This window comes from Gordonia sp. CNJ-863, from assembly GCF_001942325.1.
GTDB classification, from domain to species: Bacteria; Actinomycetota; Actinomycetes; order Mycobacteriales; family Mycobacteriaceae; genus Gordonia; species Gordonia alkanivorans.
Genome location: NZ_MKKG01000011.1, coordinates 346,030 through 403,700, shown reverse-complemented (window position 1 = coordinate 403,700; position 57,671 = coordinate 346,030). Strand labels below are relative to the sequence as shown.

The window sequence follows — 57,671 nt, the reverse complement described above, 5'->3', positions numbered from 1 at the left end:
AATCCTCGACCAGCGTGGTGAGCATCTCCCCGACGTCGATGAAGTGCGGAGCCGGTTCGTCGGCGCGCGAGGCCTCCACCAGTTCGTCGAGTTCGGTGGCGAGTCGTTCGACCTGATCGAGCGCGGCCTCCGCCTCGGTGACCACTGCCGGGTCGTCGTGCAGCGTCAGCTCCTCGAGTCGCAGCTGGATGGCGGTCAGCCGGCTGCGCAGCTGATGCGATGCGTCGCCGGCGATCTCGCGTTCCCGCTCGAGTCGCAGTGCTTGCGCGGTGTTGGCGTCGGCGAGCGCCCGAGACACCCGGTCGAGTTCGGCGATGCCGTACATCTTCCATTCGGTGCGGAAGTCGGCGCGCCCGAGCGTCGCCGCCCGGTCGGCGAGATCGGTCAGGGGGTCGACGATCCGGCCGGCGGTCACCGCGGCCACCACCGAACCGCCGATCACCGAGGTGAGGACGACCAGCAGGACGATCCCCGTCGCGGTCAGCTGGTCGTCGCGGACCTTGTCGCGCGGGATGGACAGGGTCAGCGTGCCGGCAGCGCCCAGGCCGATGGATTCCGACAGCCGGGGACCCCCGATGTCAGCACCCACGACCATCCGCTGACTCGTGCCCTCCAGATCGGGATAGGTGATCGTCAGGCGGCCGTTCGGCGGCAGGAGCAATTCGAACGACTCCCGGTTGACGGAGTCGCGCGGGATACGACCGTCGGCGCCCTCCTCGCGGATGAGCTGATCGGCGATGATCTTGAGCCGGTTGTCCAGATCCTGGTGGGCGTTCTCGGCGACCCACCACCAGGCCACCACGCTCAAGGGAATGCCGAGCAGACAGCCGACCGCGATCAGGACGGCGATCATCGTGGTGAGCAGGCGTCGGCGCATGGAAGCCGGGTGGCGCATCGAAGGCGGTCGGATGGGCATCGGCTCAGGGGTCGAACCGGAAACCGACACCGCGCACCGTCACGATGTGCCGCGGGCGACTGTGACGGTCGTCGCCGATCTTCCGGCGCAGCCACGAGATGTGCATGTCGAGGGTCTTCGACGACCGCAGATCCGCCGACCCCCAGACCTCGGTGAGGATCTCCTCGCGCGTCACGACCTCACCGGCACGCTCCATCAGGAATCGCAGAAGGTCGAATTCGCGGTTCGCCAGGGTGAGGTCCTGTCCGTCGGCGAGAACGCGGCGTGCCCGGGCATCCAGCCGGATCTCACCGCCCTCGAGCACCTCGTCACCGTCGCCGGGCTGGCGGCGCCGCAGTAGGGCGCGTACGCGGGCGAGGAGTTCGGCAAGCCGGAAGGGTTTGCCCACGTAGTCGTCCGCGCCGGCGTCGAGGCCGACGACGAAGTCCACCTCGTCGGTGCGCGCGGTGAGCATGAGGACCGCGAGTGCGGGCCGCTGGGCGCGTACCCGCCGGCAGACCTCGAGTCCGTCGAGGACCGGTAGCCCGAGGTCGAGGATGAGGAGTTCGTAACGGCTGTCGAGCGCCTTCTCGAGCGCGTCGGCGCCGGTGCTCACGACCTCGCACCCGTATCCCTCACGGGTCAGCGCGCGTGCGAGCGGTTCGGCGATCGCGGCGTCGTCCTCGGCGAGCAGCACGTTGGTCAACGCTCCCGCGCCCCTCTGTTCTCGGGACGGTCGGCGGGTCCGTCCGGGTCGCCGTAGCCGTCGTCGGGGTGATCGTCGTCGGCGTACATCTCGAGCACCTCGTGGTAGAGCAGCGAGTGGACCTTCTCCACCTGCGGGATGTCGTCGAAGGACAGCGGTTCGTCGGAGGCCGACTCGATGACCAGCGTGCCGGTCCGCAGCATCCGGTCGATGACGCCGTGGCGGAATTCGACGGTGTTGATGCGCCGGATCGGGATGTCGATCCCGGAGCGCGTGAGGATTCCGTTGCGGAACATCACCCGGCGGTCGGTCAGCACGAAGTGCGTTGTCTTCCAGGACAGCAGCGGCCGGACGAAGTACCAGACGAGGCCGAGCGCCCACGCCACACCGACGACGATCAGCAGCACCGTCCGCGGGGTCGGGCCCAGCGACGATCCGGTGATCACGCCGGCCAGGACACCCGCGGCCGCGGTGATGATCGCGAACAGCAGGAACGGGCCGAGCAGACACTTCCAGTGTGGGTGCCGGTGGAGAACCACACGTTCACCGGGCGCCAGGTTCTCCCGCGGGTAAGCCATGCGGCTCAGCATAATCGGGACGGGCGTGCCCGGGGGGCACGCTGAGTAGACTGCGAGGCACCAGTACCGATCGACTGCCGGGCACGTTGGGGCGGTCGGCGAGGAGAATGTGATGACCTACCAGGACCCGCGGGGCCCGCACCGCGATCCCGATCCCCGGACCGCCCGCTACGAGTCCGGCTACAACCCCGATTCGCGTGCCTACAGCCAGCAGGGTGCGCCCTACGAGGAACCGTATCGCGACCAGTACCCCGCCGAGCCGTACGGCGGCGGGTACGCCGAGCAGCCGCGGCCGGACCGGGCGCCGCGACGCGGACCCGACGTCAACCCGGTGACCTTCGCCGGCGGGGTGGTGATGACCGGTGTGGTCACCGGCCTGGCGGCCTGGCTGGTCGCGTGGATCATCTCGGCCTTCGTCGAGAAGGTGAACGAGTCCGGCAAGCTCGGGGTGTGGAATCCGGTGGCGGCCAGCGAGATCTGGTTCGGCGTCGTCGGATTCCTGTGCGCACTCGCCGCGGGCGCCCTCTGGTACGTGCTGCAGCTGATCACGCCGGCGCCCAACCAGTTCTACCGGTGGATCGTCGGGCTGCTGCTGGTCGCCGCGGTGCTGATCCCGATCCTCACCTATCAGCAGACCTCGGTCGGCATCGAGACCGCGATCCTGCACTTCGTCATCGGCCTGCCACCGCTGACGATCATCCCCGCGATGGGCATCAAGAGCCTGCAACGCTAGGTCCCGCCTGTCGCCGGCTGAGCCCCGTCGAAGTCAGACCGGCCGCAGGTGCGTGACGTCGCCGGCGGCCGCGATCACCTGCCGCCCGTCGGCGTCGACGACGATCCGCCCGGATGCGTCGACGCCGGTCGCGGTGCCGACGACCTCCTCGTCGCCGGGCAGCACCAGACGTACTCGGCGCCCGATGGTGTCGCTGTCCTCCCGATACCGCGCCGCGAGTCCGTCGACGTCGTGCGGCCAGAGGTCGAGGAGCTCCGACAACGCCCGCAGGTACGACGCCGCGAGCTCGGTGAGCGGTATGTCCTTGCCGGTCACCAGCTGCAACGACGTCGCGGTCGGGACCGGCAGTTGGTCCTGCGTCATCGTCGTGTTGAGGCCGGTGCCGATGACCGCCACTCCCCCGTCCCCGCCGCGGGTGTGGGGCGAACGCGTGTACTCCGACAGGATTCCGGCGGTCTTGCGCCCGTCGATCAGGACGTCGTTGGGCCACTTGAGGGTCGGCCGCACGTCCACCGCCTCGCCGATGCCCTGAACGGCGGCGAGCCCGGCCAGCAGCGACAGCCAGCCGAGGTGTTCGGTGTGCTCACCGACCTCCACCGCCGCCGACATCGCCAGCTGGGTCCCGCGCGGTGCGGTCCACGTCCGAGCGTGACGTCCGCGGCCCGCGGTCTGGTCGGTGGTCAGGCGCACCGTTCCGTCGATGGGTTCGGTGGCCGCGCGTGTCACGAGATCGGCGTTGGTCGACCCCGTCGCGTCGACCACCTCGATCCGGTGCCAGCGCGTGTCGGCGAGTCGGGTCCGGAGCAGCTCGGCGTCGAGGGTCATGCCTGAAGAACCTACTGGGTGTTCGGCGTGGTGATGACCGCCGATGTGCGCCCCTCCGTGCCGCAGCCGGGTGAGACGAAACGCGCTGGACACGCGGGCCGATGGCCACGTGCAACCGTGCAGGCCGATCCCCACCGACCGATCGCTCGGGAACCTGAGGGATATCTCACGTTGATCCGGTTGACGTGGCTCACACCCGGGTAGTTAGCATCGACAGTCATGACCACAGCTTCACGCGACGATTCCGCCGCTCCCGACATCCACACGACAGCGGGGAAGCTCGCCGATCTGCGCAATCGCCTCGAAGAGGCGAAGCACCCCGTGGGCGAGGCCGCCGTCGAGAAGACCCATGCGAAGGGCAAGCTGACCGCCCGCGAGCGGATCACCCATCTGCTCGACGAGGGTTCGTTCGTCGAACTCGACGCGTTGGCCAAGCACCGCAGCACCAACTTCGGTCTCGCCGAACGTCGACCGGTCGGAGACGGTGTGGTCACCGGCTACGGCACGATCGACGGCCGCGAGGTCTGCATCTTCTCGCAGGACGCCACCGTCTTCGGCGGCAGCCTCGGTGAGGTCTACGGCGAGAAGATCGTCAAGGTCATGGATCTGGCCATCAAGACCGGCCGCCCGCTGATCGGCATCAACGACGGCGCCGGTGCCCGTATCCAGGAGGGCGTGGTCTCGCTCGGTCTGTACGGCGAGATCTTCCACCGCAACGTCCGCGCCTCGGGTGTCATCCCCCAGATCTCGCTGATCATGGGTGCCGCCGCCGGCGGCCACGTGTACTCGCCCGCGCTGACCGACTTCGTGGTCATGGTCGACAAGACCAGCCAGATGTTCATCACCGGCCCCGACGTGATCAAGACCGTCACCGGTGAAGAGGTCACGCAGGAAGAACTCGGCGGTGCGACCACCCACATGGCGAAGTCGGGCACCGCACACTACGTCGCCTCGGACGAGGAGGACGCGCTCGAGTACGTCAAGGAGCTCCTGAGCTACCTGCCGAGCAACAACCGCGCCGACGCACCTCGCCTGCCGGTCGCGCAGCCGGCCGCCGGGTCGATCGAGGACACTCTGAACGACGAGGACCTCGAACTCGACACGCTCATCCCGGACTCGCCGAACCAGCCGTATGACATGCACGAGGTCATCCGTCGCATCCTCGACGACGACGAGTTCCTCGAGATCCAGGCCGATTACGCGAAGAACATCATCGTCGGCTACGGCCGCGTCGACGGCCGCAGCGTGGGCATCGTCGCCAACCAGCCGACCCAGTTCGCCGGCTGCCTCGACATCGACGCCTCGGAGAAGGCCGCCCGCTTCGTGCGCACCTGCGACGCCTTCAACATCCCGATCGTCACCCTGGTCGACGTCCCCGGCTTCCTGCCCGGCACCGACCAGGAGTACCGCGGCATCATCCGACGCGGCGCCAAGCTGCTCTACGCGTACGGCGAGGCGACGGTCGGCAAGATCACGGTCATCACCCGTAAGGCCTACGGCGGCGCGTACGACGTCATGGGCTCCAAGCACATGGGCGCCGACGTGAATCTCGCGTGGCCGACCGCACAGATCGCCGTCATGGGTGCCTCCGGCGCCGTCGGCTTCGTCTACCGCAACCAGCTCAAGGACGCTGCCGCGAAGGGCGAGGACGTCGACGCACTGCGCCTCGAGCTGCAGCAGGAGTACGAGGACACCCTCGTCAACCCGTACGTCGCCGCGGCCCGCGGTTACGTCGACGCGGTCATCCCGCCGAGCCACACCCGCGGCCAGATCGCGACCGCGCTCAAGCTGCTCGAGCGCAAGATGGTCAACCTGCCGCCGAAGAAGCACGGAAACATCCCGCTGTGAGTGAGAGCGCCGTGAACGAGAGCACCGAGAAGCCGTTCCTGACCGTCGTCAACGGCAATCCGACCGCCGAGGACCTCGCCGTGCTGGTGAGCGTCCTGGCCGGCGCGGGTGCCGGCGGTGGCGAGCCGGAACCGGAGATCCGCAACGACTGGGGTCGCCCCGTCGATCGTCTGCGTCCGCAGTGGGGCGCACCGTCGAGCTTCACCAACCTGCGCTACTGACACGTGCCTGATTCCCTGATCGGGTCGAGTACACACGAGACCGGGCCGGCCACCGCCGGCCCGGTCTTCGTGCTCGGGTCGGCGTCCCCGGCCCGCCTCCGGGTGCTGCGCGCCGCGGGCGTCGAACCGGTGGTCCGTGTCTCGGACGTCGACGAGGACGCGGTGCTTGCCCAGTTGCCGCCCGGCACCCCCGCCGATGCCGTGGTCGCCGCCTTGGCGCGGGCGAAGGCCGAGGCCGTCGCCTCGCTCCCGGAGATCGCCGGTGCGGCCCAGAACGGCGAGACGGTCGTGGTCATCGGCTGTGACTCGATGCTCCTTCTCGGTGACCGGCTCCTCGGCAAACCGCACACCCCCGAACGTGCGCTGGCCCAGTGGGCCGAGATGCGCGGACGCAGCGCCGACCTACTCACCGGCCATCACCTCATCCGGCTGAACCCCACCACCGGGTCCGCCACCGCGACCGGGACCTCCTCCACCACAATCCATTTCACCGACGCCCACGACGACGTGATCGCGCGCTACGTGGACAGCGGCGAACCGTTGCAGGTCGCGGGTGCGTTCACCCTCGACGGGCTCGGCGGCTGGCTCGTCGAGCGCATCGACGGCGACCCGTCGTCGGTGATCGGGATCGGCCTACCGCTGGTGCAACGCCTGCTGACCGAGGTCGGGCTGTCGGTCACCGACTTCTGGCTGCACTGAGCTGATCGACCTCGAAGAACCCCGGCCGGTACCGCCCGGCGTGCTCGCGAAATTCGTCCCCGTGAGCACCCTCGGAGGGCACATTGCCCCCGTAAGCCCCTGAGGGGGACGAGATTTACGCCCCGCCGTGTGCAATCCCCCGAGGCCCGCTGCACGGCGGCCCAGGTTGACGTCGCGCGCGACCTCAACCTGTGGGAACGACGTCGGCCGAGGTCGAACAGCCGGGCCGATGTCGCATGCGATCTCATTCCGCCCGAGCCTCGAAGGGTCAGCTCACCTCGAAGAACTCCGGCCAGTACCGCTGGAGGCAGTCCACCGGCTGCCCCTGCCGATTGAACTGCGGGCCGGTGAGTCCGATGGTCAGCGCCCGCGCCCGTTCGACCGCCGATCCGTGGCCCATCGCGCCGCCGGTGTCACCGATGATCGGAAGAAGCGTCGCGACCTGCAGGATCTCCTTGGGTCCCAACCCGTCACGCTGGTAGGCGGTGGCAGCCCAGTTCGCGGCCAGGCAGTCGGCGAACAGCTCGCTGTTCTTGCCCTGCGGCAGGCGTCGTTCCGGGATGTCGAAGGCCTCGGCCATCCGGAAGACGACGTTGTGCCCGTACTCGTGGGCGACGACGATGGCCGCGGTGAAGTCGCCGACGATCGGCGACGGCACCCCGAAGACGTTCCCGTCCCAGATGGCGGCGAAGGTGTCGACCGGCAGCACGATGCTGCCCTCGGTCTCCTGCCCCTGCCCGTTGGGTTCCTCGTCCACACCGCAGAAGAAGGCGTTGGCCTCGTCGGACGGGATCCGGTTCGACGCCCCGTCCTCGTCGATGCACTCGGTGGCGAACGAGGTGCCCGACTCGATCAGCACGCGTCCCGGTGCGGGGTCACCCCAGCCGAGTTCGCCGAACCATCCGCCCCAGGTCGCATCGAGGTCGTCGAGCAGCGTGGTGAGGTACTTCGGTACCGCGGTGTCGACGTTGGACGAGTTCACCCCGCTGGTCATGAGTTCCGCCGACGGCGTCGCCAGCTCAGGGCAGTCGTCCGGACTGCAGCGAGTGGGGTCGGCGTTGCTCGGCGTCGACGACGGGATCCTCGACCGCGACGGCGAACTCGGGGTCGGCGACCCCGGTGAGGAGGAGGTCGACGCCGACGACGACGGCGCCGGACTCGACGAGTCGTCGGAGGAGATGAGCGAACATCCGCTCGTCGCGGCGAGCACCGCCACCGCCAACGGGACGCCCCACCGCGCCAGTCGCGAGACACTCCGGCGCTCCACGCGAGCCCCACGTCGTTCGATCATTGGGCGAACTTAGCAGGCAACCACCCCATTGACCTGCGGTTTGTCATCCGACCGAAGCACTGCCCGGACGGCCGCCGCAGACCGCAGCCGATCTGCCACCGGGCAGTCCCGCGGAGCGATGCCCTACCCTTTATCTCCGGGACCGGTCACGGTCCGCGCGATGAACGTAGAGACGCCCGAACGCACCAAGCTGGAGAACAGACCGTGAGTGTTGAAACCGACCCGAATCCGGCCTTCGCCGAGTACGCCCACCCCGAGCGGTTGGTGACCACTCAGTGGCTGTCGGCTCACCTGGGCGCGAAGGGCCTCAAGATCATCGAATCCGATGAGGACGTGTTGCTCTACGACATCGGCCACATCCCCACCGCGCAGAAGATCGACTGGCACCTGCACCTCAACGACCCGATCACCCGCGACTACATCAACGGCGAGCAGTTCGCAGAATTGATGCGCAGCAAGGGAATCGAGCGCGACGACACCATCGTCATCTACGGCGACAAGTCCAACTGGTGGGCGGCTTACGCTCTCTGGGTGTTCACGCTGTTCGGTCACGAGGACGTGCGTCTGCTCGACGGCGGCCGCGACGCGTGGATGGCCGAGGACCGCGACACCTCCTTCGACGTCCCCGAGTACCCGCGGTCGGACTACCCCGTCGTCGAGCGTGACGACACCAAGATCCGCGCCTTCGCCCCGCAGGTTCTCGAGGTGCTCGGCACCGAGCCGCTCGTCGACGTCCGCTCGCCGCAGGAGTACACCGGCGAACGCACCCACATGCCCGACTACCCCGAAGAGGGCGCGCTGCGTGGCGGTCACATCCCCACCGCGGTGTCGATCCCGTGGGCCAAGGCGGCGGCTCCGGACGGCCGATTCCGTTCCCGCGCCGAGCTCGACGAGATCTACGGCGACCTCGACAAGGACACCCCGACCATCGCCTACTGCCGCATCGGCGAGCGGTCCAGCCACACCTGGTTCGTCCTCACGCATCTGTTGGGGTACACCAAGGTTCGCAACTACGACGGATCGTGGACCGAGTGGGGCAACGCGGTTCGCGTACCCATCGCGGTCGGCGACACCCCGGGTGCCGCACCCGGCTCCAAGTGAGCCCTGATCGACGATGAGTTTGCCCCCAGCCCTGGCAGAGATCGTCGACGACTTTGCCGCCCTTGGTGATTCGGACAAGATCACCTTGCTCCTGGAGTTCGCCGACGAACTCCCCGACCTCCCTGAGCATCTGCAGCAGGAGTCGATGGAACCGGTACCCGAGTGCCAGTCGCCGGTGTTCCTGTCCGTCGACGCCGACGATCCGGGATCGGTGCGCCTGTACTTCACCGCACCGCGCGAGGCACCGACCACACGCGGCTTCGCGGCGATCCTGCACCAAGGACTCGACACCGCCTCGGCACAGGAGATCCTCGACGTCCCGTCGGACTTCTACTTCGACCTCGGTCTGGGCAGCGTGGTCAGCATGCTCCGCCTCCGGGGTATGGCTGGCATGCTCGGCCGGATCAAGGCGCAGGTTCGCAATCAGACTTCCGATTCCGGGTCCGACACACCCGGGGCATGAAGTTCATCCAGATCCGCGATGAGCCCATCGCCCCGGGAGGGCTCGTCGAGTGGACTCCCTATGTCCCCGGCGGATTGGGCGCGTGGAACCACGACTCCCGCCTGACCTCGCACAACCACGAGCAGCACCTGCGTGCCGCCTTCGAGTACCGCGTGCAGACGCAGCGGGAGGGCGGGCGGGAGGCGTGGCTGGGACTGTCGATCGAGTTCGACGAGCCGTTGTCGATCCCGGCGATCCGCTCGGTGCTGACCCAGTGGATAGACCGCCACGAGGTGCTGCGCAGCCACGTGGTCATCAAGGGCACCGGTCTGCAGCGGCTCACCACCGACCCGGGCACCGTGAGACTCAAGATGGGCCGGATCGGCTGGTTCCGTGAGTCGGGGCCGCTCGTCGAGCAGCTCGGCGGCTCCTTCGACCGCGCCACCGCGCCGCTGCACTGGCCCGCCTACCTGTTCGCGACGGTGGGACGGGCCGATTCGTTCACCCTGCTGTTCGCCGCGGACCATTCGCTCGTCGACGGCTATTCGCTGATCATGGCCCAGCAGGAGCTCGTCTCGCTGTACCGCGCCGCGAGGGAGCACCGGAGTGCCAACCTGCCCGAGGTCGGCAGCTACGTCGACTTCAGCGCCGAGGAACGCCGACTGTCCGACCAGACCGGCGGCGACCATCCGGCGGTCGCCCTGTGGTCGGAGTTCCTGCGCACGGGCGCCGGCGACATGCCCGCGCTGCTGCGGTCGCACGGCGGTGACGCCGAGGACGCCGATCGGCAGTACGTCGAAGAGACGACGATCCCGCAGGAATCGCTGTGGGGTGTCATCGCCGACGACGAGACGGCCAACCGCTTCACCGCGATCTGCTCGGAGGCCGGCGGCACCCTGACCGCGGGCATCCTCGCCGCGTTCGCGATGGTCCACCACGAGATGACCGGCGACGCGGACTTCCGTTGCGTGCTGCCCCGGCACACCCGCAACGACACCCAGTGGCTCACCGCCCTGGGGTGGTTCGTCGGCGTCGCGCCGTTCTGGGTGGACATGTCCGACTCCCCGACCTTCGACCAGGCGGTCAGCCGATCCACCGCCGTCCTGAAGCGGGGCCGTCAGGGCGCCGCGCTGCCGTTCCTGAGGGTGGCCGAGCTCATCGGCCATCGGGGGGAGCCGCGGTTCGTGATCTCGTTCATCGACACCCGGTACGCACCCGGCGCCGGAGCGGCCGATGCCGGCCGCGCGAAAGTGATCCGCAGTCACAGCTACTCACCGCACGAGGTCTACATCTGGATCAACCGGACGCCGTCCGGTTTGCGCTATTCGGCCAGGTTTCCGCGAGAATCCCCGCTCCGCGACTTCGGCGTCGACGAGTCGTCGACCGACATGCCCGCAACCGGAGCGCCGCTGCCTGGTGCGTCACCTTTCCCTCGTGATTCCCAGGCGACCGACATCGATCCGACAGTCGGTCCCGTCCACGCCTACCTGCGCAGTTTCGCCTTACTGGTGCGTCACCTCGGTGACGCGAGCACGTTCTCTCCGGCGTTGTGACCCACGGCTCCACCGAACGATTGCTCGGTGCGTTACTGTATTGGCCGGAAGGTCGCGATGCCGGACTCCCGGTGTCGTCCAACGCCCGAGCCGTCCGCATCCCGGTCGCCGAGCGTGTGCCCCCGTCTTGACCGTTGTCCGACAACCGTGTCGCGCGCTCACCCCGCGCTGCGAACACCTGAGTACGAGTAAGGCCCAGGAGAACAAGTGCCCAGTACCTCTTCCGCAATCAGCAAGGTCCTCATCGCCAATCGTGGCGAGATCGCTGTCCGCGTGATCCGCGCGGCCCGGGATGCGGGCCTCGCGAGCGTCGCCGTATACGCCGAGCCCGACGCGGACGCACTGTTCGTCAAGCTCGCCGACGAGGCCTTCGCGCTGGGCGGCCAGACCTCGGCCGAGTCATACCTGGTGTTCGACAAGATCCTCGACGCCGCCGCCAAGTCCGGCGCCGACGCGATCCACCCCGGCTACGGCTTCCTGTCGGAGAACGCCGACTTCGCCCAGGCCGTCATCGACGCCGGGCTGATCTGGATCGGACCGTCGCCCCAGTCGATCCGCGACCTCGGCGACAAGGTGACCGCCCGCCACATCGCCCTCAAGGCCGACGCCCCGATGGCCCCCGGCACCAAGGACCCGGTCAAGGACGCCGACGAGGTCGTCGCCTTCGCCAAGGAGCACGGTGTGCCGGTCGCCATCAAGGCCGCCTTCGGCGGCGGTGGCCGCGGCATGAAGGTCGCCTACACCATCGAGGAGATCCCCGAGCTGTTCGAGTCGGCGACCCGCGAGGCCGTCGCCGCGTTCGGTCGTGGTGAGTGCTTCGTGGAGCGCTACCTGGACAAGGCCCGCCACGTCGAGGCCCAGGTCATCGCCGACCAGCACGGCAACGTCATCGTCGCCGGCACCCGCGACTGCTCGCTGCAGCGTCGTTTCCAGAAGCTCGTCGAGGAGGCCCCGGCGCCGTTCCTGACCGCCGAGCAGCGCACCAAGATCCACGAGTCCGCCAAGGCCATCTGCCGCGAGGCCGGCTACTACGGCGCGGGCACCGTCGAGTTCCTGGTGGGCAACGACGGCCTGGTCTCGTTCCTCGAGGTCAACACCCGCCTGCAGGTGGAGCACCCGGTCACCGAGGAGACCGCCGGCATCGACCTCGTGCGTCAGCAGTTCCGCATCGCCAACGGCGAGAAGCTCGAGTTCACCGAGGACCCGGCCCCGCGCGGCCACGCCTTCGAGTTCCGCATCAACGGTGAGGACGCCGGCCGCAACTTCCTGCCGGCCCCCGGCCCCGTCACCGTCTACAAGGAGCCGACCGGCCCCGGCGTGCGCGTCGACTCCGGCGTCGTCGAGGGCGACGTCATCGGCGGCCAGTTCGACTCGATGCTGGCCAAGCTGATCGTCACCGGCGAGACCCGCGAGCAGGCGCTCGAGCGTTCGCGTCGCGCACTGGCCGAGTTCCAGGTCGAGGGCCTGGCCACGGTCATCCCGTTCCACCGCCACATCGTCTCCAATCCGGCGTTCATCGGCGACGGCGAGAAGTTCGATGTCTACACCAAGTGGATCGAAACCGATTGGGAGAACCCGATCGAGCCGTACACCGGTGGACAGCCGATCGAGGAAGACGATGCCGCACCGCGCCAGAAGGTCGTGGTCGAGGTCGGCGGACGCCGCGTGGAGGTCTCGCTGCCGGGCGATCTCGCCCTCGGTGGCGGCGGCTCGTCCAACGGTGTCGTCCGCAAGAAGCCGAAGGCCCGCTCGCGCAAGAAGGGCGGTGGCGCTGCCGCCTCCGGTGACGCCGTGGCCGCACCGATGCAGGGCACCGTCGTCAAGGTCGCCGTGGAAGAGGGCCAGGAGGTCGCAGCCGGCGATCTGATCGTGGTCCTCGAGGCCATGAAGATGGAGAACCCGGTCACCGCCCACAAGGACGGCGTGGTCACCGGCCTGTCCGTCGAGGCCGGCGCCGCGGTCACCCAGGGCACCGTGCTGCTCGAGCTGAAGTAAGACTCTCCGCGAGTTCACGACTGTGCAACCAGTCGAGATCAACGCCGGGACGTGGTATCTGCGTTCGCTTCGTGCGGACGACCGGATCACCGACGTCCCGGCGTTGACTCTTCTCGGGATCGACTCCCCTGCCGGCTACGTGGCACAGGCCAACTCCGACTGGGACACCGAGACCCGGTTCGTATGGGCCATCTGCATCCCCACCACCGGTGAACTCATCGCGCTGATCGGCGTGACGCCGGACGGCTCCTCCGGTCAACTGTGGGGTCAGGCTCGCGAGGGTTACGACGAGGCGCTCGACGCGGCGACCGGGCCGGTGACCCGGTTTGCCGAGGGTGCGCTGGATCTCACCGTGGAGCAAGACATCTCCCGCACCATCGGCTGAGGCCCTCCCACCGCCACGAGCGCGGGGAACGGCGACTGCTCGCCGTTCCCCGCGCTCGTGAATTGCGCTGTGACGCTTACGCGGTCGCGTTTGCGAATGCGTCCAGGTTGCCGGTCGCCTCGATGTACTCGGTCACCCAGCGTTCGATAACCGCCGAGGTCTTCTCGACCTTCTTGAATTGCCCGACGACCTGGCCGACGGGGTTGAAGGCGACGTCGATGCTCTCGTCGGGATGCTTGTGCGTCGCGGCGACAGCCATACCGGAGACCATGTACTGCAACGGCATTCCCAGCGGATCGGGGTTCTCGGGGTTTTCCCATGCCTCGGTCCAGTCGTTGCGCAGCATGCGGCACGGCTTACCGGTGAACGAGCGGCTGCGAACGGTGTCGCGGCTCGATGCGTCGATGTAGGTCTGCTGCTGGACGGGGGTGTTCTCCGCCTCCTCGACCATCAGCCACTGCGAACCACTCCACGCACCCTGCGCGCCGAGCGCGAGTGCGGCCGCGATCTGCTCGCCGCTGCCGATACCGCCGGCGGCCAGAACAGGCACGGGGGCAACCTCTTTGACGACCTGGGGCCACAGCACGATCGAGCCGACCTCACCGCAGTGGCCGCCACCCTCGCCGCCCTGGGCAATGATGATGTCGACACCGGCGTCGGCATGCTTGCGCGCCTGCTTCGGCGATCCGCACAGCGCCGCGACCTTGCGTCCCGCGGCCTGGATCTTCTCGATCATGTCCTTCGGCGGCGTGCCGAGCGCGTTGGCGATCAGCGTGACCTTCGGATGCTGCAGCGCGATCTCGACCTGCGGCGTCGCGGTCGCCTCGGTCCAGCCGAGCAGCTGCAGCGAGTTGTCGTCGCCGTCGGCGAGCGGCACGCCGTGGTCGAGGAGCAGTTTGCGGCCGAACTCGAGGGTCTCGTTCGGCACCATCGACTGGAGCATCTTGGTGAGCTCCTCGGCCGACATGTTCGCGTCCATGCCCTCGTATTTGTTGGGGATCACGATGTCGACGCCGTACGGGTGATCGCCGATGTGCTCGTCGATCCAGTTCAGCTCGATCTCGAGCTGCTCCGGCGTGAAGCCCACCGCGCCGAGCACTCCGTAGCCGCCCGCCTTGCTGACCGCGACCACGACGTCACGACAGTGGGTGAACGCGAAGATCGGGAACTCGATACCGAGCTCATCGCAGATCGGGGTGTGCATACAGACTCCTCGCCAGGTCAGAATTAGAACGTGTTCTAATCTGGATACCAGGCCGCGCGTCGTCGGACAAGCGTTCCGCGGAACACTCGTCCCAGGCCGTCGGACCACTGACCGGCGAACCTCGACTCGACTCCCAGACTTCGATCGAGGTCTGGGAGTCGAGTTGAGGTTCGCCGGACGCGCCGTCGCCGACTCTCAGAGCTGGTGAAGATGCATCTGGGCCGTGACAAGAAGTCCCCCGCCTACAAGCGGGTCATCCTGTCGCACCACAAGAACCTGAACAAGGGAGACTTCATCATCGACGACCGGACCATGCGGGGCGTCGATGCCTTCGAGGGCGAACACATCCACTTCAAGCAGGCCGGCTTCGAGAACTGGGAGAAGGTCGTCGCGTACATGCGCATGAAGGTCTGAGCACGGCCGGCGAGGCCGCCGCCGAGCCCTGTTGACCTACTTCGCTTCCCGACGCGCGTACGGCGTCCGCGCGGTCTCGGTGTCGCCGTAGATGATCGCCCGCTCCCGGCGTGAGTCGGTCAGCAGCGTTGCACCCCAGGTCATCACGGTACCCAGCCGGTTGCGGATTCCGGCCAGGAAGGCGATGTGGATGACGCCCCAGGCGACCCAGCCCGGGAACCCCGACATCTGGAACCGACCGGACTGCACGATGGCCCGACGCCGCGCGATGTAGGCGGCGGTGCCGAGGTCGCGGTACTTGAACGGCGACCGTTCCTGCTGTCCTCCTGCACTTTCGGCGATCACGCGGCCGACGTGGTGTCCACCCTGCATGGCGACCTCGGCGACGCCGGCAAGGTCCTTGTACGCCATCATGTCGCCGGCGACGAACACCTCGGGATGTCCGGGGACCGACAGATCCGCCTCCACCGAGATTCGGCCCGCCCGATCCTGTTCGACGCCGAGCGCGGTCGCCAGGGTGGCGGCGAACGGGACCGCCTCGACGCCGGTGGTCCACAGCGTCGTTCGCGCCGGATACCGATCTTTGTGTTTGTCGGCCTTGCGGGTGGTCTCCACGTAGTCGTCGCCGACATCGGTCACGTGCACGCCGAGGTGCGTCTCCACGCCGAGGTCGTCGAGGGTTCGCTGGGCACTGGCCGACAGTCGGACGTTGAACGACGGCAACACCCGATCCCCACCGTGCAGCAGCAGGACCCGGGCGTGTGCCGGATCGATGGCGTCGTATTCGCGTTCCAGAGCACGAGTCGCGAGTTCACGAATCTGGCCCGCGAGTTCCACTCCCGTCGGTCCACCACCCGCGATCGCGAAGGTCAGCCAGGAGCGCTGCTCCTCGGGGTCGGTGATCGTCTCCGCCATCTCGAAGGCGGCCATGATCTTGCGGCGGATCGTCAGCGCGTCGTCGAGGGTCTTCATTCCCGGTGCGTACTTCGCGAACTGGTCGTTGCCGCGGTACGCGGTACGCATCCCGGTCCCCACCACGAGATAGTCGTAGGGCAGGCGGAATGACGACCGGTCGAGACGGTCGACGACGACCTCACGCGTCTCGACGTCGATGTCGGCGGCCTCCCCCAGGACGACGTCGAGATTGCGCTGGCGCCGGGTCAGGTGCCGGATCGGACTCGAGATCGCACCTTCCGACAGCAACCCGGTGGCGCATTGGTAGAGCAGCGGCTGGAAGACGTGGCTGGTGCTGCGATCGACCAGCGTCACGTCGACCGCGGCGTTCCGCAACCGCCGAACGCAATGCATGCCCGCGAATCCTGCTCCGATGACGACGACTCTGGGTCTCGAGGGGGCCATTCCGCCGATTGTTCCAGACGAATACGGAGCCATGGGATTGGTTTGGGCTTCACACCGCCGGGTATCCGCGCCATGTGGAAGCCAGGGTCTCTCTCTCGGTCAACGGTGTGGCACACGACGTCGTGGTCGACACCCGCACCACCCTCCTCGACGGTCTGCGCGATCGCCTGGGCATCTTTTCGCCCAAGAAGGGTTGCGACCACGGCCAGTGCGGCTCGTGCACGGTCCTTGTCGACGGCCGGCGCGTCATCAGTTGCCTGTCGTTCGCCGTCAGCTACGAGGGCTCCGAGATCGTCACGGCGGAAGGACTCGCCGAACCCGGCGACCTCCATCCCCTCCAGCAGGCGTTCATCGACCAGGACGCCTTCCAATGCGGATACTGCACACCGGGCCAGGTGTGCTCGGCGGTCGGCATGCTCGACGAGGCGAAGAACGGGCACCCCAGTCACGCCACCGATGACCTCGACCCCGACGCGGCGGACGAGGCTCTCGGCGACGACGAGATCCGGGAACGGATGAGCGGCAATCTGTGTCGCTGCGCGGCCTACCCCAACATCGTCGCGGCGATCCGGCAGGCGGCGGAACGATGATCCCCTTCGCTTACGAACGCGCCGACGACGTGGCCGGAGCCGTCGACTTCCTCCGCGACCATCCCGGCGCGAAACTGCTCGCCGGCGGCACCAACCTCGTCGACCACATGAAGCTCGGCATCGCCAACCCGCCTGCCCTCGTGGACATCTCGCGCCTACCCCTGGACCAGATCAGCGAGAACCCCGACGGCTCCCTGCGTCTCGGCGCGACCGCGCGCAACTCCGACACCGCCGCCCATCCCCTGGTTCGACGCCGCTATCCGGTCCTCGCGCGCGCCCTGCTCTCGGGCGCGTCACCACAGCTGCGCAACCTGGCGACCAACGCCGGGAATCTGCTGCAGCGGACACGCTGCGTGTACTTCCAGGACGTCACGACGCCGTGCAACAAACGCTCACCCGGTAGCGGATGCTCGGCGATCGGCGGCTACACGCGGTATCACGCCATCCTCGGAGCTCCGGACGCCGACGACCCCGACACGTGCGTGGCCACCCACCCGTCGGACATGGCCGTCGCGCTCACCGCGCTGGACGCACGGATTGTCGTGCAGGGCCCGGACGGCGAACGCGATCTCGACGTGCGCGCGCTGTACCGCCACCCGGGCGAACATCCCGACCGCGACACGGTTCTCGACCCACACGAGGTGATCGTCGCGATCGACCTCCCCGCACCGCCGCCCGGATCGGTGTCGACCTACCGCAAGGTCCGCGACCGCGCGTCGTATGCGTTCGCACTGATCTCGGTCGGCGCCGAGATCACCATGGACGGGGACACGACCGACGGGGGCACGATCGGCGAGGCGCGGATTGCCCTGGGCGGCGTCGCGCACAAACCGTGGCGCGCCGAACGAGCCGAAGCCGTGGTCCGCGGCCGACCACCCTCGCGTGAGCTGTTCGCCGAGGCCGCCGATGCCGAACTCGCCGACGCCCGGCCCCTGGACGGTAACGCTTTCAAGATCCCTCTCGTCCGGCGCACCCTCACTGCCGTTCTCGAGGAGCTGACCCGATGAGCGTCGTCGGATCGTCGCCCGCCCCCATCGGTCACGCGCGGATCGACTGCGTCGAAAAGGTCCGCGGCACAGCGCCGTACGCCTACGAACACCTCACCGACGCGACGTACCTGTGGCCGATCACCGCGACCGTCGCCCGCGGCCGGGTCACCGCGATGGACACCGCCGCAGCGGAATCGACCGAGGGTGTCGTCACGGTCCTCACCATCGACAACGCGCCCCGACTGGCCGACACCTCCGACGGCGATCTCACGATCCTCCAGTCACCGGACATCGCGTATCGCGGCCAGCTCATCGGCGCGGTCGTCGCCGAGTCACCCGAGATCGCCCGGGAGGCAGCCGCATCGGTGACCGTGTCCTACGACAAGGCACCCCACGACACCGAGTTCCGCGTCGACCATCCCAATCGGTACCGGCCGGAGAAGGTCAACGGCGGATTCGAAACCACCTCCGAGAGCGGCGAACCCGACCGGATACTCGACGACCCGCCGGCCGGCACCGTGGTGGTCGACGAGTGGTACTCGACGCCGGAAGAACACAACAACCCGATGGAACCACACACCGTGGTCGCAACGTGGGCGCCCGACGAGGAGCTCCTGACCCTGTACGACTCGACACAGTCGACGCAGGGCGTGGTCTCCGCGTTGGCGCCCGTCCTTGGACTCGAACCCGCACAGATGCGGGTGATCGCTCCGCATGTCGGGGGCGGGTTCGGGTCCAAGGGCTCCCCTCATTCGCACGACGTGCTGGCCGCCATGGCCGCGATGCGCGTGCCCGGCCGGGCGGTGAAGTTCGCGGTGACGCGACAGCACATGTTCGCCTACGTCGGCCATCGCGCGCCGACGCGTTCCCGGCTGCGCATCGCCGCCGATGAGGACGGCAACATCACCGCGTTGATCCACGAGGCTCACGCGCACAGCGCTCACGCGAAGGAGTTCGCCGAGCAGGCCGCCGTCTCGTCACGGATGATGTACGCCGCCCACAATCGGCGCACCGATCACCACGTGGTCCCCCTCGACGTCCCGCCGCCGTTCTGGTTCCGCGCCCCCGGCGAAGCGCCCGGGATGTTCGCCGGTGAGGTCGCGATGGACGAACTCGCCCACGCCGTCGGACTCGATCCGATCGAGCTGCGGATCCGCAACGAACCCGCCGACGACCCGGAGAGCGGGAAGCCGTGGTCGTCTCGCCAGCTCGTCCGATGCCTCCGCGAGGGCGCCGAACGGTTCGGCTGGGACCGTCGCCGCGCCGAGCCCGGCACGAACCGCGACGGGCGGCAGCTGGTCGGATTCGGCGTCGCGTCGTCGACGTACCCGCACATGGTGAACCCCGGCAACGAGGCCTCCGTCTCCTATCGGGACGGCCGTTACGCTGTGCGGATCGCGGCCACCGACATCGGTACCGGCGCCTGGACGGCACTGACGCTCATCGCCGCCGACGCGCTCGCGATCGAGCCGGAACAGGTCGACCTCCAGATCGGTGACAGCTCCCTGCCGAGCGGCTCCGTCGCGGGCGGCTCGTCGGGCACCTCGTCGTGGGGCTCGGCGATCGTCACCGCGGCACAACGATTCCGCACCCGGTTCGGCGACGATCCGGCCGACGGCGCCGAGGTCAGCGCGAAGACCGACGAGAACCCCGATCTGAAGAAGTTCCGGATCGCCTCGTTCGGCGCCCACTTCGTCGAGGTCCGCGTCGACGTCGACACCGGCGAGATCCGCATCCCCCGTATGCTCGGGGTGTTCTCGATCGGACGCGCCATCAATCCGCGCACCGTGCGATCCCAGCTCATCGGTGGGATGACGTTCGGCATCTCGATGGCGCTGCTCGAGGAGAGCGTCCGGGACCCCCGCTTCGGGCATGTCGTCACCCAGGACCTCGCCGAGTACCACGTCCCCGTCCATGCCGACATCGCCGATGTCGACGCCATCTGGCTGGACGACCCCGACGAACATGCGACGCCGATGGGATCGCGCGGTGCCGGCGAGATCGGCATCGTCGGCAGTGCCGCGGCAGTCGTCAACGCGGTCCACAACGCGACGGGTGTCCGCGTCCGGGACCTGCCCGTGCACCTCGACGACCTGCTGGAGGGTCTACCGGACCTCTGACTCAGCCGACGCCCGGATAGGTCGACCAGCCCGGGACCGCCGGCGACACCGGCCACGGCTCGTCGGCCTCGGCCGGAAGCCAATGCGGCATCCCCACCTGTCGCGTTGCCGCGCAGGCTTTCTGGTCGGTCGTCGGGGTGGGATACAGGGCGGAGAAGTCGTACCGCGAGGTGTACCAGGCGCCGAACACGTCTGTCTCCGGCGTGCGCTGACCACCCTGTGGAGCCGCCGGCGGCCGGTCGCCGATGCGCCGGATGTCGATCTCGACGGGGCGGGACGTGTCGTACCCGACCACCCACGTCCCGTCGCGTTCCACCGAGCGGTATCCCTGACGGCACAGTACGATTCGCGTCCAGTCGGCGTCGTCGACGCGGCGTAGCCCGGTATAGAACGCGGTGCCGACCTGACGTCGGGCCTCGGAGACCTCGGACGGGTAGGCGGTCACCATCTGATCGATGTTCGACGGCGAGGCCTCGGCGAACCCCGGGTATCCCCATTCGACCGACGCCCCGGCGTTGGCGATCTCGAACGACTCGACGTAGGCGCGGACAAAGGTCCCCTCATCGGACTGCGGGTCCAGCACCGGCGTGGACGACCAGCGGAAAGTGGTGTCGAAGCCGGGCGGAAGGTGGCCATCCTGGGCGGCGGGCCGCTCGGACGCGGCCTGGTCCGGCGATCCCGCGCACGCGGCCAGTCCGAGGCCCGCGGCCAGCGCGGCGACCAGCGCGACGATTCGACGGCGGTGTCCTCGCGCCACGTGATCACCTTCTTCGCCGGTGATGGTCTTCGACGGGCCCGGTTTTGCGTCGGCTCTGGCTGTACCGACGCGGGCTCTTCTCTGCACCCTATGCACGGACGATCAGCAGAAGCCGGATCCCCGTGCACCGGAACGGCGACGAGAAGGTCTCGAAATGGGCACGCCGGAGGCGGCGGCTCATTCCCTGGTGTCGATGTCCCGGCCCGTGGCCAGGTCGCCACATTCGACGCAGGTCACCTCGTGATCTCGCAGATACCGCTGCGCACCGACATCCCCGTGGATGACCTCGACTGCCGGACCGAGATGATCGGCGCCGATGTACACCGGATGCCCCCGCCGGCCGTCGAAGACCGCACGGACCAGATCCCCGCGCCGCCCTCCGGACGCGTCGACGATGCGACGCACCACCTCGGGTCCGACATCGGGCGTGTCGACCACGGTGAGCACCACGCCACCCACCCCGGGCCGGCGAGAAGCCCAGCCGAGCGCCGCCGATACCGACGCGCCGAGGCCGTCAGCCCAGTCGTCGACAACGAGCGCGGTGACGCCGACGGGTGGCGCGACGATTGCGGCCCCCATCGCGACCGCGATGTCCGCGCACCCACCGGCGCGCAGCGCGTTCGTCGACGCCTTCAGCCAGACGCCGTCGTGGGCAAGGATCTTGGGCATCCCGTACCGGCTACCCGCACCGGCGGCGAGCACCACACCGAGAACCTCACCGATCTCGCTGTCCTCACCTGACGCAGTCACTGTTCCATCTTCCACAATTCCCGGGGCCGCTGGTGACCGCCGGTCCGGACGCCGACCTCCTAGGCTGTACGCGTGCGCCCAGACGAAGACCTCGACCCCGGCGACCGAGGACAGCTCGACCGCTTCAACGTGCTGACCGCCGACGCATGTGTCGAGCGGCTCCTCGCCTGCTGCAGCTCGCCCACCTGGGCACGACGCGTCGCAGAGGAGCGGCCGTTCGCCGATCCACAAGAACTGCTGGATCGCGCCGACGAACTCCTGGTCGAGCTGACCGAGACCGATATCGACCAGGCCCTCGCCGGGCATCCCCGGATCGGGGACCGCCCGGACAATGCCTCGTCCGCCCGCGAACAGTCCGGGGTGTCCGGCGCAGACGCGGCAGTCATCGAGGAACTGAAGAAGTACAACGCGTCGTACGAGGACAAGTTCGGCCACGTCTACCTGGTCTTCGCCAACGGACGGCCGGCCGATGTGCTGCTCGGAATCCTCAAGGAACGCATGGACAACGATCCCGTGACCGAACGCCGCGTGCTGCGGGGAGAGCTGGCGAAGATCAACCGGAGCCGTCTGATCCGTATGCTGATGACACCAGACACCGACGAGGGAGCCTCCGCATGACCGGTCTGTCCACCCATGTCCTCGACGCGACGTCGGGCTCCCCGGCCGTCGGCGTGGAGGTGTTGCTGCAGGACGCATCGGGCACCGAATTGGCTTCGGGTACCACAGATTCGGACGGACGCATCGGCAAGGTCAACACCGAGGCCCTTGTCCCCGGCATCTACCACCTGGTCTTCGACACCGGGAACTGGTTCGCCGACAACGGCATCAAGGCGTTCTACCCGGAGATCGACATCTGCTTCGAGGTCGATGACGCCGACCGCCACTATCACGTCCCGGTACTGCTGAGCCCGTTCGCGTATTCGACATACCGCGGTAGCTGAACACGGATGACCGCCCCCGACGTCGCCGCGCTCCTCGAGACCGCCGACCGCGTGATGGTCGGCATCACCGGCCCGCCGGGAGCAGGAAAGACAACGCTGGCCCGGACCCTCGTCCATGAGTTCTCCACCACGCTGTGCGCCGACGCGGTCGGGTACGTCCCGATGGACGGCTTCCACCTGTCGAACGCGGTACTCGAGCGACTCGGCCGCCGCGACCGCAAGGGCGCGCACGACACCTTCGACGCCGCGGGATTCGTTGCCACACTCGCACGCATCGCCCACGGCGGCGAAACCGTGTACGTCCCCGACTTCGACCACACCACCGGCGAACCGATCGCAGCGTCGCTCATCGTGCCCGCCACCGCGCGGCTCGTGGTCGTCGAGGGCAACTACCTCGGCCTCGACCAACCCGGGTGGCGCCACGTACGCCCCCTCCTCGACCGCCTGGTCTACGTCGACGCCGACGCGGAGGTCCGCCGCGAGCGGCTCCGGAAACGGCACATCGCCGCCGGTAAAACCGACGCCGAGGCGCGCGCCTGGATCGAGGCCGTCGACGAACCCAATGCGGAACTCATCGCCACGACCCGCGCGCGGGCGGACACGATCGTCGACTGACGCTCACGAATTCCGTTCCTGCGTAACCGTTTCCTTACCGCTCGCCTCTTCCTCTCGCGCTGGTGGGACATCACGAGCGAGAAGGAAATGGTGCCGCGTCAACAAATCCGCCGACTGTTCGCCATACGAAATATCTTGCAAATCATGATGATTCGCACCGTTGGTGCACACGAAAAGTGACAGCGATCGAACGTATGTTCCCGTAAAGTGGAGTCATGGCACCGCTGGACCAGATTCTCCACCAACTCATCGAGGTCACCCCACCCGCCGACGACCCGACCGGGGCAAAGACTTTCGCCCAACTCGAGACGATTCGACTGATCCGCAACGCGGCGGACCATCTACTCACCTCGCACACAGCCAATCTCGACGATCTCACAGTGGCGGAGCGACATGGTTCCACCACCGGGAGACTGTTGATCGAGATGGGTTTCCCGCCCGCCGTCGCCACACGCGCTGCCCGTATCGCCGAGAACATCGGCAACCTGGGCAAGGTCGAGGCCTACGCCGCCGACGGGCGCCTCTCAGGTGAAGTCGTCGACGCCATCGTGCGCGGACTCAGCACAATCCAGAAACGCTCACCCACAGCACTTTCCGACCACGATCGAACGATCTACGAAACCGAACCCTCACCCAGGCTCTGTCCGGTGCCACACCCGCCGAGATGCAGAAGCACGCTCGGACGATCGGCAATGCCATCGCCGACGACGATGACGGCATCCCCGCGTCCGACGACAAGTCTCTGGACACGTTGTCGCACCACACCACCGACGACAGCCGCGTCGAGATTCATGCCAACGTGACACAGGCCGTGGGCGAGAAGTTCATCGCCATGATCGACGAACGTGCTACACCACGCCCCGAACCCGACGGCGCCGACGACCGCCGCTCCGTCGATCAACGACGCGTCGACGCCCTCGAGTTCCTCCTCGACCAAGCAGCACAAGGCGCATCCCTGGACAGCATCGGTGCACCACGTACCCAGACCCTGTTGACCATCCCCGCCGACGGTGGTGATCCCGCCTTCCTACCTTGGACCGGGTCGGTTACCCAGGCCACCGCGCAGAAACTCTCCTGCGACGGCACGATCACCGAGATCATCATCGACGGCGAAACCGTGCCCCTGGAGATGGGTCGTGAACGACGCCTGTTCCCGGCACACATCCGCAAAGCCATCATCATCCGGGACAGATGTTGCATCAGTTGCGGTGCGCCGCACTCACATACCCAGGTTCATCACATCGTGCACTGGAGCGATGACGGTGAGACCGAGCTCGACAACGGCTGCCTGCTGTGCCAGCGCTGCCACACCCAGGTCCACCACAACGGGTGGGACATAATGATCGGCTTCGACCGCCACCCCTGGCTCATCCCGCCCGCCGACATCGACCCGCAACGGCGGCCACTACCTGCCTACAACCGACGCACCATGCGACTCGACGACGCCGCCTGACACACCATCAGCCGCGAAACCGCCTCGTTCTTTGACAACTCCACAGTGTGAAAGCGCTGCCGCTCACGAGTTCCGTTCCCGCTCACCCGAATCGGGTGAGCGGGAACGGAGCCGGTGAGCGAAACCCGGATGGGGTGCAGGTCAGCTGATCTCGATGAGCAGATCACCCGGCGACACCTGGGTGACCGGGCCGATCGCGACGCGCGTGACCTTGCCGCCGACGGGTGCGGTGATGGCGGCCTCCATCTTCATCGCCTCGATGGTGCCGATGGTCGCGCCGACGGCGACCTCGTCACCCACGTCGACCGACAGGGACACGACACCGGCGAACGGCGCCCCGACGTGCTTCGGGTTGGCACGGTCGGCCTTCTCTGCGCTGGCGACCGCGGAGTCGATGCTGTGGTCGCGGACCGCGATCGGACGGAGCTGACCGTTGAGCACGCACATCACGGTGCGCATGCCCTTCTCGTCGGGCTCGCTGATGGCCTCGAGACCGATCATCAGCTCAACCCCGGGCTCGAGGTTGACCCGATGCTCCTCGCCATAGCGCAGACCGTAGAAGAACTGGTTCGCCGACAACCGCGAGGTGTCACCGTAGGTCTCGTAGTGCTCCTCGAACTCCTTGGCGGGGCCGGGGAACAGCAGGTGATTGAGACGCACCTGGCGATCGCGGCCGGGCTTGTCCAGGAGCGCCTCGTCATCGGCGGTCAGCTGCTTGACCTCCGGTGCCGGCGCCCGACCCTCGAGCGCGAGGCTGCGCAGCGGCTCCGGCCAGCCACCGGGCGGGTCGCCGAGTTCGCCACGCAGGAACCCGATCACCGAATCGGGAATATCGTAGGAGCCCGGGTCGGCGGCGAAGTCCGACGCGGTGATCCCGCGACCCACCAGCGCCAGCGCCAGGTCACCGACGACCTTCGACGACGGTGTCACCTTGACCAGACGACCCAGCATCGAGTCGGCGGCGGCGTAGGCCTGCTCGACGGCCTCGAAGCGGTTGCCCAATCCCAGCGAGATGGCCTGCTGACGCAGGTTCGACAGCTGACCGCCGGGGATCTCGTGCGAGTACACCCGACCGGTCGGGGCCGGGAGCCCGGACTCGAACGGCGCGTACACCTTTCGCAGCGCCTCCCAGTACGGCTCGAGGTCGCAGACACGGGCCAGGTCGATTCCGCTGTCGCGGTCGGTGTTCGCGGTCGCCGCGACGATCGCCGACAGCGGCGGCTGACTGGTCGTACCGGCCAGCGCGGCACTCGCACCGTCCACCGCGTCCGCACCGGCCTGCCAGGCAGCCATGTAAGTGGCCAGCTGACCACCCGGGGTGTCATGGGTGTGCACATGGATCGGCAGGTCGAAATTCTTGCGCAGCGCCGAGACCAGCTTGGTCGCCGCCGGCGCACGCAACAGACCGGCCATGTCCTTGATGGCCAGCACATGCGCACCGGCAGAGACGATCTGCTCGGCCAGACGCAGATAGTAGTCGAGGGTGTACAGATCCTCCGACGGCGACGACAGGTCACCTGTGTAGCTCATCGCCACCTCGGCCACCGCGGTCCCCGTCTCACGCACCGCGTCGATCGCCGGGCGCATCGCGTCGATGTTGTTGAGCGCGTCGAAGATCCGGAAGATGTCGATACCGACGTCGGTGGCCTCCTCGACGAAGGCCGTGGTGACCTTGGTCGGGTACGGCGTGTACCCCACGGTGTTGGCGCCGCGCAGCAGCATCTGCAGACAGATGTTCGGCATCGCTTCACGCAACTGCGCCAACCGATCCCACGGATCTTCCTTCAAAAAGCGCAGCGCCACATCGTAGGTCGCGCCACCCCAGCACTCCACCGACAGCAGTTCCGGGGTCAGCGCCGCGACATACGGTGCGACGTTGACCAGACCGGTGGTACGCACGCGGGTCGCCAGCAGCGACTGGTGCGCGTCACGGAACGTGGTGTCGGTGATGCCCAGACGCGGGTTCTCCCGCAGATCACGGGCGAATCCCTCCGGCCCCAACTGCAGCAGACGCTGCCGCGAACCGTCTTTCGGCGACGCGAGCACCGCGCGCTCGACGGTGGGCAGCTTGTCCCGCGGATACACCGTGGTCGGCCGCTCCCCGTGCGGCTTGTTGACCGTCACATCGGCCAGATACGACAGGATCTTGGTACCGCGGTCAGCCGACGACCGCTGGGTCAGCAGACCCGGACGCTCGTCGATGAACGACGTGGTGACCCGACCGGCACGGAAGTCCGGATCATCGAGCACGGCCTGCAGGAACGGGATGTTGGTCGCCACACCGCGGATGCGGAACTCCGCGACCGCGCGCCGGGCACGACGCACCGCGGTTGGGAAATCCCTTCCGCGACAGGTCAATTTGACCAGCATCGAGTCGAAGTGACCGCTCACCCCGGCACCGAGGTTGGCGCCACCGTCGAGGCGGACACCCGCGCCGCCCGGGCTTCGGTAGGCGGTGATCCGACCCACATCCGGGCGGAAGCCGTTGGCCGGGTCCTCGGTGGTGATGCGGCACTGCAGCGCAGCACCACGGATACGGATGGAGTCCTGCGACAGACCGAGATCATCGAGGGACTCCCCCGCCGCGATCCGCAACTGCGAACTCACCAGGTCGACATCGGTGATCTCCTCGGTCACGGTGTGCTCGACCTGGATACGCGGGTTCATCTCGATGAACACATGGCGTCCCTGCTCGTCGAGGAGGAACTCGACGGTGCCCGCGCACGTGTAACCGATGTGGCGCGCGAAGGCCACCGCGTCGGCACAGATCTTCTCCCGCAACTCATCCGACAGATTGGGTGCCGGCGCGAGCTCGATCACCTTCTGGTGACGACGCTGCAGGCTGCAGTCACGCTCATACAGGTGGATGACGTTGCCCTGGGTGTCGGCGAGGATCTGCACCTCGATGTGGCGCGGGTTGACCACGGCCTGCTCGAGGAACACCGTCGCATCACCGAACGCCGACTCCGCCTCACGAGATGCCGCGGCGATCGCCTCGGCCAGATCGGCGCGGTCGTCGACCCGACGCATACCGCGTCCGCCACCACCGGCAACGGCCTTCACGAAGACCGGGAAGTGCATGTCCTCGGCGGCGGCGAGCAACTCGTCGAGATCAGACGACGGCTCCGAACTCGCCAGCACGGGAATCCCCGCAGCCTTGGCCGCAGCCACCGCGGTGGCCTTGTTACCCGTCATCTCCAGAATGTCGGCACTGGGCCCGACGAAGGTGATACCCGCCTCGGCACAGGCGGCCGCCAACCCCGGGTTCTCCGACAGAAAACCGTAGCCGGGGTAGATCGCATCGGCGCCACACCGCACCGCTGCGGACACCACTTCCTCCACCGACAGATACGCCCGCACCGGATGGCCCGGCAGACCGATCTGATACGACTCGTCAGCCTTCAGACGATGGACCGAGTTGCGATCCTCATACGGGTACACCGCGACCGTGCGCGCCCCCAACTCGTAAGCGGCGCGGAACGCACGAATCGCGATCTCGCCTCGGTTGGCAACCAGAACCTTGTCGAACATCGGGTGTTCCCTCTTCTCCCGCAGCGGCATTTTTTTCGAATTGTCGCTGGTCCGTTCACTCGACGGACCAATGAAGTACATCACGTGATCGTACTCACGCCGCAACCCACCCCGAGCACCACCCACGACCTCCCCGAACCGCGCTGAAACAGACTGCCGGACAAGGTAACCGGAACAGATTTCGCCGGAGTTGTGAAACGCTCTCACCACAGGTGGGCAAGGTGAGAGATCACCAGCGCGAAATACGGCCGGAAACCGACCGATCGCTCTGTCGAAATCCGTTCGCGCAGAAATCCGGATTGCGAATTAATCGGTCCGATTTCCGCAATCCGGGTCGCGCTGCTGACCCGGCGCGGCAGTGACCCACGCCGCAGGCTTTGGTCCGGCGGGCCCGCCACAACTAGCGTCGATCCGGATTCGTCAGGACAGACCAGGAGGGTCAGCACCGTGGGCTTCACACGCTTCGTCGCGCTCGGGGATTCGTTCACCGAGGGCGTCGGTGACACGGACCCGACCCGGCCCAACGGTCTGCGCGGCTGGGCCGATCGCGTCGCCGAACAGCTCGCCGCACGGACCGAGGACTTCAGCTACGCGAACCTCGCGATCCGCGGCCGTCTCCTCGACGCCGTGATCGCCGAGCAGCTCGACGCGGCGGTCGCGATGAACCCCGACCTCGTCACCCTCTACGCCGGGGGCAACGACATCATGCGCCCGTCGATCGACCTCGACGCGCTGCTCGCCCGCTACGACGCCGCGCTGGGCAAACTGGTCGCCACCGGCGCCACGGTCGTCGTCTTCACCGCCTACGACACCGGCTGGGCCCCGGTGTTCCGCACGCTGCGCGGCCGCATCGCCATCTACAACGAACTGCTCCGCGAGGTCGCCGAACGGCACGACGTCGTCGTCTTCGACTACTGGCGACTCAAGGGCTACGACGACTACCGCATGTGGGACACCGACCGCCTGCACATGTCACCCCTGGGCCACACCCGCATGGCCGCCGAGGTCCTCGACCTACTCGGCATGGAGCACGACATCACGCCCGTCGAACTCGAGGCCGCGGCCGAGCTGACCCGTCGCGAACAGCGTCGACAGAACGCCGAGTGGGCGCGCACCTTTCTCGGCCCGTGGGTGATGCGGCGGGTGCGCGGCATCTCCTCCGGCGACGGCGTGACGCCGCGCTGGCCCGAACCGGTGTCCGGCGCGGATCTGCTCGCCCGCTGAGACCGCTCCACCCGGCCCCGGGGAGGACGCAAACGTTCTCTTCGGAGTGCGCCGGGATACGCTGGCCGTTCGGAGGTGTGAACCACACATGAGTACGACGGGCCGGATGAACGAGTGACCAGCAGGACCGCGACCAACGGATCGCAGGGCGAAGAGAAGCCGCACCCCGACACCTCCCCGGCCGCGACCGACGAGCACACGCATCCCCGTGCGGCCGTCGCGGTGCTCTGCCTGGCCGGCATCGTCGTCGCCCTGATGCAGACGATCATCGTCCCGCTGATCCCCCAGCTGCCGACCCTGCTGAAGGCCGACGCGTCCAACACCACCTGGGCCATCACCATCACCCTGCTGGTGGGCGCCGTCGCCACCCCGATCGGCGGTCGTATCGGCGACATGTACGGCAAACGGCTCGCCATCCTCGGCAGCCTCGGGTTCGTCGCGCTCGGCTCCGTCGCCTGCGCGCTCGCCACGTCACTTCCGGTCTTCATCCTCGGGCGCGGGCTTCAGGGCCTCGGGTTCGGCATCGTGGCGCTCGGGATCAGCGTCATGCGTGACATCGTCCCGGCGCGCTACCTCGGTTCGGCCGTCGGCACGATGAGCGCCTCCCTCGGCATCGGCGGTGCACTCGGTCTGCCGTTCGCCGCGGCGATCGCGCAGCATGTCAGCTGGCACGCCCTGTTCTGGTCCTGTGCGGCGGCCTCGGCCCTCGCGGCGGTGGGCGTCGCTCTCACCGTCCCGTCGACCACGCCCTCGTCGGGCGGGCGCTTCGACTTCCTCGGCGCGATCGGGCTCACTTGCGTGCTGATCTGCCTCCTGCTGCCGCTGTCGAAGGGCGCGGTGTGGGGCTGGAGCAACCCGCTCACCCTCGGTTGCTTCGCCGGGTTCGTCGTGCTGCTCGGCCTCTGGGCAGTCGTCGAACTCCGTCGTGCCAGTCCACTGATCGATCTGCGAATCCTCGGCGAGCGTCCCCTTCTCCTCACCAATCTGGCCTCGATCGCCACCGGCTTCGCCTTCTACGCGATGCAACTCATCCCGATCCAGTTGCTCATGGCGCCGACCAACAGCCCCAACGGCTTCGGTTACGACATGGTTCATGCGAGCCTGATCCTCGCGCCGAGCGGTCTGGTGATGTTCGTGTTCTCGCACATCAGCGGACGGATCAACGCCATGTTCGGCGCGCGGATCTCCCTCTCGCTGGGCGGCGTCATCATCGGCGTCGGCTACGTCGTCTTCATCGTCGGGCTGACCGGCCCCTGGGCGCTGACCTGGATTCACATGCTGGTCATCGCCTGCTGCATCGGCGCCGGCCTGGGCATCGCCTACTCCGCGATGCCGGCTCTCGTCATGCAGGCGGTGAGCGTCGAGCAGACCGGCGAGTCGAACGGCGTGAACGCCTTGATGCGGATCATCGGCACCTCGACCGCATCGGCGGTCGTCGGCATGCTCCTGACGTGGTCGATGATCGACGTCGCAGGCCCCGACGGTTCGACGATCGCGGTTCCGGCGGGCGACGGCTACCTGTGGGCCGCGGGCATCGCGCTGGCCACGTGCGTGATCGCCGCGGTGGTCGCGCTGGCCATCCCGGCCCAGCGCGGACTCGCCGAAACCCAGGTGTGACACCGGACCTCGCCGATCGCGGTCGCGGCTCTGCGACGCCGTGCACATCGAGATGCGCGGGTCGTCCGAGCCACGTAGCGTGACGCCGTGCCCCCAGCGACACTCATCGAGTACGCCGTCGTCCTCACCGTCGCGGTGTCCACCGACCCGGTCTGGGCCGGGATCGACGAGAAGACCTACTGTGCCGAGCATTTCGGTTCGGCGCCGCTCGAGTACACGGAGTCGGTCGAACTCGCGACCCGCGGCGGCGCACGGGTGGTGGGCCGCGAGGACGAGATCGGGTCGATCGAACCCGGGAAGCTCGCCGACCTCGTACTGTGGGATCCGTCCACCGTCGCCTACCGCGACACCGACGACCCGGTCGCCGACGGTGACCTGCTCACCATCGACACCGACCAGATGACCACCGCCGTCGCGACGCAGCACCGCCGCCTTCTCGACAAGGCACGCTGATGGACCTCACCGCCGTCACCCGGTACCGATTCGCGCGTTCGCGCGACGAGGTGTTCCCCGCACCCGGCGAACAGCTCGTCGCCGGCGGCACCTGGGTCTTCTCCGAGCCGCAACCGGCCACCACCGGCCTCGTCGACCTCAGCGAGATGGGTTGGCGACCGGTCGAAGACCTGCCCGACGGCGGCCTCCGCGTCGGCGCGACGTGCACCATCGCGGAGCTGGTCGCACTGCAGCCACGCCCCGGATTCCGCGCTCATCCGCTCTTCGCCCAGTGCGCGAACGCCCTTCTCGCGTCGTTCAAGATCTGGAACATGGCCACGGTCGGCGGCAACATCTGCCGGTCCTTCGCGGCCGCATCGATGGTGTCGCTGGCCGTTGCGCTCGACGCCACGGCGCACATCTGGACTCCCGACGGCGCCGATCGGGATCTGCCCGTCGCCGACCTGGTGATCGGCAACGGCATCAACATCCTGGGCCCCGGCGAGGTTCTCCGCGCCGTCGACTTCCCCGCCCACGCACTCGCCGCCGTCACCGGTTTCCGCAAGATCGCCCTCGCCGACCTGGGCCGCTCCGGTGCCGTCGTGACCGGACGCATCGATCCCGACGGCAGCACCGTCTTCGGGATCACCGCCGCCACCGAGTGGCCGACTGTGCTGCGTTATCCCCGACCGCCGGCCGCGGACCTGTTGCGTCACGACATCAGTACCGCGCCCGGCTACTACACCGACCCGCTCGGGTCGGCCGACTGGCGCCGCGGGGTGTCGGCGGTCCTCGCCGAGGAGATCCGCCTCGAACTCACAGGGACGAGGTAGACCGATGGAGTTCGAGGTCAACGGCGAGACGATCGATGCCGAACCCGCTGCGGGACAATGCCTCCGGATGCTGCTCCGCCAGCACGCGCACTTCGAGGTGAAGAAGGGGTGCGACGCAGGCGATTGCGGCGCGTGTTCGGTCCTCGTCGACGGACAACCCGTGCACTCCTGCATCTTTCCGGCGCAGCGCGTCGCCGGGAAGTCGGTGACCACGGTCGCCGGCCTCGGTACACCCGACGACCTGCACCCGGTACAGCAGTCCTTCGTCGACAGTTTCGGCTTCCAGTGCGGTTTCTGCACCGCGGGCATGATCGTCACCGCCTCGACCCTCACCCCGGACGACCTCGCCGACCTGCCACGGCGGATGAAGGGGAACATCTGCCGCTGCACCGGATACCGCTCGATCAGGGACGCGATCGGCAACGCCGTGGCGCCCGGCCGGACCCGGCCGGGCGGGAGCACCGGTGAAGCCACCGGTGTGGGCGACTCGGTGAACCCGCCCGCGGCGCGGCGCGTCGTGACCGGCACCGAGGCCTACACCTTCGACGTCCCGGTCGACGGCGCGCTGCACATCCACGTGCTCGGGTCGCCGCACCCCCACGCCCGTATCGTCTCCATCGACACGACCGACGCCTCGGCCCTCCCCGGCGTGGAGGTGATCCTGACCCACGAGAACGTCTCGACACCAAGGTTTTCCACGGGGCGCCACCAGAACCGGCTCGAAGACCCGGACGACACCCTCGTCTTCGATCGCATCGTGCGTTTCGTCGGGCAGCGCGTCGCGGCCGTCGTCGCGGCGACACCGGGAATCGCGGAACAGGCCGCCGCGCTGATCCGCGTCGACTACGAGGAACTGCCCGCGGTCTTCGACCCCGAGGAGGCACGCGCTCCCGGGGCTTCGGTCATCCACCCCGACCGCACCGCCGAAGACCGGGTGATGGATACCGAACGCAACCTCGTCGCCGCCTTCCACGAGGGCTTCGGCGGCGACGTCGACGAGGCGCTCGCCGCGGCGCCGACGACCGTGCACGGAACGTGGCGCACCGGACGGGTCACCCACGCACAGTTGGAAACCCACGGTTCGATCGCCTGGACCGATGCCACCGGACGTCTGGTCGTCCGCACGAGCACGCAGGTCCCCTTCCTGGTGCGCGACGAACTCGCCCGGCTTCTCGAGCTGCCGCCTGAGAAGGTCCGGGTGTTCAGCGGCCGCGTCGGCGGCGGTTTCGGCGGCAAACAGGAGATGCTGACCGAGGATCTCGCCGCCGTCGCCACCCTGCGTACCGGTCGCCCCTGCGTCTACGAGATGACCCGCACCGACGAGATGACGCGGACAACCTACCGCCACCCGATGCGGGTGACCGTGGATCTCGGCGCCGACGACGACGGTCTGCTCACCGCCCTCCGGGTCGACGTTCTCTCGGATACCGGCGCGTACGGCAACCACGCGATCGGCGTGATGTTCCATGCCTGCGCCGAGTCTGTCTCGGTGTACAACTGCCCGGTGAAGAGGATCGACGCCGAGGTCGTCTACACCAACAACCCGCCGTCGGGCGCCTTCCGAGGTTATGGCCTCGGACAGGTGATCTTCGCGGTCGAATCCGCGATGGACGAGCTCGCGGTCCGTCTCGGTATCGACCCCTTCGAACTCCGGCGACGCAATGCCGTCGCGACGGCGATCCGCTCCTCATCGCACGCCCCGACCCCGAGATCGACCTGGTGTACGGCAGTTATGGTCTCGACCAGTGCCTCGACCTCGCCGAGTCCGCGATGCGCCGGGGCAACGGCGCCGTCCTCCCGCCCGCCCCGCGATGGCGGGTCGGTGAGGGAATGGCGATCTCCGCGATCGCCACGATGGCCCCGCGCGGCCATTTCGCCGACGTCACGGTGGCCGTCGACTCCGCCGGCACCTATCACGTCGGCGTGGGCACCTGCGAGTTCGGCAACGGCACCACGACGGTCCACACGCAGATCGTCGCGAGCGCACTGTCTACCGAGCCGGAGCGGGTCACGTTGTGGCACGGGGACACCGACGCCGTGCCACATGACACCGGCGCATTCGCCTCCGCGGGCACCACCGTCGCCGGAAAGGCCGTGTACAGCGCGGGTCTCGCGCTCCGCAGCATTCTCGTCGAGGCCGCGAGCCGCCTTACCGGCGCTGATCCCGACCAGGTCGAATTGGGCCCGGACGGAGCCGTCGCCGGCGACCGGCTGGTCGGTTTTCGCCACCTGATCGACGCGGTCGACGACAGTCACCGCGCGCTGTTCCCGGACGGCCCGCGGGCCGTGGCGACCGGCGAGGAACGGGGCGAGATGCGTTCCATCGCCTTCGACGTGCAGGCCTTCCGGGTCGCCGTCGACACCGAGACCGGCGCCGTCGCGATCCTGCAGTCCGTCCACGCGTCCGACGCCGGCACCGTGATGAATCCCGAGCAGTGCCGGGGACAGGTGGAAGGCGGTGTGGCGCAAGGCATCGGCGCGGCCCTCTTCGAGGAGATCATGCTCGACAACGGATCACCGGTGACCAAGGTGTTCCGCACCTATCGTGTCCCCCAGATGGCGGACATCCCGTTCACCGAGGTCTACTTCGCCGAAACCGCCGATCAACTCGGCCCTTTCGGCGCGAAGTCGATGTCGGAGTCACCCTTCAATCCTGTTGCTCCCGCGCTCGCCAATGCCATCCGGCGCGCCGTCGACGTCCGCCCCTATGAGACGCCGATGTCACGAGACCGGATCTGGCGGCTCACGCACCCTGAAGTCGTCGAGAAGGAAAGCGACGTAAAGGCGTGCCAAACATTCGACAAACAGTCGGTAAACAATTGTTTTCATCCCTAACAATCTGGCGCCCAACCTATTTCGTTTCAGCGCGCAATTCGGGACCAGATATCGAACAGTTCGCCGGAAATCCTGCGAATTCACCTGTCAGAGTCGCACACTCCTCACTATCCACTGTCCAGAGGAGGGCGTCATGACACATACTGCACCCGGAGAAGAGCGCGGAACCCTGTCTGCCAAGCAGGGAATCGCCGCCGGGACGTCCATCGGCGCGGCGATCATCCTGATCGTCGTCGGAGTCGTCCAACTCGCCCAGGGAATCGCCGCGGTAGCCGAAGACGAGGTCTTCGTCCGCGGGGTCGAATACGTCTACAAGTTCGACTTCACGACGTGGGGCTGGATTCACATCGTGCTCGGAGCCATCGCGATCATCGTCGGTGCCGGACTCGTCAGCGGGGCGGGTTGGGCCCGGTTCACCGCCATCGTCATCGCCGGCCTGTCCATCATCGCCAACTTCCTGTGGCTGCCGTACTACCCGTGGTGGTCGATCCTGATCATCGCGCTCGACGTGGTCGTCATCTGGGCCGTATCGACCTGGAACCCCCGGGCCGAGTACTGACGCCGACCGGCGCCGGCCCATGAACACGGAGAACCCTGGGCCCGATCAAGATCCCCCCGGGAGTACCGGCTCGATCAGCGCGTCGGAACGTGCCGAACTCGAGCAGTTGCGCGCCGAGGTCGCGACACTGCGCGCGAGTGCCGACACCGGTGGGACCGCACCGCCGGAGACCACCAAACGGCGCACGACCTGGCGCTGGGTCGCGGTGGGAATCTTGTGTGTCCTGGTCGCCCTGCTGGCCATCCTCTCGGTGACGTCCCGATTCGTCCGCGGCGAGATCCTCGACACCGACCGATACGTGACGACAGTCGCACCGCTGGCCTCGGATCCGGCGCTGCAGCAGGAGATCACCAACACCGTCACCGACGAAATCTTCACCCGCATCGACGTCGAGGCGCTGACCGCGTCCGCGCTCAACGCACTGACCGATGCGGTACCGGCCACGGAGACCGCCCCCCGCGTGGACCGTGCCATCGACGGATTGGCGCCCGTTCTCGCCGCTCAGGCCCGCACCTTCGTGCAGCAGACGGTGGCGTCCCTGGTCGAGAGCGACCAGTTCGAGACCCTGTGGGTGGAGGCGAACCGCCGGGGCCACACCGCCCTGGTCTCCGTGGTGACCGGTGAGGTGGGGCCGTCCTCGGTCTCCGTCGACGAGTCGGGAACGGTGAGCATCTCTCTGGGCACCGTGATCGACAACGTCAAGCAGCGTCTTCTGGACCGCGGATTCACCTTTGCCGAGAAGATCCCGGCGGTCGACAAGGAATTCGTCCTGTTCCGGTCACCCGAACTGGTTCGGGCGCAACGCGCGGTGTCCGCGCTCGACACCGCCGCCGACGTGCTGCCGTGGCTGACGATCGCCTGCGCGCTCGGGGCCGTCGCGGTGGCTCCGCGGGGTCGGCGCCTACGCTCGCTGTCCGTGGTCGGCCTCTCGCTGGTTCTCGCCATGCTGACCCTGGCCATCGCGCTGATCGTCGCGCGCGCACTCTATCTCGACAACATCCCGCCCGACATCCTCTCCCCCGACGCTGCAGCCGCCATCGCCGACACGGTCACCGGCCCCCTCCGCCTCGCGCTGCGCGCCGTGGCCGTCCTGGGCCTCGTGGTGGCGATCGGCGCCTTCCTGATCGGTGGCTCCGCATCGGCGGTCGCGGTCCGGCACGGATTCTCCGGCGGACTCGACAAACTCCAGAACCTTCGGAAATCACGACCTCCGAATGCCTTCGAGACGACCGCCTATCGTGCTCGAATCGCGTTACGGGCCGCGATCATCGGCGTCGGCGTACTGCTGCTGATGTTCTGGAACTATCCCACCGGACTGGTGGTGTTGCTCATCGTCATGTGTGGGCTGATCGCACTGCTCGTCGTGGAGATCGTGATCCGCCCGGCCCGGGCGGGCCCGGACGACGCGGCGACATGACCGAGGCTGCGGCGTCATGAACGTGGAAACGGCGGCGGCCGTCGACGAGCGTCCCGTGTCCCGACGATGGTGGGCCCGCGCCGCACTCGCGGCCGTGATCGTCGCGATCCTCCTGCCGATCGCGGTATCGGGACTGCGGGCACTCCTCACGCTTCTGCTGGTCTGCGTGATCTGCACGGTCGTCATCGTCGTAGCGGCCTACTGGTTCCTGATCAGCCGCGGCGCGGTCCGTGCACTGGCCGCTGTCGTCGTCGTCCTGCCACTCCCGTTCGTGGCGATCTACCTGATCCGCGAAGGTCAGCTCTGGGTCGTGATCGTGTCCGCGGCGCTCGTCGTCGTCGCGATCGCCTGCGCGCGGCGAGCGTTGCGACCGACTCCGGCCCAGTCGCTCATGCCGGAGCATCCGGCCCCGCCGGTGCTCCATCCCTTCCTGGTGATGAATCCGCGCTCGGGTGGCGGTAAGGTCGTCCGCTTCGACCTGCCACGCCGTGCCGAGGCACTCGGCGCCGAGGTCGCACTGCTGAGCGGGCCCGAGCATCTCGACGTCACGGAGTTGGCGGGGGACGCGGTCCGCCGGGGAGCCGACCTGTTGGGCGTGGCGGGCGGCGACGGCACGCAGGCGCTGGTCGCGGCTGTCGCAGCGGAGTACCACGTGCCGTTCCTCGTGATCAGCGCCGGCACACGTAACCACTTCGCCCTCGACCTCGGGCTGGACCGGAAGGACCCCGCACGCTGCCTGGACGCCCTCCACGACGGGGTCGAGGTGCATGTCGACCTCGGCTGGATCAACGGGCATCCATTCGTCAACAACGCGTCGTTCGGCGTCTACGCAGAGGTCGTGCAGAGTCCGCAGTACCGGGACGACAAGACCCGGACGGTCCTGCGGATGCTGCCGGACCTCCTCGGCGGCGTCACCGGCACCGGCCTGCGCGCCCGCATCGGCGACGACACCGTGACCGGGCCGCAGGCGATCCTGGTGAGCAACGGCCCCTACGCCACGAATGACGTGGCCGGCCTGGGGCGGCGCACGCGCATCGATTCCGGCCTGCTCGGTGTGGTGACGGTGTCGGTCGCCGACACCCGGCAGGCGGTGGGGCTGCTCCGACGCGGCCACGGACAGGGACTCGTACAGCGGACGGCGACCGAGGTCGTCGTCGAGGCCGACGCCGCGGAGATCCCGGTCGGCATCGACGGCGAGTCGGTGCGACTCCGGACACCGGTGCGCTGCACCATCTCCCCCGCGGCACTGCGGGTCCGTGTTCCACGCGAGCGCCCGGAGATCCGCGTCGCACCACCGCAACTGGACTGGGTCCGACTGTGGAATCTACTCCGGCCCGGAGCGGTCAGGGGTTGAGTCGGGGGCCGACCCGGGCGGCGATTGGACGCTCCGATATGCCTCGACAGCCGACTCGACCGTCGGGAAGAACCGGTCCTCGTCGAACCGGCCGTCGACGACGAAGCGGATGAGTTTGTCCTTCACCGGTCCCTTCAGCTCCGCGAACACCAGACGGATCGAGGACGATTCGAGTGCACGGTCGAGATCGATGAGCTCGTCGACGGCGGTGGTGTCGAGACCGGTGATCGGTTCGGCTGCGACGACGACCCACTTGACCGGTGGCTCGCTGTACGCCACCACATCCCGGACGTGCGCGGCGAAGATCTTGCCGTTGGCGAAGAACAGCGGTGCGTCGAAGCGGACCAGCACGAGCCCGGGAATCCGGTGTCCCTCCGGATGCCGGGTGACATCGAGAAAGCCCGTTCCCTCCAGCTCCACCAGCTCCGTACGATAGGGCTGCCAGGCCCTCGCCACCACGGCCACGAAGGACAACCCGATCGCGACCAGGATGCCCTCGAGCACACCCACGAGCGCGACGCCGACGAAAGCGGCTGCCGCCAAACCGAATTCGAGCTTGCTCAACCGCCAGATCCGGACCATGCCGGATATGTCGATGAGCGCGGTCGCCGCGACGATCACGACCGCCGCCAGCGTGGCGTCGGGTAGATAGGCGGTGACGCCGGGAGCCACGAGGACGAAGACCAGCACCGCGGCCGCCCCGACCGCTCCCGCGAGTTGCGTGCGTGCGCCGGCCTGTTCGGCGACCGGCGTACGTGAACCGCTGGCGGAGATGGGGAATCCGCCGAACAGGCCGGAGGCGATGTTGGCCGTGCCGATCGCCTTCATCTCCGTACTCCCGTCGACATCCTCACCGCGCCGGGCGGCGAATGTCCGTGAGAGCACGCCGGAGTCGGCGAAGGCGATGAGCGCGATTCCCGCGGCCGGCCCGAGAAGCGAGAGCACGTCATTCCAATCGGTCCCGCCGTACTGCGGAAGGGGCAGACCTGCCGGCAGGGCGCCGACCATGCCGATGTCGTCGTCGAGCCCGAGCACGGCCGTCACCACGATCGAACCGACCACGGCGACGAGGACACCCGGTACCCGTGCGAGCCACCGCCGGAACGCGACGATCACGACGAGACCGGCGAATCCCATCGCGGCGGCAACCGTGTCGGTCTTTCCGTCCAGCACCGAGGTGACGATCTCGCCGACCTCCTCGAACAGACCCGAGGCGTCGACCGAGAAGCCCAACAGCTTGGGCAGCTGTCCGATGACGACGATGAGCGCGATCGCGTTGAGGTACCCGAGTCTCAGCGGCTTGGAGAGGAGTTCGGTGACGAAGCCGAGCCGGAGGAATCCACCCAGGACGAGAATCGCCCCGACCAGTACGGCGAGGATCCCGGCGAGTGCCAGAGCGTCCTCCGGGTCACCGACGGCGGCCAGCGGCAGCACCGCTGCGGCGATCAGCGGCGCGAGCGACGAATCCGGGCCGAGCACAAGGATCTTCGACGGTCCGACCACGGCGTAAGCCGTCAGCGGCACGATCGTCGCCCACAGCCCCGCATACGCGGGCAGCCCGGCGGCTTCGGCGTAACCCATCCCGGCAGGGATCAGGAGCGCGGTCAGCACCAGCCCGGCGGTGACGTCTGTACGAAGCCACTCGCGTTTGTAGCTCCGGGCCGTCGCGAGCCCTGGAAGGCGCCACAACGCGGCGACGCCGCTCATGCGCGTGCCCGCCGCGGTGCGACGGCGACGCACTGATCACCGGTCATGTCACCGCTCCTAGTAGGGAGTGGGAATCCAGTGCAGCGCCTGGTCCGGCTGTCGGTAGCCGTGCGCCTTCTGCCGCTTCGGCAACGTGACCTCCGGACGTTCCAACGGGTCGTAGGGCACCTGACCGAGGAGATGGCTGATCACGTTGAGCCGACCGCGCTTTTTGTCGTCGTTGGAGGTGACATACCAAGGTGCCCAACCGGTGTCGGTGTAGCGGAACATCTCGTCGCGAGCCCGGGAGAAGTCGTACCAACGGCTGTAGGATTCGAGATCGGTCTTCGACAGCTTCCAGGTCTTGCGCGGATCGTCGATGCGACTCTGCAGGCGCTGGTTCTGCTGCTCCTGGCTGACCTCGAGCCAGTACTTCAGGAGGATGATCCCCGACTCGACCATCGCCCGCTCGACACTCGGGGTGTATTCCAGGAACTGGTGGACCTGTTCCTCCGTACAGAATCCGAGCACACGCTCGATCCCGGCACGGTTGTACCAACTCCGGTCGAAGATGACGACCTCACCCGCTGCCGGAAGGTGCGGTACATACCGCTGGAGATACAGCTGCGACTTCTCACGTTCGGACGGGACGGGCAGCGCGACGGTGCGGAACACTCGCGGGCTCACCCGCGCCGTGATCGCCTTGATGACACCCCCCTTGCCCGCCGTGTCCCGACCCTCGAAGACCACGCACACCTTGGCCCCCGACGACCTGACCCATTCCTGCATCGCCACCAGTTCGGCATGCAGGGGTTTGAGCGCCTTCCGGTATGCCTTGTCCGACATCGGACCGGCGGACCCGTCCGGTCGACCACCGACCAGCTCTCCGGTCGCTGACAGTTCGGGAGACATCTCCCGGTGCTTCTTCCCACCCATCGTTCACCTCACCATCGCGGAACGGCATGGGCAGCACAGCGAGGTCCCGAACTCCAGACACGAAGAGAAATACCGGAAACCTACGATTTGCCCGATTTGACGAATGCGACCGGAAACGAGCTTCGTCGCCACCGGATACGCGCGGTACCCACCTGCTGACATCGCCACCTCTTTCCTCGAAGGACTGGGCGAGTCACGTCGCATTGTCGACCGCCGGGCGCACGGTCACATCCGAATGCGCCGAACCGGGCCCAGAATTGCGCCGGTCCGCAATCGGGCCGTGAAAAAACGGCCCCGGCAGAGCTGCCGGGGCCGTCACCTCTCCCGGTGCATCAGCCGCGCAGCAGCCCCTTGGCGACGTGGGTCACCTGGATCTCGTTGCTGCCGGCGTAGATCATGAGCGACTTGGCATCTCGCGCGAGCTGCTCGACGCGGTACTCGGCCATGTAGCCGTTGCCGCCGAAGAGCTGGACGGCCTCCATCGCGACATCGGTGGCGGCCTTCGACGAGTAGAGCTTCATCGCCGACGCCTCCGACAGGCTCAGCGGCTTACCCGCCTTGCCGCGCTCGATCGCGCTGAAGAGCATGTTCTGCACGTTGATCCGGGCGATCTCCATCTCGGCGAGCTTGAGCTGGATGAGCTGGAACTGGGCGATCTCCTGACCCCACAGCTTGCGCGTCTTGGCGTAGTCGATCGACAGTCGTTGTGCCTCGTTGATGATGCCCAGCGAGAGCGCGGCGATGCCGACGCGTTCGGCGGTGAACCCAGCCTTGGCGCCTTCGGAGCCGCGCGAATCCTCACCGGTGTCCTCGGTCTCGCCGAGCAGACGGTCCTTGCCGACCCGGACGTTGTCGAAGAACAGCTCACCGGTCGGCGAGCTCATCATGCCCATCTTCTTGAACGGCTTGCCCTGCGTCAGGCCCGGCATCCCCTTGTCGAGGACGAAGGACAGCACCTTGCGGTCACGCATGGGGGTGCCGCTGCCGTCGTCGAGCTTCGCGAACACGACGATGGTGTCGGCGTACGGGCCGTTGGTGATGAACGTCTTCTGGCCGTTCAGGATGTAGTCGTCACCGTCGCGGCGGACGGTGGTCTTCATGCCGCCGAGAGCGTCGGAGCCCGAATCGGGTTCGGTGATCGCCCAGGCGCCGACCTTCTCCATGGTGACCAGCTCGGGCAGCCAGCGCTTCTTCTGGGCGAGCGTGCCCTTGCCCCGGATCGTCGAGGCGGTCAGGCCCATGCTCACACCGAGCGAGGCGACGAGGCCCAGGCACACACCGGCAAGCTCGATGTTGACCATCATGAACATCGAACCGCCCATGCCACCACCCTCGCCGGACGATTTCTTCTTCTCCCCGTTGGCCTCTGCCTCGAGTTCCTTTTCCAGCGCGTCCTTGGCCATCGCGTCGACCCCGAAGGTCGACAGCAGCTTGCGGGTGATGTCGTACGGAGGCAGCACGCCGGACTCGAGCTCGTCGAGATGTGGCCGGATCTCCTTGTCGATGAACGCGCGCAGCGCATCCCGCACCATCAGATCTTCATCGGACCACTCGAACATCGTCACTCTCCCCAGACAGTGCCCGCCGGGGGCGAACACGTTTCAGTTTTGCCGACTCAACTGTGTCAGGAGTCACTCACGATGTCTAGGTACGTCCGCCCGATTCTGTTTCTTCAGGGCGAATTCTCAGGGGCGGCCAGTGGTAGCAGGCCGCCGGCCGGACCTCGCACCGGAAGTATCCCGTGGCGTCGTCGCACAGAAGTGCCTGCGCGACGGGCATGGCCACGACGATCGACGCCCCGACGGTGATCGTGCGGTCGCGCCAGTCGTGCACCCGTCGCACGAACGCCTCGACACTCTCGCCGCCATGGGGCCGGGCCGCCGGATCGGTGAAGAAGGCCGCGAGCTCGCGTGGATCGATGTCCTCGGGCGCCGATCCCGCCCAGTTCCCGACATCGAGCGTGCGAAGCGCGTCGTCGACCTCGACCCGACCACCCAGGAGCCGGGCGCTCTCGAGTGTCGCGGGCTCGGGCCCGCAGAAGGACACCGGCCCGACGAGGGACGCGGCGAGCGCTTCGACGTCACGGCGGCCGCGGTCGTCCAGCGACGCGTCACCGCCGAAGCGCACCGATCGATTGGGACCGGTGCGCCCGGCGGTGATGATCTGCACAGGAATGGCAGTGCGCGGTCAGCTCTGCACGGCGTCGACCGTCGGCGACGTGCTGGAGCTCTTCGACCGCGCCATCGCGCCGAGGATCAGCGCGAAGGTCACCGTCAGCACCGTCCAGAGGATCACCTGGTTGGTGATCGTGTACACGCGGAAGTCGGCGACGACGTCCGCCGGGAAGCCGGGGAACACGATCTGGCCGGCGTCGGTGCGCACCGGCTCGGGCACCTCGTCGAACGACGGCAGCAGCGCGATGGTGACGCCGACCGCGATCACGTACGCGGCACCGCCCACGACGGCCGACACCAGTCCGCCGATCCTCGGCCGCAACCACAGCGCGAGTGCGACGGCCACGATCATCAGCACGACCGACGCGATCGTGACGGTCAGGAATGCACCCGTCCGTTCCCCGATCGTGTCGTCGTCCCCGACCGCAGGCGGGTTGGCCGGGTAGGCGAAGAACGGAACACCGAAGACGGCGACGAAACCGATCGCGCCGAGCGCCCCGGCGACGGCGCGGGCATCGGTGGCCGGATACCGGTTGCCGAGGTAACTCCACAGCACGGTGAAGGCGACCCCGAAGAACGCGCCCATGCACAGGGCGAACACCAGGTTTCCGACGCCGGCGCCCAGATTCTCCTGCATGGCGCGGGTGAAGACCTCGCCGCCGTCGCCGTGCGAATGGCCGCCGACCGTATGTGCCAGCGCCTCTTCGGCTTCCGAGCGTTCACCCTCGTAGTCGACGGCCTTCGACACCACGGGTTCGAGGTAGAACCGTGCGAAGACGAACGAGATGATGCCGGCGATCAGGCCCGAGAGCAGACCTGCGCCGATGAGTTTCTTCTCCATGTGAACTTGTCCCTACGTTGTGAGAGTCAGGCCGACGCAGTGCGGTGAACGCTCAGTGGCAGGGAAAGCCGAGGAAGTGGCGGGAGTCGTGCACGAACTCGTGCACATAGGTGTTCTCCCCGAAGACCGACACGACACCTTGGTCGTAGCCGAGGAAGTAGTAGGCGAGCCCGGCCAGGAGGACCGTGAGGCTCAGCCAGAGCGCTGCGCTCGCGACCGACAGGTTCGGTACCGAAATCGCACGGGTGGGTGACTTGACTGCTTCGGCCGTACGGGGAGACGTCATGGGATTGTCCTTTCGCCGATCTCGCGTCGGTGAGTGTGTCGGATCTTTTGGCGCCGGCACGGCATCCTGACTCACGTCTTCCCCAGGCGCCGTCGAAATCCTCGACCGCGTCCGGCGTTGTCGTTCACAGTGGCGCGACCGCTCCGGATTCTCACCGGATTCCCCGTACAGGCGTGTATCGACTGTATACCCAGACCTGTCGCACATGTGAGACATAGTGGAGAGATGCCCCGCCCCTCGGTTCTCGATCGCTTCACCGCCCCCACCCGGCGATGGTTCACCGGAGCGTTCACCAAGCCGACCGCGGCCCAGAAAGGCGCCTGGACCTCGATCGCCGACGGCGCGAACACCCTGGTCATCGCCCCGACCGGGTCCGGCAAGACGCTCGCGGCATTCCTCTGGGCGCTCGACCGGCTGGCCGCCGACGCCGCCACCCGCCGTCCGGGCACGAAGGTCGTCTACATCTCGCCGCTGAAGGCGCTCGCCGTCGACGTGGAGCGCAATCTACGCGCGCCCCTCACCGGGATCACCCGTGCGGCGCAGGAATTGGACCTGCCCGAACCGAACATAACGGTCGGTGTCCGGTCCGGCGACACCTCGGCCGCTGACCGCCGCGCTCTGGTGAAGACCCCGCCCGACATCCTGATCACCACGCCCGAGTCGCTCTACCTGATGCTGACCTCCGCGGCCCGGGAGAGCCTCACGAATGTCGAGGCGATCATCGTCGACGAGGTCCATGCGGTCGCCGCCACCAAACGCGGCACACATCTGGCCCTGACCCTCGAGCGCCTCGACGAGCTGCTCGAGAAGCCCGCCCAACGGATAGGCCTGTCGGCGACCGTGCGGCCTCCCGAGGTCGTCGCCGGGTACCTGTCCGGCTCGGCGCCCTGCCAGGTCGTCAAGCCCAAGGCCGACAAGACCTTCGATCTCCGCGTCGACGTGCCGGTCGAGGACATGGCGAACATCCCGCCGGCACCCGGCCCGGACGGCGCCGACCCGGCCGAGCTCGACGACGCATTCTCCCCCACGGCCGGTTCGCTGTGGCCGTACGTGGAGGCGTCGATCGTCGACCAGATCGAGGCCAACCGGGCGACGATCGTGTTCGCGAACTCCCGTCGGCTCGCCGAGAAGCTGACCGCGCGGCTCAACGAGATCCACGCCGAGCGGCAGGGTGTCACGCCCGAGCCCACCGCCAACCCGACGGTCGCGGGCGGGGCTCCCGCGTGCGTGATGGGCAGCGGGGCGAGTTCCGGCGCCGAGGCGGTCCTCGCGCGGGCACACCACGGTTCGGTGAGCAAGGAGCAGCGCGCGCAGATCGAGGACGACCTCAAGGCCGGTCGCCTGTCCTGCGTCGTGGCGACCAGCTCGCTCGAACTCGGTATCGACATGGGTGCGGTGGATCTCGTGATCCAGGTGGAGGCCCCGCCGTCGGTGGCCAGCGGCCTGCAGCGCATCGGCCGCGCCGGCCATCAGGTGGGCGAGATCAGCCAGGGCATCCTCTATCCCAAACACCGCACCGATCTGCTGCACTGCACGGTCACCGTCGGGCGCATGCTCGACGGTGCGATCGAGGAGATCAAGGTTCCCCAGAATCCCCTCGACATCCTCGCGCAGCAGACCATCGCGGCCGCCGCCGTCGACGATCTCGAGGTCGACCACTGGTACGAGGTCGTTCGCCGGGCGGCTCCCTACCGCGACCTCGGACGCGGGGTCTTCGACGCCACCCTCGATCTCATCGCCGGGCGGTTCCCCTCAGACGAGTTCGCCGAACTCCGGCCGCGGGTCAACTGGGACCGCGACGCGGGCGTGATCACCGGCCGCCGTGGCGCCCAACGACTCGCCGTCACCTCCGGCGGGTCGATCCCCGATCGCGGACTGTTCGGCGTCTTCATGGTCGGCGAGAAGTCCACGCGCGTGGGCGAACTCGACGAGGAGATGGTGTACGAGTCGCGGGTCGGCGATGTCTTCGCCCTCGGCGCGACGAGCTGGCGCATCGAGGACATCACCCACGACCGCGTCCTGGTGTCGCCGGCCTTCGGGCAGCCCGGCAGGCTGCCGTTCTGGATCGGCGACGCGATCGGACGTCCCGCCGAACTCGGTGCGGCGATCGGCGCGTTCACCGGGGCCATCGCCGATCCCGGGAAACTCGACGCCCATGCCGAGAGGCTCGGACTCACCGAGAACGCCCGCACCAACCTGGCCACGCTCATCGCCGAACAGCGCGAGGCGACCGGTCACCTCCCCACCGACCGGACGCTCGTCGTCGAACGGTTCCGCGACGAACTCGGCGACTGGCGCGTCATCCTGCACTCCCCCTATGGCTTGCGTGTCCACGCGCCGTGGGCGAGCGCCATCTCCCAACGACTCCTCGCGACACTGGGTATCGAGGGCGCCACCACCGCCTCCGACGACGGCATCATCCTGCGTCTGCCCGACACCGACGACGCACCCCCGGGTGCCGACGTCTTCCTCCTCGATCCCGACGAGGTCGAACAGCTCGTGACCGACGGTCTCGCCGACTCGTCGATGTTCGCCTCGCGGTTCCGCGAATGTGCCGCGCGCGCACTGCTCCTGCCGCGGCGCGATCCCGGCCGGCGCGCGCCGCTGTGGCAGCAGCGGCAGCGCAGCGCCCAATTGCTCTCCGTCGCATCCAAGTTCCCGGACTTCCCGATCGTCCTCGAAGCGGTTCGCGAGTGCCTGCAGGACGTGTACGACCTCCCGGCACTGCTCGACCTGCTCGGCCGCATCCGGTCGCGCCGGATCCGCGTCGTGGAGACCGAGACCCCGAGTCCGTCGCCGTTCGCGGCGTCGCTGCTGTTCGGCTACGTCGGCGCCTTCATGTACGCCGACGACGCGCCGCTCGCCGAACGTCGAGCCGCCGCCCTGTCCCTCGACACCAGCCTCCTCGCGCAGCTGCTCGGCCGCGTCGACCTGCGTGAGCTCCTCGATCCCGGCGTCATCGCCGAGGTCATCGCCCGCCTGCAACGCCTGTCACCCGACCGCCAGGCACGCGACGCCGAGGACGTCGTCGACCTCCTCCGCTGGCTCGGACCGCTGACCACCGAAGAGGTCGAGCCGAGATATCGGGGAGAAGCGGCGGTGGCCGAGGTGCTGGCCGAGCTGCACCGCAGCGGGCAGATCATCTCGGTCAACCACAACCGGCGCGCGCTGTGGGCGTCGATCGACGACACCGCACGACTCCGCGACGCACTCGGAGTCCCTGCACCGATGGGCATCCCGGCGGCCTACCTCGAACCGGTACCCGACCCGGTCGGCGACCTCATCGGGCGCTACGCCCGCACCCACGGGCCCTTCACCGTCACCGACGCGGCGGCGTCCCTGGGCATCGCGACCGCCGTCGTCCGCGACACCCTGGCCCGCCTCGCCGCGGAACGACGCGTCGTCGAAGGTGATTTCCTGCCCGAGACCGGCACCGCCGATCCGGCCCAGGGAGCGGCACCGACCACCCAGTGGTGCCACACCGACGTCCTCGGTCAGATCCGGCGCGGGTCGCTCGCCGCGAGCCGGGCCGAGGTCGCACCGGTCGGCACCGAGGTTCTCACCCGCTTCCTCGTGGAATGGCAGCACGGTTCGCCCGGAACGCAGCTCCGCGGGGTCGACGGCCTCGCCACCGTCATCGACCAGCTGGCCGGTTACCCGCTGCCGGCGTCGGCCTGGGAGTCGCTGATATTGCCCGCGCGCGTCTCGGACTATGCCCCGTCCATGCTCGACGAGCTGCTGAGCAGCGGCGAGGTCGTGTGGTCGGGGCACGGCCGCATCGGCAACGCCGACGGCTGGGTGGCCCTGCACCCCGCCGACGTGGCCGCGTTCACCATCTCCGAGGCCGACACCATCGACACCACGGCCCTGCACGATGCGATCACCACCGCACTCCACCCCGGTGGTGCACTGCGGTTCCCGCAGATCGCCGCGGACATCAGCACCGGCACCACGACGCCGGCCGCGGACATCGAATCCGCACTCTGGGACCTGGTCTGGGCGGGACAGGTCAGCAATGACACGTTCGCACCCGTCCGCGCACTGCTGCATCCCCGGCGCAGCCCGACGACGCCACGGTCGGCGCCCGCCCACCGCGCCCGCGGCAGGGCCCCACGACTCCGCGCCGGTCGCCTCTCCGCGCGCTACCTGACCGAGCACGCCTCCGGGCCGCCGGTGTCGCCGACCGCGAGCGGCCGGTGGTTCGCCCTGGACCGACCCGAGATCGACCCGACCATCGCCACGCAGGCACTGTGCGACCAACTGCTCACGCGCTACGGCGTGATCACGCGGGGCAGCGTCACCGCCGAGGAGGTGACCGGCGGATTCGCCCGGGTGTACAAGGCGCTCACCATTTTCGAGGACAACGGCCAGGTCCGCCGCGGCTACTACGTCGACGGCCTCGGCGGCGCGCAGTTCGCCTCCCCGGCCACGGTCGACGAGTTGCGGCGTCACGCTCTCCCCGACCGCAAGCCGCCGCGCGAGGCGACCATCCTCGCCGCCACCGACCCCGGCAACCCATACGGCGCGGCGCTGGAGTGGCCACGATCCCGCGACGCCGACGCGGGACACCGCCCGGGCCGCAAGCCCGGCGCCCTGGTGGTGCTCGTCGACGGCGAACTCGTGTGCTTCGTCGAGCGTGGCGGCAAGACGCTGCTGACGTTCACCGATTCGATCCCGGCGCTGGAATCCGCCGCCGGCGCGCTGGTGGCCCTGGTCCGCGCCGGCCGGATCTCCCGGCTGACCATCGACGCGATCGACTCCGAACCGGTGCGCGGCACCGATTTCGGGAAGGTGCTCGTCGAGGCCGGTTTCTCCACGACCCCGCGCGGCATCCGACTCCGGTACGGAACCCATGCCTGAGGGCGACACCGTCTTCGCCGCGGCCGCGCGGCTGCGTCAGGGGCTGGAGGGACGAACCCTCACGTCGACGCAGTTCCGCATCCCGTCGCTCGCGACGTCGGACCTGTCGGGACGGACCGTCGTCTCCGTCCGATCGAGGGGCAAGCATCTGCTCATCGACGTCGGCGAGAGCGAGCCCGGCGCGGGCGACGCGCTCAGCATCCACTCGCATCTGAAGATGGAGGGCGTTTGGCACGTGCATCGCCGGGGCCAGAAGTGGCGTCGCCCCGCCTATCAGGCGCGCGTCGTGCTGCGCACCGACGACCACGAGGCCGTCGGCTTCGACCTCGGCACGCTCGAACTGCTCGCCGACCCGGACGCCGCCCTCGCGTATCTGGGACCGGACCTGCTGGCCGACGACTTCGACCGCGAGGCGGCGATCCGACGCCTCGCCGCCGACCCCGACCAGACGATCGGCGCGGCACTCCTCGACCAGCGCCTCATGGCCGGCGTCGGCAACGTCTTCCGCAGCGAGATCTGTTATCTGCGTGGCGTTCTCCCGACCCGACCGGTCGGCGAGGTGGATCTCGGTCCGATGGTCGATCTCAGCCGACGTCTGTTGTGGGCCAACCGAATGGGCTCGGCTCGCACCACCACCGGCCAGACCTCACCGAACGGGCGGATGTGGGTCTACGGCCGCAAGGGACAGCTGTGCCGCCGCTGCGCGACGATCATCAAGCGCGGCGAGATCCCGTCGACCGGCGGCGATCGATCCATCTACTGGTGCCCGCGCTGCCAGACCTGATGCGTAAACCCAGCCCTGTTCCGTAGAGCCACCCCCGGCAAGTGGGCTGGGTTCACGGATAAGGGCTGGGTTTGCGATGGCGGCCGGGTTTGCGGAGCTCAGACGGGATAGCGCTCGGGTTCGGGCCCGAACTCGAAGCGGCGCGCGGTGATCTCCTCGACGGCGATCTCCACGTAGTTGTATTTCACCGTCGCGATCCACGGGCGCAGGGGCAGCTTGTCGGCCGCCTCGATGTCGCCGAACGACGTCAAAACGCGTGCCGTTCCCTTGGCGACGACGCTCCAGCCGCCGGTGTCGGTGTGGGCGTCGGTCTCGAACGCCACGCGGTTGTTCACGACGACTTCGGAGAGTTTCGTCCCCTCACCGGTGCGCAGCGTGATCTTGCCGTCCGCGGCGTGGTAGTTGACGGGGAAGATGTCGGGTGAACCGTTGACGCTCAACGCGATACGACCCAGCTCGGCGGAGCCGAGTAGTTCCCATGCCTCTTGCGGGCCGAGGACCTGAACCGGAGTCTCTGTCATGACCAGTCCCTTCTCTCCCCCACCCTCGATCCTGCCTCGGGGACGTCGGACCGAACAGAGGCCAACGGCCCACTCATCCGGAACACAATGTCACCGAACCGGCGAAACCGGCGATCTCACTCCGGGACGGGTACCGGCTCGAGAATCTCCGAACGCGCCTCGGGCGCGGCCGCCCGCAGTGCGTCGGCGGAATCGTCGTCGGGTTGCTGTTGCGACGCCACCTCGGCCTCGACGCGCGCGATGTAGTTGGCCACCTCGAAGTCGCGCTTCTCGGTGGTCCACCCGAGAAGGGGTGCGAGCAGATCGGCGACCTCGCCGGCGCAGTCGACGCCGCGGTGCGAGTACTCGATCGCGATCCGGGTGCGCCGGGCCAGCACGTCCTCGAGATGGAGCGCGGCCTCGGCGACCGCTGCGTACACCACTTCGACGCGCAGATACTGCGGCGCGGCGGCCAGCGGTGCGAGCAGCGACCTGTCCTCCTGCGCGTAGTAGAGCACGTCGTCGATCAGCGAGCCGTAGCGGTTGAGCAGTCGCCGAACCCGGTACGGGTGCAGGCCGTATCGCTCCCCGAGATGTTCGCACTGGTTGATCAGCGCGAAGTATCCGTCCGCACCGAGCAGCGGCACCCGCTCGGTGATCGACGGCGCCACCCGGGTGGGAATGAAGTCGTTGCACGCATCGACGGCGTCGGCGGCCATGACCCGGTAGGTGGTGTACTTGCCACCCGCGATCGACACCAGACCCGGTGCCACGGTGGCGACGGCATGCTCACGCGAGAGCTTCGACGTCTCGTCGTCCTCGCCCGCCAGCAGCGGTCGCAAACCGGCGTAGACGCCCTCGATGTCGTCGTGGTTCAGCTTGGTGACCAGCACCTCGTTGACGCGTTCCAGGATGTAGTCGATGTCCGCCCGGGTGGCGGCCGGGTGCGCGAGGTCGAGGTTCCAATCGGTGTCGGTGGTGCCGATGATCCAATGCGTCTCCCATGGGATGACGAACAGCACCGAGTTGGCGGTGCGGAGGATGATCGCGGTCTCGCTGACGATCCGGTCGCGCGGCACCACGATGTGCACGCCCTTCGACGCGCGCACCTTGAAGTGGCCGCGCTGCTTGGACAATGCCTGCACCTCGTCGGTCCAGACCCCGGCGGCGTTGATGACGCAGTGGGCGCGCACCTCGGTGACGTCGCCGTTCTCGGTGTCGCGCACACGGACTCCGAGGACGCGGTCGGATTCGCGCAGGAAACCGATCACCTGTGTCGAAGTGCGGATGACCGCGCCGTAGTTCGCCGCGGTGCGGGCCACCGTGAGGCTGTGCCGCGCGTCGTCGACAACCGTGTCGTAGTAACGGATTCCGCCGATGAGCGAGCTGCGCTTGAGCGCCGGAGCCACGCGCAGGGCACCCGAGCGGGTCACATGTTTCTGCCCGGGGACCGATTTCGCGCCGCCCATGCGGTCGTAGAGGAAGATCCCCGCCGCGACATACGGCCGCTCCCAGACCCGCTGCGTCAGCGGGTAGAGGAACGGGAGGGGTTTCACCAGGTGCGGGGCCAGCAGCCGTAGCGAGAGTTCGCGCTCCTTGAGTGCCTCACGGACGAGCCCGAATTCGAGCTGTTCCAGGTAGCGCAGACCGCCGTGGAACATCTTCGACGACCGGCTCGACGTCCCCGAGGCGATGTCACGCGCCTCGACCAGGGCCACCCGCAGACCGCGCGTGGCGGCGTCGAGTGCGGCACCCACGCCGACCACCCCGCCGCCGATCACGACGACGTCGAACTGTTCCTCACCGAGCCGCCGCCACGCTTCGGCTCGGTAGAGCGGGCCCATGTCCGCCGGCCGGTCCGGGTTGAACTCGGTGTTCATGTTCGCCGAGCCTAATTGATCTCGGGCCGCACCACAGCGTGCGACACTGACGGCGTGGGCAGTTCAGGCAAATACGTGGCGGCGATCGACCAGGGGACCACCTCCACCCGGGCGATGATCTTCGACCACCAGGGACGCGTCGTCGGCGTCGAACAACTCGAACACGAGCAGATCTTCCCGCGGGCCGGCTGGGTCGAACACGACGCCGCCGAGATCTGGCGCAACACCCGCCGCGTGGGTGCTGCCGCGCTGGCCTCGGCCGAGTTGACCGCCAGGGACATAGTCGCCTGCGGCATCACCAATCAGCGCGAGACCACGGTGATCTGGGACCGCGAGTCCGGGAAGCCGGTCCACAACGCGATCGTCTGGCAGGACACCCGCACCGGCGACGTGTGCAGGGAACTCGCGGGCGACGTGGGCGACGACCGTTTCCGCGAACGCACCGGTCTCCCGCTGTCCACCTACTTCGCCGGGCCCAAGATCCGCTGGCTGCTCGACAACGTCGACGGTCTGCGCGAGCGCGCCGAGGCTGGTGAATTGTGCTTCGGCACAATGGATTCCTGGATCGCGTGGAACATGACCGGCGGTGTCGACGGCGGGCAGCACGTCACCGACGTCACCAACGCCTCACGCACCATGCTCATGGATCTGCGGACGTTGAGTTGGGATGAGGAGATCTGCGCGGAGATGGGCATCCCGATGTCCATGCTGCCCGAGATCCGCAGCTCGTCCGGCGAATTCGGCTCGCTGCGCGGCAACGGCCCACTGCCCGGCGTCCCCCTGACCGGTATCCTCGGCGACCAGCAGGCCGCCACCTTCGGTCAGGCCTGTCTGAACCCCGGCGAGGCCAAGAACACCTACGGGACCGGGAACTTCCTGTTGCTCAACACCGGCACCGAGCCGGTCTTCAGCGAGCACGGCCTGCTGACGACGGTCTGCTACCGCATCGGCGACCAGGAGGCGCGGTATGCGCTCGAAGGGTCGATCGCCGTGACCGGATCGCTCATCCAGTGGCTGCGAGACAATCTCGGTCTCTTCTCGGAGGCGGCGGATGTCGAGAGGCTGGCCGCGGAGGTCGACGACAACGGCGGCGCATACTTCGTCCCGGCGTTCTCCGGTCTGTTCGCGCCGCGCTGGCGTTCGGATGCCCGCGGCGTGATCGTCGGCCTGACCCGCTTCGTCAACAAGGGCCACCTGGCCCGAGCTGCGCTGGAGGCCAGCGCCTTCCAGACCCGCGAGGTCATCGAGGCGATGCAGGCCGACGCCGGGATGGAGCTGTCCACGCTCAAGGTCGACGGCGGGATGGTGGTCAACGAATTGCTCATGCAGTTCCAGGCCGACATCCTCGACGTCCCGGTCGTGCGACCCGTGGTCAACGAGACCACCGCGCTGGGCGCGGCCTACGCCGCCGGTCTGGCCGTGGGGTTCTGGGAGAGCGAGGACGACATCCGCGCCAACTGGGCCGAGGACAAGCGGTGGAAGCCGACCATGGCCGAGGAGGAACGGGACCGCCTGTACGCCGAGTGGAACCGGGCCGTCGAGCACAGCTTCGGTCTGGCGTGATTCACCGGTCCGGCGTGATTCAGACGACGAAATCGGCAAGGACGCCGACGACGCCCGCACTGCCGCCGAGGGCCGCGGCAGCCTCGTAGGCCGCCTCCCGCAGGGCCGTTCGCGGAGCCTCGGCCGTCGTCGACACCGACATGGCGGCGAGGACACAGTCGAGAGCCCGGGCCCGCCGGAAGCTGTCCAGCTGGGCGTCGACGTCGCCGCGCCGCTGGTGCGCGAACGAGTCGAAATCCTGTTGCGCGGCGACCACTCTCAACGCGCCCACACCCGCCGGGTCGGCACTTCCCTGCTGCCGCCATTGCCGGATCACGTCGCGGATCTCGGGCGTCGACGCGCCCGTGACGTCCATCACCGTGGCGACGAGGAGGTGCAGGCACCGGACGATGTCCTCGTCGGGTACGGCGGAGGCCAGCCGGGCGACACCCCCGGGCAGCCGGTCGACCCGGCTCAGCATGTCCGGCCCCGCGTGTTCGGCGACGATTCGTCGCCGTCGGTGCGCGTGTCGGAGGTGCCCGGCGAACGATCCGACGGGGTGAGCGCCTCCCCCGGTGTGGGACGGAAGGCCGGGGTCTCGGACGGGGTCGAGGCACGCTGGGGGATCCAGTCGCCGATGACCGGCGGACCGACCATCGGCAGATCGCCGACGATCTCCGCGCCGTGCTCACGGTTGTGCAGATAGGGCGCAGCCTTGTGCTGGTCGCCGTTGTCGGCTCCGGGTCGACGGCCCATCGGCGGTGCGCCGGCCGGACCCACCGGTGGGGTGGTCCCGGCACGCGGTGCGGCAGCGCTCGCGGCGGGCGGCGTCGACGCCGTGGGCGTCGCAACACCCGGCGCCGACGTCGACAGCGGGAGTGGTCCGACGACCGGGCTCGGCACTGGGCCTAATCCCGACCCGGAACCTGCTCCCCCGGAACGGGATTCGTTCCCGGTTCCCGATCGTCCGGAGTCGGCGAGACCGTGCGTGCCGCTTCCCGGGGTGCCCCGGCCGCCGCGGAGAAGACCGTCGGGGTCGTCGGCACCCCCGCGGCCGGACGATCCCGACGACGACGAGGACGAGGACACCGGAGTCACCGGGGTGGGTCCGCCGCCCGCCGGTCCCGGAGCCGCCCCGGTGGTCGCGACTGGGATCGCACCGCCACCGGAACGGCCGAAGTCCCCGGCGTCGACGGTGTTCGCGGCCTGCCCCCGGGGTGCCTCGGAACCCGAACCCGAGCCGACTCCGGCTGCCGACATGCCACCCACTCCGCGAACCATGTCGTCCGGCCCGGTGGGCTCGGGAAGCGAGTGCTGGACCCGTTGCATCGGTGACGAATACGTACCCGACATGGTCCGGTCCGCCTCGAACCGCACCGTCGGCGCGTCCTCGGGATTGTCGCGGAGGTGCTGCTGCAGTTCGCGCAGCCGTCCTTCCTGCCCCCGTGTCGCACCGACGATCCCGACCGCGCTGCTCAGTGCCTCGCCGACGACGGTTGCCGTCTCCACACTCCGCTGCATGGCGTCGGACAACGATTTCCCCGCCTCGAGGGCGGTGTCGGAGGCGAGGCCGCGCAGGTCGTCGCCGAACATCGCCGCCATCCGCTCCGACGCACGGCGCACCGCGTCGATCGCCTTGAGGATCGTCTCGACGTCACCGGCCGCCTGGCCGGGCTTCATGGTGCGGAGGGTGTCGATGATCTCGTCGATGCCCATGCCGGCCCAGTCGGTGCGTCCGCCGCCGAAGGACGGCGCGTTCGACACGCCACGGTTGTTCTGGGCGAACGGCCCTGTCACGAGAACGACCCCGTCACGACATCTTCCCCCCAACGTCGCGGTGCGCCCGACCCCCGGGCGGATTCTCGACGACCCTACCGCGATCGAGAGGAGTCGCCGATTGTCAGTCCAGATCGTCGTGACGGACGAGCTGACGCGCCGCCTCGGTGATCGACCCGGACAGCGACGGGTACACCGAGAAGGTCTGCGCGAGATCGCCGACCGTCAGTTTGTTCTGCACCGCGAGGGCCAGCGGGAGGATGAGCTCGGAGGCGTTCGGGGCCACCGCGACGCCACCGATCACCACGCCGGTGGCGGGGCGGCAGAAGATCTTCACGAAACCGCGTCGCAGACCGCTCATCTTGGCGCGCGGGTTGGTCGCCAGCGGCAGCATCACGGTGCGGGCGGGGTACTCGCCGGCGTCGATGGCCTTCTGCGACACCCCGACGGTGGCGATCTCGGGACGCGTGAAGATCGCCGACGCAACGGTTTTCAGCTTGATGGGGCTGACGCCCTCACCCAGTGCGTGGTACACCGCGATGCGGCCCTGCATGGCGGCCACCGAGGCCAGCGGCAGCAGGCCGGTGCAGTCGCCGGCGGCGTAGATGCCCGGCACCGAGGTCCGCGACACCCGGTCCACCTGGATGTAGCCGCCCTTGTCGACCTCGACACCGGCCCGCTCGAGTTCGAGGTTCGCGGTGTTGGGGATCGAACCGACGGTCATCAGCACGTGGCTACCGGTGACCGCGGACCCGTCGGCGAGATGGGCGGTGACGGTGTCGCCGTCGCGGACGACCTTGTCGGCGCGGGCGTGCTTGACGAGTTCGACGCCGCGTTCGGCGAGCGCGTCCTCGAGCACCAGGGCCGCGTCCTCGTCCTCGTGCGGGAGGACGCGGTCGCGGCTCGACACCAGAGTCACCTTCACACCGAGTTCGGTGTAGGCGTGGACGAACTCGGCGCCGGTGACACCCGAACCGATGACCACGAGATGCTCGGGCAGTTCCTCGAGGTCGTAGAGCTGGCGCCAGGTGAGGATGCGTTCGCCGTCGGGCTGGGCGTCGGGCAGGATGCGCGGCGACGCGCCGGTCGCGATGAGCACGACGTCGCCGTCGAAGCGCTGGGTGCTGCCGTCGGCCAGGGTCGCGAGAACACTGTGGGTCGAGAGGCCGACCTGGGTCTCGTCGAGGACGGCGGTACCGGAGACCAGCTTGACGCCCTCGCTCACGAGTCGCGACTTGATGTCGGCGGACTGGGCGAAGGCGAGGTCGCGCACGCGCTGGTGGATCTGCGGGAGGGTGACCAGGGTGTCGTCGGTCTTGAGGTTGATGCCGAGGTCCACGGCACGACGAACCTCGGTACGGATGCCGGTGGAGGCGATGAACGTCTTCGACGGGACACAGTCCCACAGCACGCAGGCCCCACCGATGCCGTCCGAATCGATCACCGTGATGTCGGCGCCGTAGGCGGCCGCGGCGAGTGCCGCCTCATAGCCCGCTGGTCCACCGCCGATGATGACGATCCTGGTCACTGTGCACTCCTGTCCTTCACCGGTTTCGTCGCGGCTGCCTTCGTGGGGCACCGCGCGCCCGGGTGGTGTTGTCGAATGGGCGAACTGGCTGGCGCCGGACCGGCGGGCGTCCGACCGAATGGTGTCCGGCGGCAGATCCGACTGGGTCGAGCCCCGCGGGGTGGTGCGTCGCTCTGGTGTGGCGGACCGTCGCATGGTGTCGCGCCATGTACCAACCTAGTCCGGATCGTTCCGCAACACTCAGGTGGTGGCCCCGCATGCGTCGTACGCCACTCCTTCACCCCTGCCTGTCGCCTTCCGGAGTCGCCCCCGACCCACTAGGCTCCATCCGTGCCGATTTACGCAGCCTACGGAAGCAACATGCATCCCGAGCAGATGGCGGAACGTGCGCCACACTCGCCGATGTCGGGTACCGGATGGCTTCGCGGGTGGCGTCTGACCTTCGGTGGCGGCGACATCGGCTGGGAGGGATCCCTGGCGACGGTCACCGAGGATCGTGACGACCCCGACGCCCGTGTCTTCGTCGTCCTGTACGACGTGACCACCGAGGACGAGGAGCTGCTCGACCGCTGGGAGGGCTCCGAACTCGGCATCCACCGCAAGATCCGCGCC

The 57,671-nt window shown here is 68.3% G+C and carries 48 protein-coding genes, 3 pseudogenes and 1 riboswitch (2 of these 52 only partly in view); of the genes and pseudogenes, 30 read left to right on the top strand and 21 right to left on the bottom strand.

The annotated features are described in order from the left end of the window. The 3 genes in view from BJF87_RS07740 to BJF87_RS07730 are tightly spaced (at most 43 nt apart) and all read right to left on the bottom strand, a layout consistent with a single transcriptional unit that may run on beyond the window. On the bottom strand, positions 1–877 hold the 5' portion of the coding sequence (locus BJF87_RS07740; protein WP_035750722.1) for a sensor histidine kinase KdpD. The gene continues 494 nt to the left of window position 1, outside the view; the window shows 877 of its 1,371 coding nt (coding positions 1–877); the start codon lies at positions 875–877; its stop codon lies beyond the left edge, outside the window. Between the two features lie 43 nt (positions 878–920). After that, entirely contained in the window at positions 921–1,601 is a 681-nt protein-coding gene (locus tag BJF87_RS07735) for a response regulator transcription factor (RefSeq protein WP_006359261.1), read from the bottom strand. Beyond that, positions 1,598–2,191 carry a PH domain-containing protein gene (locus BJF87_RS07730; protein WP_035750720.1) on the bottom strand — a complete coding sequence of 198 codons (594 nt, stop codon included), beginning with the start codon at positions 2,189–2,191 and terminating at the stop codon, positions 1,598–1,600. Before BJF87_RS07730 ends, BJF87_RS07735 begins: the two co-directional genes overlap by 4 nt. A 100-nt stretch (positions 2,192–2,291) precedes the next feature. Between BJF87_RS07730 and BJF87_RS07725 the strand changes: the two genes are divergently transcribed. Next, positions 2,292–2,912 carry a hypothetical protein gene (locus BJF87_RS07725; RefSeq protein WP_006359259.1) on the top strand — a complete coding sequence of 207 codons (621 nt, stop codon included), beginning with the start codon at positions 2,292–2,294 and terminating at the stop codon, positions 2,910–2,912. Positions 2,913–2,945: 33 nt separating this feature from the next. On the opposite strand, the gene BJF87_RS07720 is transcribed toward BJF87_RS07725, so the two are convergent. Then, positions 2,946–3,737 (bottom strand): biotin--[acetyl-CoA-carboxylase] ligase, encoded by a 792-nt coding sequence (locus BJF87_RS07720; protein ID WP_035750717.1) that lies wholly within the window; start codon positions 3,735–3,737, stop codon positions 2,946–2,948. A 219-nt stretch (positions 3,738–3,956) separates the two neighbouring features. Here BJF87_RS07720 and BJF87_RS07715 point away from each other — a divergent pair, with 219 nt between their 5' ends. The 3 genes from BJF87_RS07715 to BJF87_RS07705 are packed head-to-tail and all read left to right on the top strand — an operon-like array spanning position 3,957 to position 6,505. Next, entirely contained in the window at positions 3,957–5,585 is a 1,629-nt protein-coding gene (locus BJF87_RS07715; RefSeq protein ID WP_005193701.1) for an acyl-CoA carboxylase subunit beta, read from the top strand. After that, a complete protein-coding gene (locus BJF87_RS07710; RefSeq protein WP_035750714.1) occupies positions 5,582–5,806 on the top strand; it encodes an acyl-CoA carboxylase subunit epsilon in 225 nt (74 codons plus the stop codon). Before BJF87_RS07715 ends, BJF87_RS07710 begins: the two co-directional genes overlap by 4 nt. A 3-nt stretch (positions 5,807–5,809) precedes the next feature. Beyond that, entirely contained in the window at positions 5,810–6,505 is a 696-nt protein-coding gene (locus tag BJF87_RS07705) for a nucleoside triphosphate pyrophosphatase (protein ID WP_035750711.1), read from the top strand. Between the two features lie 268 nt (positions 6,506–6,773). Here BJF87_RS07705 and BJF87_RS07700 read toward each other — a convergent pair whose 3' ends face one another. Beyond that, positions 6,774–7,499 carry a hypothetical protein gene (locus BJF87_RS07700; protein WP_006359254.1) on the bottom strand — a complete coding sequence of 242 codons (726 nt, stop codon included), beginning with the start codon at positions 7,497–7,499 and terminating at the stop codon, positions 6,774–6,776. On the opposite strand from BJF87_RS07700, the gene BJF87_RS07695 reads away from it, so the two are divergent. From BJF87_RS07695 to BJF87_RS07670, 6 genes are all read left to right on the top strand, one after another. Beyond that, positions 7,498–7,809, top strand: coding sequence for a hypothetical protein (locus BJF87_RS07695; protein WP_042377591.1), 312 nt, complete (start codon positions 7,498–7,500; stop codon positions 7,807–7,809). The two genes, BJF87_RS07700 and BJF87_RS07695, sit on opposite strands and share 2 nt — an antisense overlap. A 191-nt stretch (positions 7,810–8,000) precedes the next feature. Continuing rightward, positions 8,001–8,897: a sulfurtransferase gene (locus BJF87_RS07690; protein WP_075862874.1), complete on the top strand. Its 897-nt coding sequence runs from the start codon at positions 8,001–8,003 to the stop codon at positions 8,895–8,897. 13 nt (positions 8,898–8,910) lie between these two features. Next, positions 8,911–9,360 carry a SufE family protein gene (locus BJF87_RS07685; protein WP_075862873.1) on the top strand — a complete coding sequence of 150 codons (450 nt, stop codon included), beginning with the start codon at positions 8,911–8,913 and terminating at the stop codon, positions 9,358–9,360. After that, positions 9,357–10,892, top strand: coding sequence for a condensation domain-containing protein (locus tag BJF87_RS07680; RefSeq protein ID WP_035750699.1), 1,536 nt, complete (start codon positions 9,357–9,359; stop codon positions 10,890–10,892). The genes BJF87_RS07685 and BJF87_RS07680 overlap by 4 nt, the downstream gene beginning before the upstream one ends. 207 nt (positions 10,893–11,099) lie before the next feature. Beyond that, entirely contained in the window at positions 11,100–12,887 is a 1,788-nt protein-coding gene (locus BJF87_RS07675) for an acetyl/propionyl/methylcrotonyl-CoA carboxylase subunit alpha (protein WP_006359249.1), read from the top strand. Positions 12,888–12,909: 22 nt separating this feature from the next. Further along, positions 12,910–13,272 carry a hypothetical protein gene (locus tag BJF87_RS07670; protein WP_035750696.1) on the top strand — a complete coding sequence of 121 codons (363 nt, stop codon included), beginning with the start codon at positions 12,910–12,912 and terminating at the stop codon, positions 13,270–13,272. Between the two features lie 76 nt (positions 13,273–13,348). Here the strand turns inward: BJF87_RS07670 and BJF87_RS07665 are convergent, their stop codons facing one another. Further along, the gene (locus BJF87_RS07665) at positions 13,349–14,476 is read right to left on the bottom strand and encodes a nitronate monooxygenase (protein ID WP_006359247.1); all 1,128 of its coding nucleotides are present in this window, start codon (positions 14,474–14,476) and stop codon (positions 13,349–13,351) included. A 204-nt stretch (positions 14,477–14,680) separates the two neighbouring features. Between BJF87_RS07665 and BJF87_RS07660 the strand changes: the two genes are divergently transcribed. Continuing rightward, complete coding sequence (locus tag BJF87_RS07660) at positions 14,681–14,890, top strand: hypothetical protein (protein WP_006359246.1); 210 nt, start codon at positions 14,681–14,683, stop codon at positions 14,888–14,890. 36 nt (positions 14,891–14,926) lie between these two features. On the opposite strand, the gene BJF87_RS07655 is transcribed toward BJF87_RS07660, so the two are convergent. After that, complete coding sequence (locus tag BJF87_RS07655) at positions 14,927–16,249, bottom strand: NAD(P)/FAD-dependent oxidoreductase (protein ID WP_035750690.1); 1,323 nt, start codon at positions 16,247–16,249, stop codon at positions 14,927–14,929. A gap of 74 nt (positions 16,250–16,323) precedes the next feature. On the opposite strand from BJF87_RS07655, the gene BJF87_RS07650 reads away from it, so the two are divergent. From BJF87_RS07650 to BJF87_RS07640, 3 genes are read left to right on the top strand one after another with little or no spacing between them, the layout of a single operon-like run. Then, a complete protein-coding gene (locus tag BJF87_RS07650; RefSeq protein WP_035750687.1) occupies positions 16,324–16,839 on the top strand; it encodes a (2Fe-2S)-binding protein in 516 nt (171 codons plus the stop codon). Beyond that, positions 16,836–17,846 (top strand): xanthine dehydrogenase family protein subunit M, encoded by a 1,011-nt coding sequence (locus BJF87_RS07645; RefSeq protein WP_035750684.1) that lies wholly within the window; start codon positions 16,836–16,838, stop codon positions 17,844–17,846. Before BJF87_RS07650 ends, BJF87_RS07645 begins: the two co-directional genes overlap by 4 nt. Then, entirely contained in the window at positions 17,843–19,948 is a 2,106-nt protein-coding gene (locus BJF87_RS07640) for a xanthine dehydrogenase family protein molybdopterin-binding subunit (protein ID WP_075862872.1), read from the top strand. The genes BJF87_RS07645 and BJF87_RS07640 overlap by 4 nt, the downstream gene beginning before the upstream one ends. A gap of 1 nt (position 19,949) precedes the next feature. Here the strand turns inward: BJF87_RS07640 and BJF87_RS07635 are convergent, their stop codons facing one another. Beyond that, positions 19,950–20,672, bottom strand: a complete 723-nt coding sequence (locus BJF87_RS07635) for a hypothetical protein (RefSeq protein WP_035750907.1) — start codon at positions 20,670–20,672, stop codon at positions 19,950–19,952. A 210-nt stretch (positions 20,673–20,882) separates the two neighbouring features. Further along, a complete protein-coding gene (locus BJF87_RS07630; RefSeq protein ID WP_006359240.1) occupies positions 20,883–21,455 on the bottom strand; it encodes an NTP transferase domain-containing protein in 573 nt (190 codons plus the stop codon). Between the two features lie 72 nt (positions 21,456–21,527). Between BJF87_RS07630 and uraD the strand changes: the two genes are divergently transcribed. The 4 genes and pseudogenes from uraD to BJF87_RS07610 all read left to right on the top strand — a co-directional run bounded on the left by uraD (position 21,528) and on the right by BJF87_RS07610 (position 24,464). Then, entirely contained in the window at positions 21,528–22,073 is a 546-nt protein-coding gene (uraD, locus tag BJF87_RS07625) for a 2-oxo-4-hydroxy-4-carboxy-5-ureidoimidazoline decarboxylase (protein ID WP_035750679.1), read from the top strand. Next, complete coding sequence (gene uraH / locus BJF87_RS07620) at positions 22,070–22,396, top strand: hydroxyisourate hydrolase (RefSeq protein WP_035750676.1); 327 nt, start codon at positions 22,070–22,072, stop codon at positions 22,394–22,396. Before uraD ends, uraH begins: the two co-directional genes overlap by 4 nt. 6 nt (positions 22,397–22,402) lie before the next feature. Next, on the top strand, positions 22,403–23,011 hold the full coding sequence (locus BJF87_RS07615; protein WP_006359237.1) for a nucleoside/nucleotide kinase family protein: 609 nt from the start codon (positions 22,403–22,405) through the stop codon (positions 23,009–23,011). A gap of 215 nt (positions 23,012–23,226) precedes the next feature. After that, positions 23,227–24,464: pseudogene (locus BJF87_RS07610) on the top strand (DUF222 domain-containing protein). 141 nt (positions 24,465–24,605) lie between these two features. Here the strand turns inward: BJF87_RS07610 and BJF87_RS07605 are convergent. After that, on the bottom strand, positions 24,606–27,995 hold the full coding sequence (locus BJF87_RS07605; protein ID WP_035750673.1) for a pyruvate carboxylase: 3,390 nt from the start codon (positions 27,993–27,995) through the stop codon (positions 24,606–24,608). A 447-nt stretch (positions 27,996–28,442) separates the two neighbouring features. On the opposite strand from BJF87_RS07605, the gene BJF87_RS07600 reads away from it, so the two are divergent. From BJF87_RS07600 to BJF87_RS07565, 8 genes and pseudogenes are all read left to right on the top strand, one after another. Beyond that, complete coding sequence (locus BJF87_RS07600) at positions 28,443–29,219, top strand: SGNH/GDSL hydrolase family protein (RefSeq protein ID WP_035750670.1); 777 nt, start codon at positions 28,443–28,445, stop codon at positions 29,217–29,219. Between the two features lie 114 nt (positions 29,220–29,333). Next, positions 29,334–30,836: an MFS transporter gene (locus BJF87_RS07595; RefSeq protein ID WP_035750668.1), complete on the top strand. Its 1,503-nt coding sequence runs from the start codon at positions 29,334–29,336 to the stop codon at positions 30,834–30,836. 195 nt (positions 30,837–31,031) lie between these two features. Then, positions 31,032–31,289 (top strand): annotated as a pseudogene (locus BJF87_RS07590) (amidohydrolase family protein); the annotation flags it as partial. After that, positions 31,289–32,101 (top strand): xanthine dehydrogenase family protein subunit M, encoded by an 813-nt coding sequence (locus BJF87_RS07585; RefSeq protein WP_035750662.1) that lies wholly within the window; start codon positions 31,289–31,291, stop codon positions 32,099–32,101. The pseudogene BJF87_RS07590 and the gene BJF87_RS07585, both read left to right, overlap by 1 nt. Before the next feature lie 4 nt (positions 32,102–32,105). Then, positions 32,106–34,936, top strand: a pseudogene (locus BJF87_RS07580) (molybdopterin-dependent oxidoreductase). A gap of 133 nt (positions 34,937–35,069) precedes the next feature. Continuing rightward, the gene (locus BJF87_RS07575) at positions 35,070–35,495 is read left to right on the top strand and encodes a hypothetical protein (RefSeq protein WP_006359229.1); all 426 of its coding nucleotides are present in this window, start codon (positions 35,070–35,072) and stop codon (positions 35,493–35,495) included. A gap of 19 nt (positions 35,496–35,514) precedes the next feature. Next, positions 35,515–36,912, top strand: coding sequence for a hypothetical protein (locus BJF87_RS07570; protein WP_035750656.1), 1,398 nt, complete (start codon positions 35,515–35,517; stop codon positions 36,910–36,912). Positions 36,913–36,928: 16 nt separating this feature from the next. Further along, positions 36,929–38,266 carry a diacylglycerol kinase family protein gene (locus tag BJF87_RS07565; RefSeq protein WP_006359227.1) on the top strand — a complete coding sequence of 446 codons (1,338 nt, stop codon included), beginning with the start codon at positions 36,929–36,931 and terminating at the stop codon, positions 38,264–38,266. Here the strand turns inward: BJF87_RS07565 and BJF87_RS07560 are convergent. The 6 genes from BJF87_RS07560 to BJF87_RS07535 form a co-directional block, all read right to left on the bottom strand. After that, positions 38,237–39,973: a SulP family inorganic anion transporter gene (locus BJF87_RS07560; RefSeq protein WP_035750654.1), complete on the bottom strand. Its 1,737-nt coding sequence runs from the start codon at positions 39,971–39,973 to the stop codon at positions 38,237–38,239. The genes BJF87_RS07565 and BJF87_RS07560 overlap by 30 nt on opposite strands. A gap of 57 nt (positions 39,974–40,030) precedes the next feature. Next, a complete protein-coding gene (gene ppk2 / locus BJF87_RS07555) occupies positions 40,031–40,888 on the bottom strand; it encodes a polyphosphate kinase 2 (protein ID WP_042377563.1) in 858 nt (285 codons plus the stop codon). 332 nt (positions 40,889–41,220) lie between these two features. Beyond that, entirely contained in the window at positions 41,221–42,447 is a 1,227-nt protein-coding gene (locus BJF87_RS07550; protein ID WP_042376776.1) for an acyl-CoA dehydrogenase family protein, read from the bottom strand. Between the two features lie 85 nt (positions 42,448–42,532). After that, on the bottom strand, positions 42,533–43,057 hold the full coding sequence (locus BJF87_RS07545) for a histidine phosphatase family protein (protein ID WP_006359223.1): 525 nt from the start codon (positions 43,055–43,057) through the stop codon (positions 42,533–42,535). A gap of 18 nt (positions 43,058–43,075) precedes the next feature. After that, positions 43,076–43,903, bottom strand: coding sequence for a CbtA family protein (locus tag BJF87_RS07540; RefSeq protein WP_006359222.1), 828 nt, complete (start codon positions 43,901–43,903; stop codon positions 43,076–43,078). Between the two features lie 52 nt (positions 43,904–43,955). After that, positions 43,956–44,189 (bottom strand): CbtB domain-containing protein, encoded by a 234-nt coding sequence (locus BJF87_RS07535; protein WP_006359221.1) that lies wholly within the window; start codon positions 44,187–44,189, stop codon positions 43,956–43,958. A gap of 37 nt (positions 44,190–44,226) precedes the next feature. Next, positions 44,227–44,387: riboswitch (cobalamin riboswitch) on the bottom strand. 27 nt (positions 44,388–44,414) lie between these two features. Between BJF87_RS07535 and BJF87_RS07530 the strand changes: the two genes are divergently transcribed. Then, positions 44,415–49,049, top strand: a complete 4,635-nt coding sequence (locus BJF87_RS07530; protein WP_075862871.1) for an ATP-dependent helicase — start codon at positions 44,415–44,417, stop codon at positions 49,047–49,049. Beyond that, a complete protein-coding gene (locus tag BJF87_RS07525; protein ID WP_042376761.1) occupies positions 49,042–49,833 on the top strand; it encodes a DNA-formamidopyrimidine glycosylase family protein in 792 nt (263 codons plus the stop codon). Before BJF87_RS07530 ends, BJF87_RS07525 begins: the two co-directional genes overlap by 8 nt. 98 nt (positions 49,834–49,931) lie before the next feature. Here BJF87_RS07525 and BJF87_RS07520 read toward each other — a convergent pair whose 3' ends face one another. Together BJF87_RS07520 and glpD are read right to left on the bottom strand one after the other, a co-directional pair. Then, positions 49,932–50,354: a pyridoxamine 5'-phosphate oxidase family protein gene (locus BJF87_RS07520; protein ID WP_006359218.1), complete on the bottom strand. Its 423-nt coding sequence runs from the start codon at positions 50,352–50,354 to the stop codon at positions 49,932–49,934. A 116-nt stretch (positions 50,355–50,470) separates the two neighbouring features. Then, on the bottom strand, positions 50,471–52,213 hold the full coding sequence (gene glpD, locus BJF87_RS07515) for a glycerol-3-phosphate dehydrogenase (RefSeq protein WP_006359217.1): 1,743 nt from the start codon (positions 52,211–52,213) through the stop codon (positions 50,471–50,473). Between the two features lie 75 nt (positions 52,214–52,288). Here glpD and glpK point away from each other — a divergent pair, with 75 nt between their 5' ends. Next, complete coding sequence (gene glpK / locus BJF87_RS07510; RefSeq protein ID WP_040004187.1) at positions 52,289–53,776, top strand: glycerol kinase GlpK; 1,488 nt, start codon at positions 52,289–52,291, stop codon at positions 53,774–53,776. Positions 53,777–53,795: 19 nt separating this feature from the next. On the opposite strand, the gene BJF87_RS07505 is transcribed toward glpK, so the two are convergent. From BJF87_RS07505 to BJF87_RS07495, 3 genes are all read right to left on the bottom strand, one after another. Continuing rightward, positions 53,796–54,236: a hypothetical protein gene (locus tag BJF87_RS07505; protein ID WP_006359215.1), complete on the bottom strand. Its 441-nt coding sequence runs from the start codon at positions 54,234–54,236 to the stop codon at positions 53,796–53,798. After that, on the bottom strand, positions 54,230–55,552 hold the full coding sequence (locus BJF87_RS07500) for a hypothetical protein (RefSeq protein WP_042376759.1): 1,323 nt from the start codon (positions 55,550–55,552) through the stop codon (positions 54,230–54,232). The genes BJF87_RS07505 and BJF87_RS07500 overlap by 7 nt, the downstream gene beginning before the upstream one ends. Positions 55,553–55,655: 103 nt before the next feature. Beyond that, a complete protein-coding gene (locus BJF87_RS07495) occupies positions 55,656–57,059 on the bottom strand; it encodes an NAD(P)H-quinone dehydrogenase (protein ID WP_006359213.1) in 1,404 nt (467 codons plus the stop codon). Positions 57,060–57,389: 330 nt separating this feature from the next. Between BJF87_RS07495 and BJF87_RS07490 the strand changes: the two genes are divergently transcribed. Next, on the top strand, positions 57,390–57,671 hold the 5' portion of the coding sequence (locus BJF87_RS07490) for a gamma-glutamylcyclotransferase (protein WP_006359212.1). 201 nt of this gene lie beyond the right edge of the window; only the first 282 of its 483 coding nucleotides appear in the window; its start codon is at positions 57,390–57,392; its stop codon lies beyond the right edge, outside the window.

Bases quoted from the DNA above. Each gene is read 5' to 3' on its own strand.
- BJF87_RS07665 (WP_006359247.1), bottom strand. From the start codon at position 14,476: ATGCACACCCCGATCTGCGATGAGCTCGGTATCGAGTTCCCGATCTTC.
- BJF87_RS07680 (WP_035750699.1), top strand. From the start codon at position 9,357: ATGAAGTTCATCCAGATCCGCGATGAGCCCATCGCCCCGGGAGGGCTC.
- ppk2 (WP_042377563.1), bottom strand. From the start codon at position 40,888: ATGGGTGGGAAGAAGCACCGGGAGATGTCTCCCGAACTGTCAGCGACC.
- BJF87_RS07575 (WP_006359229.1), top strand. From the start codon at position 35,070: ATGACACATACTGCACCCGGAGAAGAGCGCGGAACCCTGTCTGCCAAG.
- BJF87_RS07565 (WP_006359227.1), top strand. From the start codon at position 36,929: ATGAACGTGGAAACGGCGGCGGCCGTCGACGAGCGTCCCGTGTCCCGA.
- uraH (WP_035750676.1), top strand. From the start codon at position 22,070: ATGACCGGTCTGTCCACCCATGTCCTCGACGCGACGTCGGGCTCCCCG.
- BJF87_RS07645 (WP_035750684.1), top strand. From the start codon at position 16,836: ATGATCCCCTTCGCTTACGAACGCGCCGACGACGTGGCCGGAGCCGTC.
- glpD (WP_006359217.1), bottom strand. From the start codon at position 52,213: ATGAACACCGAGTTCAACCCGGACCGGCCGGCGGACATGGGCCCGCTC.
- BJF87_RS07730 (WP_035750720.1), bottom strand. From the start codon at position 2,191: ATGCTGAGCCGCATGGCTTACCCGCGGGAGAACCTGGCGCCCGGTGAA.
- BJF87_RS07570 (WP_035750656.1), top strand. From the start codon at position 35,515: ATGAACACGGAGAACCCTGGGCCCGATCAAGATCCCCCCGGGAGTACC.
- BJF87_RS07530 (WP_075862871.1), top strand. From the start codon at position 44,415: ATGCCCCGCCCCTCGGTTCTCGATCGCTTCACCGCCCCCACCCGGCGA.
- BJF87_RS07560 (WP_035750654.1), bottom strand. From the start codon at position 39,973: ATGAGCGGCGTCGCCGCGTTGTGGCGCCTTCCAGGGCTCGCGACGGCC.
- BJF87_RS07655 (WP_035750690.1), bottom strand. From the start codon at position 16,249: ATGGCCCCCTCGAGACCCAGAGTCGTCGTCATCGGAGCAGGATTCGCG.
- BJF87_RS07585 (WP_035750662.1), top strand. From the start codon at position 31,289: ATGGACCTCACCGCCGTCACCCGGTACCGATTCGCGCGTTCGCGCGAC.
- BJF87_RS07535 (WP_006359221.1), bottom strand. From the start codon at position 44,189: ATGACGTCTCCCCGTACGGCCGAAGCAGTCAAGTCACCCACCCGTGCG.
- BJF87_RS07685 (WP_075862873.1), top strand. From the start codon at position 8,911: ATGAGTTTGCCCCCAGCCCTGGCAGAGATCGTCGACGACTTTGCCGCC.
- BJF87_RS07540 (WP_006359222.1), bottom strand. From the start codon at position 43,903: ATGGAGAAGAAACTCATCGGCGCAGGTCTGCTCTCGGGCCTGATCGCC.
- BJF87_RS07520 (WP_006359218.1), bottom strand. From the start codon at position 50,354: ATGACAGAGACTCCGGTTCAGGTCCTCGGCCCGCAAGAGGCATGGGAA.
- BJF87_RS07715 (WP_005193701.1), top strand. From the start codon at position 3,957: ATGACCACAGCTTCACGCGACGATTCCGCCGCTCCCGACATCCACACG.
- BJF87_RS07720 (WP_035750717.1), bottom strand. From the start codon at position 3,737: ATGACCCTCGACGCCGAGCTGCTCCGGACCCGACTCGCCGACACGCGC.
- BJF87_RS07640 (WP_075862872.1), top strand. From the start codon at position 17,843: ATGAGCGTCGTCGGATCGTCGCCCGCCCCCATCGGTCACGCGCGGATC.
- BJF87_RS07700 (WP_006359254.1), bottom strand. From the start codon at position 7,499: ATGACCAGCGGGGTGAACTCGTCCAACGTCGACACCGCGGTACCGAAG.
- BJF87_RS07725 (WP_006359259.1), top strand. From the start codon at position 2,292: ATGACCTACCAGGACCCGCGGGGCCCGCACCGCGATCCCGATCCCCGG.
- BJF87_RS07505 (WP_006359215.1), bottom strand. From the start codon at position 54,236: ATGCTGAGCCGGGTCGACCGGCTGCCCGGGGGTGTCGCCCGGCTGGCC.
- BJF87_RS07615 (WP_006359237.1), top strand. From the start codon at position 22,403: ATGACCGCCCCCGACGTCGCCGCGCTCCTCGAGACCGCCGACCGCGTG.
- BJF87_RS07695 (WP_042377591.1), top strand. From the start codon at position 7,498: ATGAGTTCCGCCGACGGCGTCGCCAGCTCAGGGCAGTCGTCCGGACTG.
- BJF87_RS07525 (WP_042376761.1), top strand. From the start codon at position 49,042: ATGCCTGAGGGCGACACCGTCTTCGCCGCGGCCGCGCGGCTGCGTCAG.
- BJF87_RS07550 (WP_042376776.1), bottom strand. From the start codon at position 42,447: ATGTTCGAGTGGTCCGATGAAGATCTGATGGTGCGGGATGCGCTGCGC.
- BJF87_RS07605 (WP_035750673.1), bottom strand. From the start codon at position 27,995: ATGTTCGACAAGGTTCTGGTTGCCAACCGAGGCGAGATCGCGATTCGT.